Source organism: Pseudoalteromonas sp. Xi13 (assembly GCF_003952205.1).
Lineage (GTDB): Bacteria > Pseudomonadota > Gammaproteobacteria > Enterobacterales > Alteromonadaceae > Pseudoalteromonas > Pseudoalteromonas atlantica.
This window is the reverse complement of record NZ_CP034439.1, coordinates 1,248,603-1,306,273: the sequence shown is the minus strand read 5'-3', so window position 1 is coordinate 1,306,273 and position 57,671 is coordinate 1,248,603. Positions and strand designations below refer to the sequence as shown.

Annotated in this window: 50 protein-coding genes and 7 tRNA genes (2 of these 57 cut by a window edge); 25 read left to right on the top strand and 32 right to left on the bottom strand. The window is 40.7% G+C overall.

Annotated features, from left to right (window positions below; translation table 11 throughout):
• Nucleotides 1-397: the 5' portion of a class II glutamine amidotransferase gene (locus EJ103_RS05910; protein WP_004587229.1), read on the bottom strand. It extends 368 nt beyond the left edge of the window; 397 of the gene's 765 nt are visible here — the first part of the coding sequence; its start codon is at nt 395-397; its stop codon lies beyond the left edge, outside the window.
• 297 nt (nt 398-694) lie between these two features.
• Between EJ103_RS05910 and fadE the strand changes: the two genes are divergently transcribed.
• Nucleotides 695-3,151, top strand: a complete 2,457-nt coding sequence (fadE, locus tag EJ103_RS05905) for an acyl-CoA dehydrogenase FadE (protein ID WP_029772579.1) — start codon at nt 695-697, stop codon at nt 3,149-3,151.
• Between the two features lie 269 nt (nt 3,152-3,420).
• A complete protein-coding gene (locus EJ103_RS05900) occupies nt 3,421-5,340 on the top strand; it encodes a S9 family peptidase (protein ID WP_126006520.1) in 1,920 nt (639 codons plus the stop codon).
• Nucleotides 5,341-5,408: 68 nt separating this feature from the next.
• Here EJ103_RS05900 and EJ103_RS05895 read toward each other — a convergent pair whose 3' ends face one another.
• The 10 genes from EJ103_RS05895 to dnaQ all read right to left on the bottom strand — a co-directional run bounded on the left by EJ103_RS05895 (nt 5,409) and on the right by dnaQ (nt 9,611).
• Complete coding sequence (locus EJ103_RS05895; protein ID WP_241232300.1) at nt 5,409-5,975, bottom strand: transcriptional regulator; 567 nt, start codon at nt 5,973-5,975, stop codon at nt 5,409-5,411.
• 680 nt (nt 5,976-6,655) lie between these two features.
• Nucleotides 6,656-6,732, bottom strand: a tRNA-Asp gene (locus EJ103_RS05885).
• 53 nt (nt 6,733-6,785) lie between these two features.
• A tRNA-Asp gene (locus tag EJ103_RS05880) sits at nt 6,786-6,862 on the bottom strand.
• Nucleotides 6,863-6,899: 37 nt separating this feature from the next.
• Nucleotides 6,900-6,976 (bottom strand) — tRNA-Asp (locus tag EJ103_RS05875).
• A 37-nt stretch (nt 6,977-7,013) separates the two neighbouring features.
• Nucleotides 7,014-7,090 (bottom strand) — tRNA-Asp (locus EJ103_RS05870).
• Nucleotides 7,091-7,121: 31 nt separating this feature from the next.
• Nucleotides 7,122-7,198: transfer RNA gene (locus tag EJ103_RS05865), tRNA-Asp, on the bottom strand.
• Between the two features lie 41 nt (nt 7,199-7,239).
• Nucleotides 7,240-7,316: transfer RNA gene (locus EJ103_RS05860), tRNA-Asp, on the bottom strand.
• Between the two features lie 27 nt (nt 7,317-7,343).
• Nucleotides 7,344-7,420, bottom strand: a tRNA-Asp gene (locus tag EJ103_RS05855).
• Between the two features lie 98 nt (nt 7,421-7,518).
• The gene (locus EJ103_RS05850) at nt 7,519-8,889 is read right to left on the bottom strand and encodes a TIGR03503 family protein (RefSeq protein ID WP_126006518.1); all 1,371 of its coding nucleotides are present in this window, start codon (nt 8,887-8,889) and stop codon (nt 7,519-7,521) included.
• A gap of 8 nt (nt 8,890-8,897) precedes the next feature.
• Nucleotides 8,898-9,611: a DNA polymerase III subunit epsilon gene (dnaQ, locus tag EJ103_RS05845; RefSeq protein WP_004585981.1), complete on the bottom strand. Its 714-nt coding sequence runs from the start codon at nt 9,609-9,611 to the stop codon at nt 8,898-8,900.
• A gap of 68 nt (nt 9,612-9,679) precedes the next feature.
• Here dnaQ and rnhA point away from each other — a divergent pair, with 68 nt between their 5' ends.
• Nucleotides 9,680-10,144 (top strand): ribonuclease HI, encoded by a 465-nt coding sequence (rnhA, locus tag EJ103_RS05840; protein WP_004585980.1) that lies wholly within the window; start codon nt 9,680-9,682, stop codon nt 10,142-10,144.
• A gap of 73 nt (nt 10,145-10,217) precedes the next feature.
• On the opposite strand, the gene EJ103_RS05835 is transcribed toward rnhA, so the two are convergent.
• Entirely contained in the window at nt 10,218-10,994 is a 777-nt protein-coding gene (locus EJ103_RS05835) for a class I SAM-dependent methyltransferase (protein WP_126006516.1), read from the bottom strand.
• A gap of 53 nt (nt 10,995-11,047) precedes the next feature.
• On the opposite strand from EJ103_RS05835, the gene gloB reads away from it, so the two are divergent.
• Both gloB and EJ103_RS05825 read left to right on the top strand, forming a co-directional pair.
• Nucleotides 11,048-11,821 (top strand): hydroxyacylglutathione hydrolase, encoded by a 774-nt coding sequence (gene gloB / locus EJ103_RS05830; protein ID WP_126006515.1) that lies wholly within the window; start codon nt 11,048-11,050, stop codon nt 11,819-11,821.
• A 146-nt stretch (nt 11,822-11,967) separates the two neighbouring features.
• Nucleotides 11,968-13,545: a LysM peptidoglycan-binding domain-containing protein gene (locus EJ103_RS05825; protein ID WP_089349114.1), complete on the top strand. Its 1,578-nt coding sequence runs from the start codon at nt 11,968-11,970 to the stop codon at nt 13,543-13,545.
• 274 nt (nt 13,546-13,819) lie between these two features.
• Here the strand turns inward: EJ103_RS05825 and EJ103_RS05820 are convergent, their stop codons facing one another.
• Genes EJ103_RS05820 through EJ103_RS05810 form a run of 3 tightly spaced genes read right to left on the bottom strand, consistent with a single transcriptional unit; the run spans nt 13,820 to nt 15,346 of the window.
• Nucleotides 13,820-14,269: a flavodoxin gene (locus EJ103_RS05820; RefSeq protein ID WP_024033689.1), complete on the bottom strand. Its 450-nt coding sequence runs from the start codon at nt 14,267-14,269 to the stop codon at nt 13,820-13,822.
• Nucleotides 14,269-15,033, bottom strand: a complete 765-nt coding sequence (gene truC, locus EJ103_RS05815) for a tRNA pseudouridine(65) synthase TruC (RefSeq protein WP_126006513.1) — start codon at nt 15,031-15,033, stop codon at nt 14,269-14,271. Before truC ends, EJ103_RS05820 begins: the two co-directional genes overlap by 1 nt.
• Complete coding sequence (locus EJ103_RS05810) at nt 15,026-15,346, bottom strand: YqcC family protein (protein ID WP_126006512.1); 321 nt, start codon at nt 15,344-15,346, stop codon at nt 15,026-15,028. Before EJ103_RS05810 ends, truC begins: the two co-directional genes overlap by 8 nt.
• A 105-nt stretch (nt 15,347-15,451) precedes the next feature.
• Between EJ103_RS05810 and EJ103_RS05805 the strand changes: the two genes are divergently transcribed.
• Nucleotides 15,452-16,480, top strand: coding sequence for a DUF3549 family protein (locus EJ103_RS05805; protein ID WP_004585973.1), 1,029 nt, complete (start codon nt 15,452-15,454; stop codon nt 16,478-16,480).
• Nucleotides 16,480-16,779 (top strand): DUF3301 domain-containing protein, encoded by a 300-nt coding sequence (locus EJ103_RS05800; RefSeq protein WP_004585972.1) that lies wholly within the window; start codon nt 16,480-16,482, stop codon nt 16,777-16,779. Before EJ103_RS05805 ends, EJ103_RS05800 begins: the two co-directional genes overlap by 1 nt.
• Before the next feature lie 740 nt (nt 16,780-17,519).
• Here the strand turns inward: EJ103_RS05800 and EJ103_RS05795 are convergent.
• The gene (locus tag EJ103_RS05795; protein ID WP_126006510.1) at nt 17,520-18,164 is read right to left on the bottom strand and encodes a GNAT family N-acetyltransferase; all 645 of its coding nucleotides are present in this window, start codon (nt 18,162-18,164) and stop codon (nt 17,520-17,522) included.
• 211 nt (nt 18,165-18,375) lie between these two features.
• Here EJ103_RS05795 and EJ103_RS05790 point away from each other — a divergent pair, with 211 nt between their 5' ends.
• The 3 genes from EJ103_RS05790 to EJ103_RS05780 all read left to right on the top strand — a co-directional run bounded on the left by EJ103_RS05790 (nt 18,376) and on the right by EJ103_RS05780 (nt 19,936).
• Complete coding sequence (locus tag EJ103_RS05790) at nt 18,376-18,615, top strand: DUF2789 domain-containing protein (RefSeq protein ID WP_126006508.1); 240 nt, start codon at nt 18,376-18,378, stop codon at nt 18,613-18,615.
• 270 nt (nt 18,616-18,885) lie between these two features.
• Nucleotides 18,886-19,149 carry a hypothetical protein gene (locus EJ103_RS05785; RefSeq protein ID WP_126006507.1) on the top strand — a complete coding sequence of 88 codons (264 nt, stop codon included), beginning with the start codon at nt 18,886-18,888 and terminating at the stop codon, nt 19,147-19,149.
• Between the two features lie 13 nt (nt 19,150-19,162).
• Nucleotides 19,163-19,936 carry a Zn-ribbon-containing protein gene (locus tag EJ103_RS05780; RefSeq protein ID WP_126006505.1) on the top strand — a complete coding sequence of 258 codons (774 nt, stop codon included), beginning with the start codon at nt 19,163-19,165 and terminating at the stop codon, nt 19,934-19,936.
• 224 nt (nt 19,937-20,160) lie between these two features.
• On the opposite strand, the gene syd is transcribed toward EJ103_RS05780, so the two are convergent.
• Entirely contained in the window at nt 20,161-20,700 is a 540-nt protein-coding gene (gene syd / locus EJ103_RS05775) for a SecY-interacting protein (protein WP_126006503.1), read from the bottom strand.
• Between the two features lie 59 nt (nt 20,701-20,759).
• Between syd and queF the strand changes: the two genes are divergently transcribed.
• Nucleotides 20,760-21,605, top strand: coding sequence for an NADPH-dependent 7-cyano-7-deazaguanine reductase QueF (queF, locus tag EJ103_RS05770; RefSeq protein WP_055255227.1), 846 nt, complete (start codon nt 20,760-20,762; stop codon nt 21,603-21,605).
• Nucleotides 21,606-21,670: 65 nt separating this feature from the next.
• Here queF and EJ103_RS05765 read toward each other — a convergent pair whose 3' ends face one another.
• Genes EJ103_RS05765 through EJ103_RS05755 form a run of 3 tightly spaced genes read right to left on the bottom strand, consistent with a single transcriptional unit; the run spans nt 21,671 to nt 27,974 of the window.
• A complete protein-coding gene (locus tag EJ103_RS05765; protein ID WP_126006501.1) occupies nt 21,671-22,552 on the bottom strand; it encodes a peptidylprolyl isomerase in 882 nt (293 codons plus the stop codon).
• A gap of 20 nt (nt 22,553-22,572) precedes the next feature.
• A complete protein-coding gene (locus EJ103_RS05760; protein WP_126006499.1) occupies nt 22,573-26,247 on the bottom strand; it encodes a translocation/assembly module TamB domain-containing protein in 3,675 nt (1,224 codons plus the stop codon).
• Entirely contained in the window at nt 26,247-27,974 is a 1,728-nt protein-coding gene (locus tag EJ103_RS05755; protein WP_126006497.1) for an autotransporter assembly complex family protein, read from the bottom strand. Before EJ103_RS05755 ends, EJ103_RS05760 begins: the two co-directional genes overlap by 1 nt.
• A gap of 215 nt (nt 27,975-28,189) precedes the next feature.
• Here EJ103_RS05755 and EJ103_RS05750 point away from each other — a divergent pair, with 215 nt between their 5' ends.
• The gene (locus EJ103_RS05750; RefSeq protein ID WP_024033700.1) at nt 28,190-28,525 is read left to right on the top strand and encodes a ribonuclease E inhibitor RraB; all 336 of its coding nucleotides are present in this window, start codon (nt 28,190-28,192) and stop codon (nt 28,523-28,525) included.
• 16 nt (nt 28,526-28,541) lie between these two features.
• On the opposite strand, the gene EJ103_RS05745 is transcribed toward EJ103_RS05750, so the two are convergent.
• From EJ103_RS05745 to EJ103_RS05710, 8 genes are all read right to left on the bottom strand, one after another.
• On the bottom strand, nt 28,542-30,293 hold the full coding sequence (locus EJ103_RS05745; protein ID WP_126006496.1) for a DEAD/DEAH box helicase: 1,752 nt from the start codon (nt 30,291-30,293) through the stop codon (nt 28,542-28,544).
• Between the two features lie 185 nt (nt 30,294-30,478).
• Nucleotides 30,479-30,781 (bottom strand): H-NS histone family protein, encoded by a 303-nt coding sequence (locus tag EJ103_RS05740; RefSeq protein ID WP_004585960.1) that lies wholly within the window; start codon nt 30,779-30,781, stop codon nt 30,479-30,481.
• Between the two features lie 233 nt (nt 30,782-31,014).
• Complete coding sequence (locus EJ103_RS05735; RefSeq protein WP_126006494.1) at nt 31,015-31,245, bottom strand: hypothetical protein; 231 nt, start codon at nt 31,243-31,245, stop codon at nt 31,015-31,017.
• 14 nt (nt 31,246-31,259) lie between these two features.
• Nucleotides 31,260-33,083, bottom strand: coding sequence for a putative 2OG-Fe(II) oxygenase (locus EJ103_RS05730; protein ID WP_164521612.1), 1,824 nt, complete (start codon nt 33,081-33,083; stop codon nt 31,260-31,262).
• Between the two features lie 60 nt (nt 33,084-33,143).
• On the bottom strand, nt 33,144-35,981 hold the full coding sequence (locus tag EJ103_RS05725; RefSeq protein ID WP_029774022.1) for a TonB-dependent receptor: 2,838 nt from the start codon (nt 35,979-35,981) through the stop codon (nt 33,144-33,146).
• A 456-nt stretch (nt 35,982-36,437) separates the two neighbouring features.
• Nucleotides 36,438-37,307, bottom strand: coding sequence for a class I SAM-dependent methyltransferase (locus EJ103_RS05720; protein ID WP_126006490.1), 870 nt, complete (start codon nt 37,305-37,307; stop codon nt 36,438-36,440).
• A 67-nt stretch (nt 37,308-37,374) separates the two neighbouring features.
• Nucleotides 37,375-39,996 carry a TonB-dependent receptor gene (locus EJ103_RS05715; protein WP_029774024.1) on the bottom strand — a complete coding sequence of 874 codons (2,622 nt, stop codon included), beginning with the start codon at nt 39,994-39,996 and terminating at the stop codon, nt 37,375-37,377.
• A 245-nt stretch (nt 39,997-40,241) separates the two neighbouring features.
• Nucleotides 40,242-42,584 (bottom strand): DNA polymerase II, encoded by a 2,343-nt coding sequence (locus EJ103_RS05710; RefSeq protein WP_126006489.1) that lies wholly within the window; start codon nt 42,582-42,584, stop codon nt 40,242-40,244.
• A 232-nt stretch (nt 42,585-42,816) separates the two neighbouring features.
• Between EJ103_RS05710 and dinG the strand changes: the two genes are divergently transcribed.
• The 6 genes from dinG to rsmS are packed head-to-tail and all read left to right on the top strand — an operon-like array spanning nt 42,817 to nt 47,640.
• Complete coding sequence (gene dinG, locus EJ103_RS05705) at nt 42,817-44,892, top strand: ATP-dependent DNA helicase DinG (RefSeq protein WP_126006487.1); 2,076 nt, start codon at nt 42,817-42,819, stop codon at nt 44,890-44,892.
• Nucleotides 44,892-45,668, top strand: coding sequence for a TSUP family transporter (locus EJ103_RS05700; protein ID WP_096739873.1), 777 nt, complete (start codon nt 44,892-44,894; stop codon nt 45,666-45,668). The genes dinG and EJ103_RS05700 overlap by 1 nt, the downstream gene beginning before the upstream one ends.
• Entirely contained in the window at nt 45,669-46,277 is a 609-nt protein-coding gene (locus tag EJ103_RS05695) for a primosomal replication protein (RefSeq protein ID WP_024033711.1), read from the top strand.
• Nucleotides 46,277-47,173 (top strand): histone deacetylase, encoded by an 897-nt coding sequence (locus tag EJ103_RS05690; protein ID WP_126006486.1) that lies wholly within the window; start codon nt 46,277-46,279, stop codon nt 47,171-47,173. The genes EJ103_RS05695 and EJ103_RS05690 overlap by 1 nt, the downstream gene beginning before the upstream one ends.
• 49 nt (nt 47,174-47,222) lie before the next feature.
• Nucleotides 47,223-47,504 (top strand): late competence development ComFB family protein, encoded by a 282-nt coding sequence (locus EJ103_RS05685; protein WP_004585951.1) that lies wholly within the window; start codon nt 47,223-47,225, stop codon nt 47,502-47,504.
• Entirely contained in the window at nt 47,488-47,640 is a 153-nt protein-coding gene (gene rsmS / locus EJ103_RS05680; protein ID WP_024033713.1) for a pleiotropic regulatory protein RsmS, read from the top strand. The genes EJ103_RS05685 and rsmS overlap by 17 nt, the downstream gene beginning before the upstream one ends.
• 2 nt (nt 47,641-47,642) lie before the next feature.
• On the opposite strand, the gene EJ103_RS05675 is transcribed toward rsmS, so the two are convergent.
• Nucleotides 47,643-48,167, bottom strand: a complete 525-nt coding sequence (locus tag EJ103_RS05675; RefSeq protein WP_126006484.1) for a sel1 repeat family protein — start codon at nt 48,165-48,167, stop codon at nt 47,643-47,645.
• A gap of 105 nt (nt 48,168-48,272) precedes the next feature.
• On the opposite strand from EJ103_RS05675, the gene EJ103_RS05670 reads away from it, so the two are divergent.
• The gene (locus EJ103_RS05670; protein WP_126006482.1) at nt 48,273-49,166 is read left to right on the top strand and encodes a DMT family transporter; all 894 of its coding nucleotides are present in this window, start codon (nt 48,273-48,275) and stop codon (nt 49,164-49,166) included.
• A gap of 20 nt (nt 49,167-49,186) precedes the next feature.
• On the opposite strand, the gene EJ103_RS05665 is transcribed toward EJ103_RS05670, so the two are convergent.
• Together EJ103_RS05665 and EJ103_RS05660 are read right to left on the bottom strand one after the other, a co-directional pair.
• Complete coding sequence (locus tag EJ103_RS05665; protein ID WP_126006481.1) at nt 49,187-50,185, bottom strand: cupin domain-containing protein; 999 nt, start codon at nt 50,183-50,185, stop codon at nt 49,187-49,189.
• A gap of 18 nt (nt 50,186-50,203) precedes the next feature.
• A complete protein-coding gene (locus EJ103_RS05660; RefSeq protein WP_054982250.1) occupies nt 50,204-50,944 on the bottom strand; it encodes an SDR family oxidoreductase in 741 nt (246 codons plus the stop codon).
• 129 nt (nt 50,945-51,073) lie between these two features.
• On the opposite strand from EJ103_RS05660, the gene hisD reads away from it, so the two are divergent.
• Genes hisD through EJ103_RS05635 form a run of 5 tightly spaced genes read left to right on the top strand, consistent with a single transcriptional unit; the run spans nt 51,074 to nt 55,857 of the window.
• The gene (hisD, locus tag EJ103_RS05655; protein WP_024033719.1) at nt 51,074-52,348 is read left to right on the top strand and encodes a histidinol dehydrogenase; all 1,275 of its coding nucleotides are present in this window, start codon (nt 51,074-51,076) and stop codon (nt 52,346-52,348) included.
• Nucleotides 52,349-53,356, top strand: coding sequence for a LacI family DNA-binding transcriptional regulator (locus tag EJ103_RS05650; RefSeq protein ID WP_029772146.1), 1,008 nt, complete (start codon nt 52,349-52,351; stop codon nt 53,354-53,356). It abuts the gene before it with no gap.
• A 14-nt stretch (nt 53,357-53,370) separates the two neighbouring features.
• Nucleotides 53,371-54,072 (top strand): alpha/beta hydrolase, encoded by a 702-nt coding sequence (locus EJ103_RS05645; protein WP_126006479.1) that lies wholly within the window; start codon nt 53,371-53,373, stop codon nt 54,070-54,072.
• Nucleotides 54,069-54,848, top strand: a complete 780-nt coding sequence (locus EJ103_RS05640) for an aldolase/citrate lyase family protein (RefSeq protein WP_029772148.1) — start codon at nt 54,069-54,071, stop codon at nt 54,846-54,848. Before EJ103_RS05645 ends, EJ103_RS05640 begins: the two co-directional genes overlap by 4 nt.
• Nucleotides 54,835-55,857 carry an ester cyclase gene (locus tag EJ103_RS05635; protein ID WP_126006478.1) on the top strand — a complete coding sequence of 341 codons (1,023 nt, stop codon included), beginning with the start codon at nt 54,835-54,837 and terminating at the stop codon, nt 55,855-55,857. Before EJ103_RS05640 ends, EJ103_RS05635 begins: the two co-directional genes overlap by 14 nt.
• A gap of 55 nt (nt 55,858-55,912) precedes the next feature.
• On the opposite strand, the gene EJ103_RS05630 is transcribed toward EJ103_RS05635, so the two are convergent.
• On the bottom strand, nt 55,913-56,926 hold the full coding sequence (locus EJ103_RS05630; protein ID WP_055255210.1) for an ester cyclase: 1,014 nt from the start codon (nt 56,924-56,926) through the stop codon (nt 55,913-55,915).
• 238 nt (nt 56,927-57,164) lie between these two features.
• Between EJ103_RS05630 and EJ103_RS05625 the strand changes: the two genes are divergently transcribed.
• On the top strand, nt 57,165-57,671 hold the 5' end (the start) of the coding sequence (locus EJ103_RS05625; protein ID WP_024033725.1) for a sodium/solute symporter. 1,104 nt of this gene lie beyond the right edge of the window; 507 of the gene's 1,611 nt are visible here — the first part of the coding sequence; the start codon lies at nt 57,165-57,167; its stop codon lies off the right edge, out of view.

Genomic DNA, 57,671 nt, shown 5'->3' with positions numbered 1-57,671 from the left:
CCAGCTCACTGTCGGTGTTGCCCACAGGGCGATAATATTGTGGTTTTAAATCGTGATAGTTAGATAACTGGCCATTATGTGCATAGGTAATTTCGCGCCCCCAAAGCTCACGAGTAAACGGGTGGGTATTTTCAAGGCACACTCGACCACGGTTGCCTTGGCGAATATGGCTAATTACCGACACACTTTTAATGGGGTAGGCTTTTACTAGCTTGGCGATTTCTGATTGATAGCTTGGCTCAGGATCTTTAAAGGTTCTACACCCTTTACCCTCATAAAACGTTATACCCCAGCCATCTTTATGCGGGCCAGTATTACCACCGCGCTCTAACAAACCTGAAAAACTAAAACAAATATCCGTAGGTACGTTGGCTGACATGCCAAGTAATTCACACATTAATAAACTAACCCTTAAAAAATACGTATAAATAGCGCTGTACTTTACTGTGCGCTACAACAGACATACTTACTTAAAAAAACTTTTTTGGCTAGCTGATTTACTGATTTTTAGCGCTTAAATAATCGCTGTGATTGAATTAAACACAGCAGTGGTGCATGCTTGTTCCTTATAAAGGGAATAATGATAAGCATAATGGCTAGTTTGTCGTTAATTTAACGCTGTAATGTACTTGAAACTTACGCTCACTAGCGCTACTCTAACTGAGGTGGTCTGACCTCTATTAAGGAATAAGCAATGACACTCATATTTACACTCGGTTTAATCGCACTGCTCAGCATCGCGGTTTACCACAGAGCGAGTTGGAACACAGCACTTGGTGTTTCTGCCGCAACATTATTAATTGGTACCTTCGCAGGTGCTTTTGGTTTAATTAGCTGGTTGATCTTTTTGATCATCGCGGTTCCTCTTTCTGTTACTGGCATTCGTCAGCAATATATTATCAAGCCGATTTTTACTACCTTTAAAAAAGTAACACCAAGCATGTCTGACACTGAAAAGTCAGCAATCGATGCCGGTACTACGTGGTGGGAAGCTGATTTATTTTGTGGTAACCCAGATTGGAAAAAGCTACACCAATACCCAGTTCCAAAACTGACTATTGAAGAGCAGGCCTTTATTGATGGCCCTGTAGAAGTAGTATGTAGCATGCTAGATGATTGGGAAGCAACACACGAGCTTACCGATTTACCGCAAGATGTATGGCAATATCTAAAAGATAATAAATTCTTTGCCATGATCATCAAAAAAGAATACGGCGGTTTAGAGTTTTCTGCGTTTGCACAATCATGTGTTCTGCAAAAGTTAACCAGTAAATCGACCTTACTATCATCAATTGTAGGTGTACCTAACTCGTTAGGCCCAGGTGAATTACTACAGCACTACGGTACTGAAGATCAAAAAAATCATTATTTACCGCGCTTAGCCCAAGGCCAAGAAATTCCATGTTTTGCATTAACCTCGCCAGAAGCAGGCTCTGACGCAAGCTCAATTCCTGATTACGGTGTTGTGTGTAAAGGGCAATGGAACGGTGAAGAAGTAGTAGGTATTAGCCTTACCTGGAACAAGCGTTACATTACTCTTGCACCAGTGGCTACAGTACTTGGTCTTGCCTTTAAACTACAAGATCCAGATGGTTTACTAAGCGACAACAAAGAGCCAGGCATTACCTGTGCACTTATTCCAACTAACACGCCAGGTGTTGAAATTGGTCGTCGCCACTTCCCGCTTAACGTACCATTTCAAAATGGCCCGACTCGCGGTAAAGACATTTTTGTACCCCTTGATTACATTATTGGTGGCCCAGAAATGGCTGGCCAAGGCTGGCGCATGCTGGTTGAATGTTTATCGGTTGGCCGTGCAATTACATTGCCATCAAACTCTGCCGGTGGCATTAAAACAATTGCCGTAGCAACAGGTGCATACAGCCGTATTCGTCGTCAGTTCCGTTTACCTATTGGTAAAATGGAAGGTGTTGAAGAGTCACTGGCTAAACTTGCAGGTTACGCTTACAGCTCAGATGCAGCGGTTAGTATGTCAACCGGTGCGGTAGATTTAGGTGAAAAGCCATCGGTTGTTTCAGCTATTATTAAATACCACCTTACCGAGCAAATGCGCGAGTCGACCATTCATGCAATGGACGTACTTGGCGGTAAAGGGATTATGCTTGGGCCAAATAACTATTTAGGTCGTGGCTATCAAGGTGCCCCTATTGCTATAACAGTAGAAGGTGCCAACATCTTGACCCGTAATATGATTATTTATGGTCAAGGTGCAATTCGCTGTCATCCATTTGTACTAACCGAGCTTGGTGCTTGTGAAATTGAAGACCGCGAAGAAGCGCTTAACGTATTTGATAAAGCGCTAATGGGCCACATTGGCTTTACAATGTCGAACCTTGTACGTACTAAGTGGCTTGCGCTTAGTGGTGCACGTTTTACTAGCGTACCGTACAAAGACGACACCGCAGAGTTTTACCGTATAGCATCACGCTTTAGTGCATCGCTTGCGCTTATGTCTGACATTAGCATGGCGGTATTTGGTGGCTCGCTTAAACGTAAAGAACGTATTTCAGCACGTTTAGGTGACTTACTAAGTTACTTATATTTAGTGTCTGCAACGCTTAAACGCTATAACGACGAAGGCCGTAAACAAGAAGATTTAGCCCTAGTAAAATGGAGCTGTCAGGATCATCTTTACCACTGCCAACGTGCCCTTGCTGATTTAATCAATAACATGCCCTCTGCCCCATTACGTGGTGTATTAAAAGTATTGTTATTCCCGTTTGGTCGCCCGGTTCGTAAACCTACCGACAAACTTGAGCATAAACTAGCACAACTACTTCAAGTACCTAGCGAAACGCGTAACCGTTTAGCAAGTTATGTTTACTTAAAAGATGAGCCACTAAACCTAGTTGGCCGTCAAGAGCAAACACTTAAAGACGTACTGGCTGTAGAGCCGTTATTTGAACGAGTATGTAAAGAAAAAGGCCTTAAACTGCCATTCTTCCAACTTGATAAAGTAGCGCAAATGGGCCTTGAAGCTGGCATATTAAGCCAAGCAGAAGCTGATAAATTAGCCGCTGTTGAAAAAGCCCGCTTAGACGTAATTAACGTTGATGACTTTGACCCAGCTGATTTATTAGCAGGCAAAGCCGCACGTAAAAGTGAAGACAGCAAAGCAGATGCAGCTTAATCAACCAAGCTAAGCATCTGAATAGCAAAAGCCAGCGCTCTAGCGCTGGCTTTTTTGTACTCAATTTTAATTAGCTTAAAGCAATAACTTTAAGCTCGATCAATATCAAAAAATATAAAACCTACCAATACATTATAAAACTTACTAATCACTCATCTAATACACGCTTTGTAACACTTTATTAAGCCTTGAATAAGCTCCAAAGCTTGCGTTTAAAAAATGTACGAGCAACACTCAAATACGCTAATAATAATTCAAGGACTGTATTAATGAAAAAAACACTTAAGTTTGGCGTACTAGCATGTGCAATTGCACTCGCTGGCTGTAGCCAATCGAGCAATACAACACATGTTATTGCTGAACAAACCTCAGCAGCACAAGCGATACAGACATACAGTGCAAACACTTTTTTTGATACTACATCCTTTATAGGTAGTAGTTTTTCACCTTCTGGTGAAAAAATTCTCGTTAGTAGCGATGAAAGCGGTATTTATAGTTTATATGAGGTCGATGTTAAAACAGGCAGTAAAGAACGCTTAACCAATTTTGAAGACAGTACCTACCCTGTACGCTACTTCCCTAATGATGAGCGCGTATTATTTACCAAAGACTCAGGCGGTAACGAGCGATATCATGTCTACGTGCGTGAAGTTGACGGTTCAATCAAAGATTTAACCCCTGGCGCTGAAACACGAGCTGGCTTTGCAGGCTTTACAAAAGACGGCAGCCAGTTTTTTATCTCAAGTAATCAGCGTGATGCCAAATTTATGGATTTATATCGTGTAGATAGTGAAACCTATAAAGTGTCTCCTGTTTATCAAAATGAGCTCGGATTAGATGTTGGCGCCATTAGCCCCGATGGACGCTTTATTGCTTTATCTAAAAATAATAGCAATAAAGACAGTGATACATACATTCTTGACACTTATAAAAAAACCCTCAAGCCACATCTTATATCCCAGCATGATGATCCCGCACAATATACGCCTGAAACCTTCTCTGCTGATGGTAAATATTTATATTACTCTACAGACGCAAAAGGCGAGTTTTCACAAATGTGGCGCTATGAGTTAGCCACAGGTAAGCACACGCCGGCCTTAGAAGATGAGTGGGATGTAACCTTTATCTATTTTTCTAACTCTGGTCGCTACCAAGTAAGTGGTGTCAATGCCGATGCCAGTACCAAAGTGTCTATTTTAGATACTCTGACAGGTAAACAAGTTGCTATGCCCGCCATACCCAATGGTAATTTACACGGTGTGAATTTCTCAAGTGACGAGAAAACCATGGCGTTTTATTTAAACTCAGACACCTCACCAAGCAATTTATTTGTTTGGCAAGTCGGTAGTAATAAAGCTAAGCAGCTTACTAACACATTAAGTAAAGACATAGATCAATACGACTTAGTAGAGAGCACCATTGTACGCTTTAAAAGTTTTGATGCTCTAGAAATACCAGGCGTGTTGTATAAACCCAAACAAGCCAACAGAAACAATAAAGTACCTGCGCTGGTGTGGGTACATGGTGGTCCTGGTGGGCAAAGCCGTACTGGTTACAGAGCAATGCAACAACATTTAGTTAATCATGGCTATGCTATTTTTGCAGTTAACAACCGGGGGAGTTCAGGATACGGCAAAACATTTTTTCATTTGGATGATAAAAAGCACGGCACTGACGACTTACAAGATATTGTGTACGGTAAAAAGCACCTGCAGAGTTTAGAGTGGGTTGATGCAGATAAAATCGGCATCATAGGGGGCAGCTACGGCGGCTTTATGACTGCTGCTGCCCTTGCTTTTGAGCCGGAAGAATTCAAAGTCGGTATTAATATTTTTGGGGTTACTAACTGGGTAAGAACGCTAAACTCAATTCCACCCTGGTGGGAGAGTTTTAAAAAGGCGTTGTACGATGAAATGGGCGACCCTGCAACAGATGGTGAGCGTCATCGGGCTATATCGCCACTATTTCATGCTAAAAATATCACTAAACCTTTAATGGTAATACAAGGCGCTAACGATCCACGTGTTTTACAAGTTGAAAGCGATGAGCTCGTTGCCGCAGTCAAAGCCAATGGCGTGCCAGTAGAGTATGTATTGTTTGATGATGAAGGGCATGGTTTTACTAAAAAAGAAAACCGTATAACAGCCTCTAACGCTTACTTAAAATTTTTAGATACCTATCTAAAATAGCGCTTAAGCCCATACGACTATGGGCTAAATTTAAGATAAAAGCTGTGTGCTTGTTCGCATACAGCTTTTTATGCGTGACGCGTTAATTTTGGTTCTAATACCGCCAGAGCTAAACCAAACACAGCTGCAAATAATCCAATAAACTCAAGCCAGGTATTACCTGCATGTGATATGTAGCGTGGGACAGCATCTGTTGTATAAACACGTTTACCACCCGTCACTTCTTCGACAAATGATTCACCGATATACTCATCCATTAATTTAAAAAGTTCAACACGCCTAGCAAGCATCTCTTTAAGTTTTGCTGTACGCTTTTCAGCACTGGGATCTATTATATAATCTTTCCAATGATTGAAAACATTGAGTGGTTCATCATTTTTAATAATTCCAATTGAGCGATACTCATAAAAATGTTCGTTAAACACATAATTTTTATGGCCTGCATAAAATAGTGCACACCCAAACGAAATTAAAAACATTGCTAAATAAATCAATTTACGCTGAGTTACTGAAGTGCTCACAGCTTTATTTTTATACCACTGCTCAACATCTGGTATCTGCATAAGCCTGGTTTTATCATGACTTGATACAAGCGGCTTCATAAACTCATCAATTGAAAGATCTAATGCTATCAATAAGGCTCTAAATATTTCATTCGAGGGAATTGATTTATCGTTTTCAAGTTTTGATATATACCCAAACCACCTCAAGATGCAGAATTCAGCGTCTCACAGGGGCTTAATATCAAGGCGTTACTTTGCAACAATGGCAGTCCCTTTTAAGAAGTAACAACGATGAGAGTAAATGCCTGTGAAACGCCCAAAGGGTTGGTTTAAAAGCGATTGATACTGCGTTATTGATTTTAACAATAGAACCACTATTATTTGCAATCAATGCCTTGCCTAAATCGCTTTTAATTCCAACTGAAACTCGCATCTTGAGGTAGTTTGGGTATGATTTTGCTCTATCCCCACTTTCTGAGCGAACTCTGGTTGGCTCAATTTTTTATTATTTCTAAGCTGCTTTACTTGTTGACCTAGTGTGCTCATTTTAGTGCTTCCTTTTTTAAAGTGAGACTAGATTCTTGGCTATTCATGCAGATATAAGAAGCTGAATATTAAAGAATAGGCAGGAATATTAGCAAGTTAGCATTAAGTAGTCGATTATTTAGCTGATAGCTGATAGCTGATAGCTGATAGCTGATAGCTGATAGCTGATAGCTGATAGCTGATAGCTGATAGCTGATAGCCAAAGGGTAATTTATAAAATTATTTAACCAAGGATTTTATAAGCTTGCTATTGAGGAAATAACAAGTGGCGGAGTGGACGGGACTCGAACCCGCGACCCCCGGCGTGACAGGCCGGTATTCTAACCAACTGAACTACCACTCCGCAGTGGTATGTGCATGGGGTAATGCACTTACTAATTTTGTTACGATATCAAATGGCGGAGTGGACGGGACTCGAACCCGCGACCCCCGGCGTGACAGGCCGGTATTCTAACCAACTGAACTACCACTCCGCAGAGATATCATATTACTTGTCATTACTAAATTTGTTGGCGGAGTGGACGGGACTCGAACCCGCGACCCCCGGCGTGACAGGCCGGTATTCTAACCAACTGAACTACCACTCCAGCATACAAATTTTGTAACATAACAGTGTTTAAATAGTGGCGGAGTGGACGGGACTCGAACCCGCGACCCCCGGCGTGACAGGCCGGTATTCTAACCAACTGAACTACCACTCCAGCGCGTATTTAAACTGTTATTTTTTCTTATTGGCGGAGTGGACGGGACTCGAACCCGCGACCCCCGGCGTGACAGGCCGGTATTCTAACCAACTGAACTACCACTCCATAATAAGAATATGTTTTACAACCATATGTTGTGTAAGTGTTGGCGGAGTGGACGGGACTCGAACCCGCGACCCCCGGCGTGACAGGCCGGTATTCTAACCAACTGAACTACCACTCCAGCGTCTACTTACAAATTGTCGAAAATTGGCGGAGTGGACGGGACTCGAACCCGCGACCCCCGGCGTGACAGGCCGGTATTCTAACCAACTGAACTACCACTCCGCATTTTCGTTTCTGCTTAGGTCTCCCTTTGCAGCGGCGTGAATAATACGAATCAGCCCCTACTTCGTCAAGGGCTTTTTTGTTTTTTTACAGGTTTTTTAGTCATCTGACATCGAAAGGTTTAAAATTTCACCTGATTTGTCACTTTTTGAGCCATTTTTGCCGACTTGATTTTTTTCTGCATCGGCGTTGCTCTCATCGTTTACTTTCTTTTTGTTTAAAAAAGGCAGTTTAAAGTTAAATTTGATTGGCTTTTTCTGTACAAAAATACGAATTGCTAACCACCCTAACAATAAAATGAGTAAATTACAGCCCACGATTAAAGTCACTAATGTAGAAGTGGCCATTTTTTCTTCAATGGGCTCAGCTTCCAAGGCCAGGTTTTGATCAATAAGCGTAGCAGGGTCTATTTCGGGCACTGCTTCTATTGGCCTTTCTATCTCAAATTTGTATGTTGGTATTGTGGCCATAAACTCACGACCGTTTATATTAGTGCCAAAAACAGACAGTTCAACGCTGTATCTTCCCCAATCATAGTTTTTAATTGCTAGTTGGCGTGTATCACCCGCTTGCGCGTCAATTGTAAACATTTGCTCTTCATTATTAGGGTAATAAATTTTTCCCTGCACAATAACGGTTTCGGGTTTAACTATGTTGCTATCTATATTAATAGTTAGCTGGTGATCGTCAGTATCAAGCTCTGCCAGTGCGACCTCAGATTTAAATGGCGGTTCATGCACAATGATAGGGTCTTGCACAATGCGTCGCTGTAATAAGGGGGTCGCTATATAGAGTTCTGGTGTCCACTGTCCTGCAGGAAAGTCTAATTTAAATTCGCCAGTAAACACTCCATCGTTAGGGCGTTCATCAAAGCCGCGGCCATCGTCTTTAAATTCGGCAACTTCTTGAGTGCCTGCACCAAAGTTTGCATAGCTTTCATCGTTGGTACTTACAAAGTCAACGTTTAGGCTAACTACATCTGTGAATAAGTTAGCATCGATAGGCTCATCATCATTTAAAATTTCGCCCGTTATTTTTATTGTCTCGCCTCTAAACAACATAGGAGGTAGTGGCTGTGCTTTTAAAGACACTTCCCCTAACACCACAATGCGGCTGTCGGGCAAAATGCGGCCAATAACTTGCCATGGGCCAGCCATCGGTTTTTTTATGGTGATTAAGTCGTAACTAAGCTCATCAAACCAATCGAGGTTGGGATCTTTAACGGCGTTAGTGGCAAAGTACTTGCTGCCATCGGGTCTGACTAAAATAACCGCGGGCGAACCTGGCTTTCTAAAAAATAGTAAGGTTATTTCGTCTAATTGGCTGTCTATACGAAAACGGTTATCTAGCAGCGGTATTTCATTTTGTTCGCCGTCGCGTTTAAGTAGCTCTACTTGCTTAACGGCAAACGCACTGGCGCTAAACAGTGAGGTGGCGCACAGTACAGTTATAAAATACATCGTTTTCATAGTTGGCCTTATTCAGCGCGCCATAAACAGTGGCCGCCTTCTTTGTCTACAAGATCGAGTCGTGCTTCGTGTGCGCTTTGCTCAGCGTCGTTTGCGCGCAATACAACTAAAGGTGCTCGGTCACTACTTAAGCGTCTTATGCCACCAGTCTGTTGCTCGCTGCCGTCATCTTTATTTTGGTTTAAGTTTAGCTTGGTTTGCCCGCCAGTCATGGCAAGGTAAACATCGGCTAAAATTTCAGAATCCAGTAATGCGCCGTGTAATGTTCGTTTTGCGTTGTCTATATCGTAACGGCGGCACAAAGCATCTAGGTTGTTCTTTTGACCAGGATGCAAGTCACGCGCCATTTTAAGGGTGTCGAGAACTTGGCAGTACTCGTGCGTATTTGGGTAGCCTTGGTTAAGCAGCGCAAACTCGTTATCCATATGGCCCACATCGAACGGGGCGTTATGTATTACAAGCTCAGCACCTTTAATGTAGTCAAAAAACTCTTGCGCTATATCGCGATAAAGTGGTTTATCACGTAAAAACTCGTTGGTAATACCGTGAACATCTATTGCTTCTTCTTCAATGCTGCGTTGTGGGTTAATGTAAACATGAAAATTATTACCGGTTAAACGTCGGTTTATTAATTCTACACACCCAATTTCTATAATCCGGTGCCCCTGTTTGGGGTCTATGCCGGTGGTTTCTGTATCTAAAACTATTTGTCTACGTGCCATATCGAATTTAGCCTGACTCTGGTATCTTTCTATAATCACTTTATTGTACATAATATCAAGGTAAAACAGTGCAAAAAACCGTAGAGATTTACACCGATGGCTCATGTTTAGGTAATCCGGGCCCTGGTGGTTATGGTATTTTTATGATTTATAACGGCCACGAAAAAAAATTAAGCCAAGGGTATAAGCTCACCACAAACAACCGTATGGAAATGCTCGCTGCCATTGTTGCCCTTGAATCACTTACCCGCCCTTGCACCGTTAACCTCACCACAGATAGCCAATATGTTAAGCAGGGTATTGAGTCGTGGATTGCAAATTGGAAAAAACGGGGCTGGCAAACATCGGCAAAAAAGCCGGTTAAAAATGTTGATTTATGGAAGCGACTTGATAGCGCTTGTAGCGAGCACACGGTTACATGGAAATGGGTAAAGGGACATAGCGGGCATAAATATAACGAAATAGTTGACGATTTGGCACGTGATGCTGCAGGCAGTAGCAACCTACTTGATGATGTAGGGTATCAGCCTTAACCCGTAAAAGCTTTCTCACTTTTAATGCCATGAGTGTAAGGCTCATGGTATTAAAAGTGCCTAGTTACATTATTTAACTATTATTATTTTTTTGCTCATACTGTTTAAAGTGCTGCTTTGAGGTTTGTCTGAGCCCTGCCCCTTTTACAGGTGAAAACTGCGGCCTTGCATGCCACTTAGGTTTTATAGGCGTAAGCGGAGCCACGCGTTTTCGCGCCACCAGCATATAAACACTCCCCATAGGTTTTAAATACTGTTTAGCAAAACTGCGCCAAAATGCAAACCGTGAAAGCCTGTTACCCCGCGCAAGAGATGAGTAAATAAAGCGCTCATCGCTAATAATTTCAAACCCCAATAAATTAAGCCAATCTTTTACCCGCGCAGGCGTAAAAAAACGCCCCGTCCACGGCAGCTTTTGGCCACTAAAGGGCAACATTTGCGCCAATCCACATAAACTAAACGGATTAAATCCGGTAATAACAATGTAACCACCGGGTATAAGTGTGCGATGCGCCTCGCGTAATATGTGATGTGGGTCTGAGTGATACTCTAAGCAGTGGCTTAAAATACACGCATCAACACTGTGCTCATAAAAAGGCAGTTCGTCTATATCGGCTATTACACCTGTGTAAGGCCCCTCTTCGGCAACACATACTTGGTGTTTTATAGTGCTTACGCTGGTATTAAGCTCGCCACTTAAATTACCTAATTTAAGCATATGGTAACCAAACATACGCGGCAGCCATTGATCCATTTTTTGTTCAATGTCAGCACGTAAATAATCCCCATGAGGGAACTGCTGCCATGACAGCGGTTTGGGTCCTTCTTGAAAACTAAGGGCTGGTTTCATTTTTATAGCTCGTTATACTAGGTGTTACCCGTCACTTTATAGAGCAAATTAATATGGTGCAAGTTAAAGCAATTAAAGCATTTTCTGACAATTATATTTGGTGTTTAACTACCCATAATAGCAACCAAGCATGGGTAGTAGACCCAGGCGACGCTCAGCCCGTGAAGGCGCATTTAGCTGAGCATAATTTACAACTGGGTGGCATTTTAATTACCCATCACCACAGCGATCACACAGGTGGCGTAGCAGAGCTTTTAAAGCAATTTCCAGAGATTACAGTTTACGGGCCTAGTAACAGCCCGTTTGGTGGTATTACCCATAAACTTGTTGATGGCGATAACATTGAAGTACTCAATACCACGTTTGACGTGATTACCACTCCAGGGCATACCCTTGATCATATTTGCTATACCCATGATATGTTAATTTTTCCTGGCGATACGCTATTTAGTGGCGGTTGCGGGCGTTTATTTGAAGGCACAAGTGAGCAAATGTGGCACTCGTTTAATAAGCTTCGTGAACTACCAACAGGCTGTAAAGTGTATTGCGCCCATGAATACACGCAAGCCAATTTGGCCTTTGCTAAAGCTGTAGAGCCTCGTAATCCTGAGCTACTCGAATACAGCAAAAAGGTAGATGAACTTCGCAGCAATAACGAAATTACCCTGCCAAGTACTATTGGCCAAGAGCTAAAAATTAATCCTTTTATGCGCAGTGACCTACCCACTATTACAGAGTTAGTGCCAAAAGAATGCCTTGTGGTTACAAAAAACAATGAACCTTGGGAAAACTTTGCTAGTCTGAGACAGTTCAAAGACAACTTTTAACACATAAGTAATAATTATTAATTTAAAATCATCAGCTTAAAATTGGCTGATGATTTTATCATAAAGTTAAAGTTGGTAGTAAAGTGGCAATACTGGCTCATAACGGGTAGTATTTGCCGAGTTTTTTACCTGATGTATTGGTATTTATGAATAAATCTCCTCTTTTAATTGCCTTGGCGCTTGCGCTAAGTGGTTGTCAAACATTAACAACCGTAGACTCAGACGCTCAAGCAGCTACCCAAGCAAATAAGCGCTTAGAAGGCGCAAGTCCTAACGATATTAACAATGCATTGATGGTAAACGCACAATATCAAACAATTACCGAAAGCGAAGAAGCGCCTGTTTTTGACGATGTATGGGAGCGTATACGCTACCAACTTTCTATAGATGTACCCCAAAACCGCCCTGTTGTTACTGAGCGAAACTATTACGCGCGTCATCAAGCTTATTTAGATCGTATTTCAAAACGTGCAGAGCCTTACTTACACTTTATTGTTGAAGAAGTAGAAAAGCGCGAAATGCCAATAGAAATAGCCTTACTGCCTATTGTAGAAAGTGCTTTTGACCCATTTGGTTATTCAAATAGAAGTGCCTCTGGTATTTGGCAGTTTATGCCAGCAACCGGTGAGCGTTTTGATTTAAAACAAAACTGGTGGTACGACGGGCGTCGCGACATTGTTCAATCGACCCGTGCTGCACTTGACTACTTATCATATTTGCATAAAACCCTTGAGGGTGATTGGCTAAACGCCATTGCGGCTTATAATTCGGGCGAAGGACGCTTAATGCGCGCGATTAAAAAGAATCGCAAAAAGCATTTACCTACCGATTTTTGGTCTTTAGATTTACCTAGCGAAACCACAGCGTATGTACCAAAGCTATTAGCCCTTGCTGATTTACTTAAACGTGCTGATGAGTTTAACGTAAAGTGGAAGCCAGTGATTAATGCGCAAGTAGTTGAAGTGGTTGATGTAGGCACGCAAATTGATTTAGCACTGGCAGCCGATATGGCTGATATGACACTCACTGAGCTTTACAGGTTAAACCCTGGATTTAATCGCTGGGCGACGGATCCTAACGGGCCGCACTTTTTATTATTACCCACCGATAAAGCCGAGCAGTTTAGTCAAAAATTAGCTCAAACCGATGTTAAAGACCGCTTACGCTGGCAACAATACACGGTAGCGCGCGGCGATAGCCTCTCAGTTATAGCTAAAAAGTTTACCACTAGCACGAGTGCAATTCGTTCACTGAACAAATTAAAGTCAAACACCATACGTGTTGGTCAACAATTGTTAGTGCCGCTTACCGACGGCGCAATTAACAGCGAACACTTACCTAAGCAAATGCGCTTAGCGGCAAATAAAGCAACGCGTACTAAGCTGTCGCATACGGTAAAAAGTGGCGATACTTTATGGGATATAAGCCGCGAATACGATGTGACCATGGATGAGCTAGCCTCGTGGAATAAACTGAAGAAAAACGCAGTACTGCGCTTAAATCAAAAGCTCACTGTGTATAAATCAGCGAGTAAACCACAGGCAACTGCAAGTACTAATCGCACTATTACTTACAAAGTACGACGCGGTGACTCGCTTGCACGTATTGCCTCTAAGTTTAATTTAACGGTTAACGAAATTATTAAGTGGAATAACTTAGCTGGTCAAAAGTATTTACAGCCAGGTCAAAAGTTAAAGCTCAAAGTTGATGTAAGAAGCAGTTAACCCACAGTTTAATAATTAAAAAAGGAGCGCATGCGCTCCTTTTTTTGTACATATAAGCAGTTAATACCAATTCGCTTAATTAAATGCTCTATTTTGAGGCTGGAAAAACGTGTTGATAGTTAGGCAATAAATTCGCTATTCAGTTATTCTCGGCAATTGCTCCTGCATTACCCTACCTTCTGCATCCATGCAGTCGTAAAAGAGCATTTTTTAACGCAGGTAGCGACACGTTTAACCCCGCAAAATGACTAAGCATTATTGCGCATTGGTGTTACTAAGCTGGTAATTTTTCAAGCCATGCTTTTAACCACGGCTCTGCAACTGGCCATGGTTCAAAATCTTCACAGGCATCTATTTCTAAGCGGTTACCCACAGGCTTTGCTTGTAAATCACGAAGTAGCTCATCAAAGCTGCGCCCTGCACCGCAAAACGTATCGCCGTAGCATCTATCGCCCATGGCTATAACACCAAATGGCTTATCGGTTAGCATCGGAAATGTGCTGTTCATAGCAAAGTAGAGCCCAGCTAAATTGCTAGGTACATCGCCTTGCCCTGTGGTAGAGGTAACAACTAATATATGTGAGGCGTTTTTTATATCATCAAGTGAGGCCTCACTAATAACGCTCGCAGTGTGCCCCGCTTTTTCAATTGTATTTGCAACGTCGTAGCTTAAACGTTCTGCGCCGCCGTTAACGCTGCCTACAAAAATACTAATATGTGCCATTAATAATCCTTTTCTTGCTGTGGCCAACCTAGTTGCTTACATATACTAAGCATGTCTTCACCTAGTGGCGCTTTAATTACGATGGGTTTATGCGTGTAAGGGTGCACAAAACTAAGCTGCGTTGCAAATAGCATTAACCGCCGCAGTGCAAAGTGCTCCCTAAAAAATTGATTATGCTGGTTATCACCATGATTTACATCACCAATAATAGGTATTGATAAATGATTAAGGTGGCGCCTAATTTGATGCTTTCGACCCGTTTTTGGAAAACACTCTACGAGCGAGTAACGCACTGTTGGGTATTTACCGATAGGGATAGGCAATGCAGTTTGGTGCAAACAATTAAACTGCGTTTGCGCCTCTTGCGGTGCTTTGTTTTGATCTGCAAATTTATCAGCAATTTTATCAAGCTCTTCTTTTAAAGGTTTGTCTAAAAATACCGACTCAGGCGCAAAACCACGTACAAGCGCTAAATAACGTTTTGTAATAGTGCCTTCAATAAAAAGCTTGTTCATGTCTCGGGCAGATTCTGAACTTAAAGCAAATAGCAGCACGCCAGATGTTGGCCTATCGAGGCGATGAACCGGAAATACATGCTGACCTAATTGGTCGCGCAGCATTTGCATTGCAAACTGAGTTTCGTGCTTATCTAAAAATGAGCGATGCACTAATAAGCCTGAAGGTTTATCTATCGCCACAAAGTATTCGTCTTGGTAGAGAATATTAAGCTCGCCGTACTCTACAGGTTCACCCTTTTCAGTCATGGGGTTTACCTAAAAAAGCATCAAGTTCACTAAGTAGCGTTATAATTTCGCCGCTGCCGGTTTTATCCACTAACGCCATTTCTGCCATAGGCGCAATGGCAAAATTTTGCGGCAATGGTTGGCTGAGCGTTATTAATTGCTGCATTTTTTCAATAAATACAAACTGTAACCATTGCTCAAATGCCATAGTATCGTGACAAAAAGGCACTTGAGATTGTAATTTATGCGCCTCTATTGGCGTGCTTTGCCACAGCTTATGTTTTTTTAAAAGTATGCTTAATTGGTTTAAATAAGCCTGCGTTTGCTGATACATAACCACTCTTCTTTTTACGTTATAGGGCAATTATACCCTGTTCCCTCAATGCCTGCTATGGCGTATAATTGAGGCAATTTTGCAGTAAAAACAATTGAGATAACGATGAGCGAACACATAGCGACACTTGGCCAACTTTTAGATGGCGCCGGTACACAATGGCGTGCTTTTGATATTGGTAGGCATATTACTAAGCTTGATAAAAAACAATTTTTAGCTATTGAGCAAGCGCAAGTTCCTTATCCTTATCCGCTTGCGGGGCATGCATGGCTCGCTATTCAATTTTGGGATAGCAAAGCAAGTAAAGAACCATATGTATGGTTTTTAAAGTTTCCACTTGATGAGCAAAGTAAATTAGTGAGCGCGAGCCGCGATCATTTCGCTAATATGGTAATTGAGGCCCTAGGCAGCGAAATAACCGGCGAGCAAGCCGATGGTAAGCTAGATAATAACCCTTATGTGTTTACCCCTAATGCAAATAAATTAGCGGCTTTTAACGCCCAACTTAAAGTATTGTTAAAGCAACCAGCCTCTAAATATTACGAGCACACGCAGCTGTACTTTAGTGGCACTTTAGGTTTTGATGATTGGCAAAGCGTAGCACTACAAGGGATTGCCGATTTTGCACTGCGCCTAAATAACGACAACAACTTAGCAAACTTGCAAAAAGCTTGGCCGCATTTACCACTAGAGGTATTGCAGCCTTTGAGCGCCATGCTTGAACATGTAGAAATACCGCCATCACTCAGTGAGCTTTTAGTCGCCTATGGCCACACTGCCATTGAAAATAACGATACAATTGCACTAACTGCCGCACTGCGCTCACTTTCAAAAGGCCAAGCGCAAGGACTGTGTACGCAACTAGTAGATGCTGCTTTAAGCTCATCTGTTGGCACTGATTCAGATGTACTTTTAACGATTGCAGGGCGATGCTTTTCTCAACTAGAAGAGCCAGAGCGCTTACATATTTTTATGGATAATTGTGCGCACCACCAGCAAATTGCCGAGCTATTTCCCAGTATCTTTGCTGATTTAGTTGCAATACCCACTATACGCCCACATTTATTAGGCTTATTACGTAAAGAAAATCGCAGCGAAACGCTCGCTCGCGCAATTGGAAGGTTGTTCTCTTAATGGCTACTTTGTGGACGTTTATCGCTATTGGCGCTGTAATATACTTATTTTGGCTAAACCGGAAAGTAGCAGAAGCTGCTAACAGTCATGCCGCGCGTCAAGCTGAGCAATTACAGGTTCAGTTAATGAGCGTAGCGTGCACAAAACGCCGCTTTGGCATTTTAAAAAATGGCAAACCTGGGATCAAAAGCGAATTCATGTTTGAGTTTTCAAGTGATGGCGAAAATGCCTATCAAGGTATTTTAATTATGGAAAATGAAATGCTAAAAAGCGTTGTTGTGCCGCCACACAAAATTTAACAAAAAATGTTAAAAAAGGTGGGGTTAAAGCGAAATTAATAAATAGGTTATTACATAAAACTAAGGCGTAACAAAAGTTACGCCCCACTCTTACAGCATCCTGCCCGTTATCCTTGACCCAAAATCCGTGTTATCATCCCCTGAACGAGTAAACAACCCTATTTACCCTCAACATTGCATCCTGCAAAATCCATAACCACCCTGGCTAACCCACGTAAACTAACGCTTGGCTACTTACTGTAGCATCATCCTTGGCCATCCTTTTAAGTAGCTCCTGCCACTTTAAATGCATCCTGCATTTTCCACTTGCCACCTTGGCCATCCTGCGTAAACTAACGCTCCTGCTACTTCCTGTAGCCTCATCCGTAAATATCCTTAAGTAGTTCCAACTACTAAGCGCCTCATGCACTTCCTAGTTCGTCCTTGCATCCTTTTTAACTTGTCCTTTATGCTTCCTGCTAGCATCTGCTATGTTGCCTATTCCGTATCCTTGGCAGTAGCTTAGTCATTAAGCTATGTCGTCTTGACAAGTTAAATACTACGCGAGTTTGGGTTTCATCCTACTAGGTAAACAAAATTAATTTTTAGTAATATATATGAAAAAATATAAAACCATATACAAAACAAAAACTTAGCCTTTTAAAGCTGCATTTGTGAACGAGCGTAACTGATAATGCGCACGCCAATGTAAGATATATCTCACGGGCATATGTCCGTAATGGCGCTTATCGCTTACAGACTTACTTTGCATATGGTTTAAAAAGAAGCTCTCCGGATACTTTATTAAAGGCAAGTGCTTTAAAAGTGCTAAATCCTTCTGATTTAAAAAACGTATTATGCTCTTGGCGTGTAACAAAAACGGCAAGCCCTTTAGCCCCTGTGTTTTTAGTTGCTAAATCATCTAAGCCTCGTAACAGGTATCGCCCAAGACCGTGGCCTTGCACGTGCGGGTCTACCGCAATAAACGCTAAATAGTAGTAATCGCCAATATCATTAAGCGCAGTGCGTATTGTTTGCTCTTTTTCTATTAGTTGGTTGGTTTGCAAATACCCTGCACTCAGCATTAACTTTAAGCGCCAATGCCAATAACGCTCTGGTTGTAATTGGCTGCTTGACTCAAATACACACGCCACCGCTTTTAATTTATCATCGCGGTACAAGCCTATTAATGGCAGCTTTTCTTGCCAAAAGGCACTGAGTTCTTCGCGTATCACTGAGCGTAATTTTTTCTCGTAGGCAGCTATATTATGTTGATCATAACCTAATAAATTTTGAAGTAGCGGATCATCATGATAGGCCTGATAGATTAAACTCCCTGCAGTGCTTATATCTTCAGGGGCAAGGTATTGTACGCTTAATGTGTGCTCATTAGAGGTGACTGTCATTGTGTATCCTTTTTGCTTTACTACCCTCAACGTTGCCAAACTATTTACCGTATATAAAGTAATTAGCAATAGTATGGCGAAAATGTTTATCTATACTGCAAGTTAACTATATACCTAAAGCAAAAATACCGTCAATTCAGCGAGAGTTTAACTAGCAAAGCCTATAGTCTGGCTCTAAGCTTGGTTTAATTTAATAAGATGGAGTAATAATATGGATACGACAAAACACGATATGAAAACGTTGTTTGCACAATTGGGTTTACCTAGCTCAGAACATCAGATTGACGATTTTATTGCTTCTCACTCACTAGAAGACACAACGCTTTTACAACAAGCTCCTTTTTGGGATGAATCACAGCAGCATTTTTTAGCAGAATCGCTAGCAGAAGATGGCGCGTGGAGTGAAGTAATTGATGAACTTGATGTGAGGCTTCGCCAAGAAGGTAAGTAATACTAATTTGCTTAATTATGCGACCTATTTTGAGGCTCGATAAACGTGTTTATAGCTAAGCAAAAATTCACTATTTGGCCGTTCTAAATGAAAAATTTTTAACACAGATAGCGACACGTTTAGCCCCGCAAAATGATTAAGTATTATTGCGAATTGGTATAATCCCCCCTCTACTTATACCAAGGCTTTATGCGCCTTGGTATTGTTGCTACTATAGCACCCGCGCAGCAAACACTTGCTGCGCTTATACATTAAAGAGTTACAAATCTAATGAATGCAGTTGTATTTGATGCAATTAAAGTCCTTCTTGATGAAGGCAAAACCCCTACTGTTGCCCTAACTAAAAGCCGTTTAGCACAACCTGTGCCTATGCCGGTTATTATTGCCGCAGTAAGCCAATATAAAAATAACCCTGATTCAATTCATAATTTAATGAAAAACCCTGTGCAGAGCATCGTTGAGCCTAAAACATCTCAACTCGATCGCATTGAGAAAAAACTCGATAGGTTGCTAGCCCTGTTAGAGCAAAAATAATTTGAGACTATAAATGTTCGTTGTTGATTTAACGTTTGACTGCTACCAAGACACCACCCTAGAGCACGCCGAGCAAGCCATTAACCGATTAGTTAATGCGCTGCGTTTTAACGGCCAAATTATGGGTGAAGAATTCCCAACTGTACTAAAAGATGGCTATTTTATTACCCGTGTAATGTGCCCAACCGAAGACGCCATGCACCCATTAAATAATAGCCCTTTTGTAAAACACAGTATTGAGAAGCTGCACAGTGCAGGTTTACTTGCTCCTAAAATAAAAATTATTGGCCAAGACATTCACTCAAACGGTGCCGATACCTGTAAATCGCCTTCAAGCTATATTTTATACACAACCTATGTGCATACCTGTAGCCCACTGTATTGTGGTGATGACTTTTTACCTGTGCCATTGTTTACTATTCCGGCCATTGCTAATGGGGATTATAAAACACTCATAAAATGGCAAGAAGATTGGCAAGCCTGCGATCAAATACAAATTAACGGCGCTACTCGCTGTGAGTTTCCAGCGCTTGAAGAAATATCAAGCACACAAAGTGACTTATATCGCCGCGGTAAAGACATTGCTAAACGTATTCGCTTTTTAACTCAAAAACCGGTTTATTATTATTTATACCGTGTAGGCGGTGTAGATAAAGCTTCAGAACTTGAGCGTAAATGCCCTAGCTGCAATAGTGAGTGGAAATTACCAGAGCCGTGGTTTGGGTTATTTGATTTTAGGTGTGAGCCGTGTGGGTTGGTATCTAATGTTTCGTGGGATTTTCAGTAACTAAAAGCCTGCACTTTGCAAAATAAAGTTACACACCTTATACAAAATCAGCTTAATGCATTGCACTAAGCTGATTTTTAATGCTCAATTAAATTAAGTAAAAGCGGCAAGTAAGGCTACAATATCGTTACTCTTGCTGTAATAACTGAGCAACCTTTAACGCGTCTTGCAAAGGGATTATCCTGCACAATAATTAACGATTACTGCACATTGGTTTAATTAATCTAAACCTCAAGCGCTTTTAAAAAAGATTCTATATTGGGTGCAAGTACATGATGCGGCTTTTTACCTACGTACTCCAAACATACCTCACCGGTATTTACCTGCACGGTAACCAGTAAGTCATCTTGCTCAGTTAAACCAATGAATAGGGTTTCTGGCTGCTTTAATTTTCGTTTCATTAATACATGACCGGTAATATTTTGTTGCAGCAAGTCAAAATCATCTTTATTCCAAGCTTGTAATAACTCCACACGGTGACCATCTATGCTGGCTAAAATGCTACCGCCATACATGTGCCCATAAAACTCATCAATCCCTGCTGGGAAGCTCAGCTCAAGCGCGTTAGCTAAATCTGATAACGAACCTGCGGGGGTTTGCAAAGCACTTTTCCATTGAATATTGCCTTGTACGTCTACCTCGCCAAACTCGCAAGGGCTAGGCCATTGTTCGTCGTGTGCCATAAGCGGATATTTAGCGGTGTTTTTAACGATTTTTTCACAAAATTGCGTGTAAAGTTGGGCCATTTGCATTGCAACAGACATACTGCGAAACTCATTTAAATTAGATATAATGTCCCTATTGTAACTATTTAAGAGCAAACATGACAGATTACAGCAATTCTCCAGACCTTAAAGGTAGTGTGTTAGGACAATCTACTGAATACGTAGATGTATATTCGCCTAGCTTGCTTTTTCCTATTGCCCGCAAGTTAAATCGTGATGCTTTAAATATTGACGAAGCCGAGTTGCCCTTTAAAGGCCAAGATATTTGGACAGGTTATGAGCTTTCGTGGTTAAACGCTAAAGGTAAACCGCAGGTTGCCGTGGCGCTGTTTACTTTTGCGTGCCAAAGCAGCCATATTATTGAGTCTAAGTCGTTTAAACTTTACTTAAATAGCTTTAATCAAACCCGCTTTGAAAGTATTGAGGTGGTAAAACAGCATTTAATTGAAGACTTATCAAATGCGGTAAATAGCGATGTAGCGGTAACGTTATACGCACCTGATGACTATAACTGCTTACCTTGCACGCCATTACCAGGGCAATGTATTGACGATTTAGATATTGAAATAGATAACTACGATATTGACGCCTACTCACTTAAATCAAAAAGTGACACCCTGGTTACTGAGACCCTGCATAGCCATTTGCTTAAATCTAACTGCTTAATTACCTCGCAGCCAGATTGGGCCAGTATAATTATTCGTTACACTGGTGAGCAAATATGCCATGAGGCACTCCTACGTTATTTAATTTCATTTAGAACCCACAATGAGTTTCATGAGCAATGTGTAGAGCGTATTTATAGTGATTTAACCACGCAGCTAAACATTAAAGAGCTTGAAGTTTATGCGCGTTATACACGCCGCGGTGGGCTGGATATAAATCCGTATCGTTCAACGCACTATAACGATACGCCTTTTGCGGTAAAAATTAATCGCCAGTAATACCAATCGACTTAAATATCACCATAAAAAAGGAGCTTAAGCTCCTTTTTTATACCCGTTATAAGCTAGTCAATGCGCTTAGTCGGAATAGGCATTGCGCACACATCAATATAATTATGGGCGTATACAAACCAAGGTTCGGTACGATTTTTTCGCGCCTCAATCAATTCTCTAAATGATTGCGAGTCTGTTTTCATAACATTAAAGGTGCTTTTATCACGCTTAATATCGGCTAATACCTCAATGTTTGTAATTGGGTTAAATGGCGTATTAGCAACAGGCTTACGCTGTAAACGATTAAAGTGCTCCATACCTTCAAGCACTCTTCCAAATAGGGTAATATTTTTATCAAGGTAGCGCGGACCTTGGCCAATGGTGACAAAAAATTCAGTGCTTGCACTGTTTATCTCATTGCCACGCGCCATGGCAAACACACCGTGGCAATGTACCTGCCAAGTTTTTGTATTAGAGGCGTTTTGTGCGACAGCAAAACCGTTTAAAAACCCCGTTACAGGCGCGTAACCATCGCCTTGTAGCTCTGTAATTTTAAGCGGCTGTGCGGTGCTATGGTAAAACTCTGCAGGCACAGTTTTATTAGCCGTTTTAATTGCTTTATTGCCTGAGCTGTCGCCTCCTTGTGCTACAAACCCTTCAACAAAACGATAAACACGGGTATTTTTATAAAAGCCTTCTCGTGCAAGTTGTTTTATGTGCGCAGTATGTTTAGCTGCAAGCTGTGGGTTAAGCTCAACATAAGCCGCCCCTGTAGGCAGCGTAATTTTTAAAACATTTTGCCTGTCTACATTTCGCCATTCGTGCGCTTTAGCGTGCTTTATTACCTCGCTTGCGCTACGGGTTGGGGTTTGTTGAGTGCCCGCGTGTTGCTCTGTGTATTGGGCGCACCCAGTTAATCCTGTTATTAGTGCTGCTAAATATAGTCCTTTCATATAATCCTTATACTGCCTATTTAGTCCCAATCAAACTTATAGAGTAAATCAACATTTTGATTTAAACCACTGGTGATCTCTACATAAAACTGCGAAAGCAGCTGATAGCGAATAGCGACCTCGCTGAGCGAGTCAAATACCCCTACGCTGTATTTAACTTGTAAGCTAGGCGCTACATAGCCCGATATTTCAAGTTTAGTGTTATCGCCAGAGCCCGTTGAACTTAAGCTTACATCAGATAAACCAATGGTTTCGCCAACTTTAGATACAACGCCTTCACTGCGGCTCACCCCTTGTGAGAGCAATAACTGAGTAAGCATAGCATCGCTTGAACTGTCGCCCTCGCCTAGCGGCTGCCCATTGAGTAAATAGGCCAGCGCTTGTGCTTGATCCATTGCCGGCTCAGAAAACACTTTTAAGGTAGGTTGCTCAACGTTACCAGTAAGCGTAACACCAGCCACAACATCGTTTGCTGTGGTGTCTGGATTACGTATGGCTTTAATATTTAAAAATGGTTGCTCAATTGAGCCACTAAAGCCTATTTGCCCAGTACTAATAATTAAATCTTGGCCAAAAGCTAAATACGTACCATCGATTAAATTTAGCTCGCCGGTGGCAATTATAGGGGCACCTTGGCTCATTTTGATGGCTAAATCGCCCGCTATTTTCGACTCAAGACCAAACGATTCTATTTTTACATCGTTTTTAACAATCACTTTTAAATTTACATCGTAATCAAACGGCACGTTTTCTGCCGTTTCAGTTTGTTGATCAACAATAATCTCATCGTCACTTACTTGAACGGCGCCCTCTGGCAGCTCTTCAATCATTACCCTGCCATAAGGCACAATCACTTCGCCAGACAGCTTTAATGCATTATTTGCAAGTCCAATAGTTAAATCAGGCGATACTTTAAACGTCACGCCTTGCTGCGCGCGTACAAAAAACTGCTCGCCGTTAACGCCTACATTTACCTCAGGCTGGGCGCCTTGCCAATCTATGTCGCCGGTTAGGTTGATTTTACCGCCTTGGGTGTCGTTTAAATTACCTTTAATTGTGGCGGTGGTTTTATCAAATAAAATATTTACATTAGATTTTTGCAATACCACCGGCAACTGCTCACCTTCTAAATTGATATCACTGACATTTAGCTCACCATTTAATAGAGGGTCTTGCAAAGTGCCGGCTACTGCCACGTTTCCTGTTATATCGCCTTTTAATTGCTCAAGGGTTTCGAGAAATGGATGTAAGTCTGATAGCAATATTTTATCTATATTAAGGTGACCGTTTAATGTTTGCTGATTTTGAATATCATCAATATTAATGTCGGTGGCTATTTTACCTAGCACACTTGAGCGTAACTCGGCCTCTAGCTTACCCGTTTGAGAATCAGTGTAGGCACTGACTTTTAGCGTTTCGATGGGTAATCTAAACCGGTCTTCCTCTGAGGTAAGAACAGCAACAAGGTCGTGCGCATTTAAATTAGCGCGAAGTGTTTTTAATGCGCCCTCGTTCCAATTTGCAGCAAAGTCGCCGCTTATATCGCCACGCGTACGCATGTTATCTGGTAAAAAGTGTTTAAGCTCTTCAAGCGCTAAATTGCTCAACGTAGCATTAAATTGGCCCAAGTTTTTAGTTTGCGCAAGGGTATTAATACATAGCTCACTTTTGTTTGAGCGCCAGCAATGCGCACTCACATCAAAATCGCTGGTTTGGGTATTAAACATCACCGCAATTTTTTTACTATTACTAAAGCTGAGCTTTTTGTCACTTAGCGTTATATTACTGAGCGAGCCATTCCATACGTCATTATTGAGCTTACCGGTTACTTCAAGCTCAGCAGCGCCTTGCTCTGCATCTATGGCGGCAACCAGCTGATGGTCGGTTTTATCGCCAGTGGCAGTTAGCTCAACACTATTAATTACCTGATCAGCGACTATTGCTGAGCCTACGTTTAAGCTCACATCGGTTTGCCAATCTGCGGCTGTATCGAGCTGACCTTTAAGGGCGAGTTTGTTAACGTTTATGTCGTTATACATAAAGTTATCGAGTAATAACGATAAATCAACGGCAGGGGTTAAACGGGGTCCTCTAACTTTTAAATCGGCCTTACCGTTTGCAACGAATGGCAGATTAGTTTGCTCATTTCCTGTCAGTGTTACTTTTCCGTCAACCTGCCAGGTGTCGTCAACTTGCCCGCTCAAGGTTAATTTATTGGCACCGCTACTTAAATACAGGCTGTCTATGTTGGCTTTTAGCGTATTGTTAAGTGTAAAGTTTGAGGCAAATTCAAGCGGTGTTTGGTTCAGTGTACCTGCAAGTTGTGTATTATCCATTTGCAAGTGCCAGTTTTGCCCTTCGCTGTTAAAGCGCCCTTCTAGCTGGCCAGAAATATTACTTGTAAGCGCATCTGTTAAGTATTGTGCTTTTAAGCTATTTAACGAACCGGTAAAATCGGCTTGTATGCCCTTTTGCCAATTAATATTACCTTTTAATATTGCACTACTGTCGTTTGCTTTTAGGCTTAAGGTACTTAACTGCGCTTGGCTAAGCGAGCCGTTTAATTGCGTGTTTAATACTACAGCTGGATAGGCACCTAATTGGCTATGCGCTTTTAAACTTAGTGTGTAATCATCCGCATTACCCGAAGCTGATAAATCAACATTATTTACTTTTAGCTCGTTACTTTGAGCGTCAATCAACCATTGCTCAACTTTACCGGTAAGTTCAAACGGATAATTTTTTTGTTTTAAATTAGCCGTTGCCGTTAAATTTAATGGGTACTGACCAGTCGTGTGTAAATTTATATTTAAATCAGATAGATCACCACTTAACGCTAAATTCGCTTGGTGCAAGTCGCTGTTTAGCGCTACTTTAGCGTTTAATGGTAAGTTACCTGCAAGCTCACTAGTTAACTCTGTATTTAATTGCCATTGTTGATACTGCGCGCTAAGCGTTTGTAAGTTAACTTTTTCATCTTCTACATTTAATACAAGCGCTATATTTTCGATTGTGTGAGTTTGCTCACCTTGCTCAATATCTACCTTTTTAACGTCAAACTGCTCTACCCGTAAATTAAGGGGCGATGTAAATTCTATATCTGGTAACGCAGGTAGCGCTTGGCCTTGATTAGCCGTTGCTTGATTAGATGAGGCGGGTTGCTCTTTAAGCTTTACCAATACATCACTAATAGTTAGGCTTTTTAGTGCTAAGGTTGCATCTTCAGCTTTCGCTGCAAGGGTAAAGTTATTTACGGTTACATCAGCACTTGGATGATTTAATACAAATTCGTTTATTGCTACATTTTTAACGGCAATATTAAAGGGAAACGTAATTTCAGCTAATGGCTCTGAGGTGCTCTGTTGTGTGGCTTCGGGTGCATTGCCAAGGGCTAGTTTGATTGACCGCGCACTTACATTTTCAATACATAGGCCATCGCACTGCCACCAAAATAAATCTATTTTAAGCTGCTGCGCTTTAAAATCTGTACTTTGGTTTTTAAAACTCACATTAAACGGGTTGTTATATAAAAAGCGCCCTTTTTTAATCTCGATATGTAAGCCGTGCACCATTTTATTGGCACTATAAGCAATAAATTGATTACCGGGCGCAGTAAATAACAAGCAAAATATAATAACGGCAAGCGTGATTAAAACGCCGATGACGGCGGCGGATATTTTTTTAAATACTGACATTAAATTTCTGGCCCTATGGTAATGCTTAAACGTGTGCTTTTACTTTCTTTAGTAAGCCCCCATGCATGGTCTACTTTTACAGGGCCAATGGGTGTTAAATAACGAAAACCAAAGCCTGCGCCCACTTCAAAGTCGTCCGAAAAGTCATTTGTGGCAGTACCGCCATCAACAAATAAAGCTGCACGCCAATTTTGTGCAAATTGGTAATTGTATTCAATAGTACTGGTTAGTAAGTATTTACCACCAATTAAATCACCGTCTTCATCTTCAGGTGAGATAGACTGATAAGCAAAACCACGTACACTTTGGTCACCACCCGCATAAAAGCGCAGCGAGTAAGGTACGTTTTCTATATTATCGACCAGCATGGCGCCCACGTTTGCTTTTAAAAAAACTAAATGTTTATCTAAATAGGTTCGCAGCCACGCATGCTGCAGCTGCACCCGCACTAAGTTGGTGGTTGAAAGTACATCATCTAAACCAAACTCAGCCGAAATTAGCCACTGCTCACCCCAATAAGGCGTTGTGCCTCCTTTTGACTTTTTACGGGCATAGCTAATACCAGGCATAAGCATTTCGGTGCTTTCTTCTGGTTCATCACCAATGCGGTATGTTTCTTGGTCTCGACGTAAAAATGCTGTACGCACCCAGTTGTTCTCAGTTAACCATTGGCGCTGTAATTGCCCCGTGAGTATTTCACTGTAAATGTCATCAGCAAGTTCATCTTCTAATTTATAACCGACAGAGAAACGCCATAAATCGTCATTAGGGTCGTCAACCGGTATGGTGTATGCCATAGAAATATCTTGCTGTTTTTCGGCAACGTTTAAATTGCTTTCGAGGTAATGCCCGTCTTCGGTGATCCACGGCTTGCTCCACTTAAAACGCACCTTAGGGCCAAGCTCTGTATTAAACCCACCGCCTATTTCGTAGCTATTAGCCGGTTTGGGAAGCACATCAATATTAATGGGTACTTGGCCGTTTTTTCTCGCTGCAATATCGGCGTAAATACGGACGCTGGCAAAGTATGGCGTGCTCGACAGTTCAAGGTTGTAATCAGCTATTTGTGTCGCTTTATAAGGCTGCCCTTGAGTAAAAGGCGCAAGTGAACGTATGTATTTTTCAGCAGGGGTTTCGCTTGCAATAATGATATCGCCGTACTGATAGCGCACACCGGTCTCTATATTAAAGGTAATAACTGCACTATTTTTTTGCACAGACACAGCTAACTTTCGTACAGGCCATTTAGCGTCAAAGTAACCTAGCTCAAGTAATACCGACTCTATTTTTTTATGGGCAGAGTCGTACTTGCCATGATTGAGCACATCGCCTTGCGTTAAATTTAAGTTTTTAATTACATTTTGCAGTAGTGCATCGGCTTTACCTTCACCGCTTAAGCTAATATTAATAGCCTCAATACGGGTTGCAGGCCCCCGCTCTACTTTAACAATGAGTTCTTTGTCGTCTTTATCAAATTCTATATCAACTGTGGGGTTATAATAGCCAAGTGCTTTTATACTGCTTTGCACTTGTTTTTTAGCGTAGCGTTGTAAAGTACGCGTTGGTTTTTCGCCTACTAATTGCTTTAAATAGAGTTCAACGTTGCTTTCTAGCTCGCCGCTAATGCCCTTTATTTCATAATCTTCGATTACTCTTTGCTCAGCGCTTGCTTGAGTACTTATAAAAAAAGCTAAAAAAAATACAAAACGTAATAACTGTTTGAACAAGTAGATATCCTTACTTTTTTATTCTTTAAAAATAAACGACCAATTAAGCGCATACTACCATAGCCATAATGAGCAACACATTAACTTAATAGTGATTTAGGGGCTAAATTACACGCTGCATATGTACGTATAAAGTTAAAATTAATACGCTTTAAGACAATATTTTGGTTACAATAGTGCCTACGAATACAAAATTAATTTTAAATGAGTTTTTAATGCAATTCCCTGATGATGATAACGGCCAACTTTTAGCCGAAATAGCCGCTGCTGGCGTTGATTTAAGCAAAATGCACCAAATCGATTTTTTCATTTTATTTGAACAACAAGCTGATGCTGAAAAATTTGCCAAAGAAATAATCTCTGATGCATTAGTACAAAGCGCAAACGTTGAAAAGTGTAAAGACACTGGCGTGTGGGAAGTGATTACTCATGTACAAATGGTGCCAGAGCACACATTGCTTGGCCAAGCAGAGCAATACCTTGAAAGTATTGCTAATAGTTATAATGGCTATGGCGATGGCTGGGGTTTAATGGACGAAGACGCCGCTTAACAAAAATCAGTTAAGCTTAACCGCTTAACTGATTAGCTTTTCTAAAGTTGCCAATGTAATCAAATAATTTATCAGATACCTTCCAGCCATACTTTTTACTTTTACGCGCGATAACAAAATCGGGGGGCACTAAATCATACTGTGCCTTAATAACCTGCTCAGCACTTTTAAATTCGACAGGCGCTTGCCCCTGCCCTAGGCGTTTACCAAACTGTTTATTAAAAATATACTGCCCGCCTTTACTGGCAAGGTTATATACCTCATCGCAACTAGCACCTTCCTCATCAAAGTAGGTCACTTTAATTAGTTGGTTTTTAAGCGCTGTGACAGTCAAACCACTGCATCGTAGCACTAACGCATCTTTTAAATTAAGTGCATTACGAAGCTTGTCGTCAGGGTCAGCCATAACGGCGCCGCAGTCATGGCATTTACGAGCTGCAATATCGTTTTGTGCACCGCACTGATCACACTCTTTAAACCTAAAGCGATAATCGCATTGCTCTTTATGGCCTTCATCATCTTCTAGTAGGCCTTGGCAACGTCTTCCAAAGTGCTCAGTGACTTTACCGGCTGAATCTGTTTTGCCCCAAAATATATTAGCAAAGCCACAGCCAGGGCAAAGTACTTGTACTGGTTCGTTATCGCTATCGCCTTTTTTATCGCCCACTTCCGGATGAAACAAATCAAATCCGTTGCCAGCGTAATCAATGACCAAGCAATCTTTTTTTCCTTCACTTAAGCGAAGGCCACGGCCAACAATTTGTTGATATAAACTAACCGATTCTGTAGGGCGCAAAATGGCAATAAAATCCACATGCGGCGCGTCAAATCCGGTGGTTAAAACAGAAATATTAACGAGATATTTTATGTTTTTTTGTTTAAATTGATTTATTAATTTATCGCGCTCTACATTTGGGGTATCGCCAGTTATAAGGGCACTTTGCTCTGCGGGTAAATAAGTTAAAATTTCTTGCGCGTGCATAACCGTTGCCGCAAATATCATCACGCCTTGGCGGGTTTCACTGTATTGTATTACCTGCTTCAGTATAGCTTGCGTTGCGCGCTCACTATTTTTTAAAAGCGCATTCATGCCATCAGTCGTATATTGACCAAACGCATTAGTAGCCAAGGACGAAAAATCATAATGACTAATTGCCGCGTCCACTTCATTTGGCGGCGTTAAGTAATTATGTTTGATCATATACCTGAGCGGTAATTCAAATATACAGTTTTTAAATGGACTTTCTTTATTACCTTTTACAAAACCATGGTAATGATGATGGTATATCCACCCCATTCCTAATCTATAAGGTGTGGCTGTTAAACCCAATACTTTTAACTGAGGATTATATTCTTTGAGCGTATTTATAACCTTTCCATATTGGCTTTTTTTATCACCATTTACTCTGTGGCACTCATCAATAATAAGCAAAGAATAATGCTCATTTAATTTATTTAAATTACGCGATAAAGATTGAACACTGGCAAAGGTAACTTGGTGGTTGAGTGATTTTTCTTTTAACCCTGCTGAAAATATACTCGCTTCTAAACCAAAACTTTTATATTTTTGTGCGTTTTGCTCTACCAACTCTTTAACATGTGCAAGCACCAAAATTTTTTGCTTAGCAATTCGCGCAAGCTCTGCAATAACAAGGCTTTTACCCGCACCGGTAGGCAGTACAATCACGGCAGGATCATTTGTTTTTCGAAAATGTAAAACGGTGCGCTCTACGGCCTCTTGCTGATACGGCCTTAATTTATAGCTCATGAAAATAGTAAATAGAATAACCAGAAATGCAGTTTAACAAATACTAAGCGACTGCGGGGAGTTTAAGGTAAGTTTTGGCCAATTAAATCTAGCGTACAAAGCGTAAGCCTTAGCCTAAGTTTAGTTATTAAGTTATTAAGTTATACGCCATTAAAAAGAGAAGCCGTGGCTTCTCTGTTACTTTATTAAGCTAGGTGCTTTTGTAAATCAACACCTTCAAACGCTTTAGGGCGACGACCACGACCGGTCCATTCAATCACTTCGCCATCTACTTCAATACGATACTTAGCTTTTACTTTAGTACGTTTATCTGCAGTACCGTCTTGTAAATCTTCTAACGTAAGTCCTTTTTCTTTTAAAAGATCCAACACTTCCTGTTTAGCTTGTAGCTGCTCAGTATATTTTGCAATCGCATCAGTGATTAATTGTTGTGCTTTTTCTAGCTCAGTTAATGATGCTGTTTTAATAAAAGATCGAACTTCTTTCATTTATATCTCTCTTGCTTGTTGGAGTTAACTTTTTAGTTTCAAAGCAAGTATAAACCCAACAATATATTTTTACCATGAGCAATTTTACTCCATAGCAAAAGGTATAAAAGCAAATACTTTAGCATGAGAAATCAGCATAGAATAAGTATAGTAATGGACTTTAATATCAAATAAAAAATATTTAACCTCTATTAATTTTTTAATAGAGGTTAATAAACTTATAAAGTTAAAGTCTATTTATCAATTTTTACACTACCACGGGTCATCTCTCTCATTGCCTCTTGGCTTAATTTTTCTTGGTAAGCAATTTGTTCAGGTGTTCTACACACTCTTGTTGCAATGTTGCTACCTGTGGCTTTTTCGAGTTTACATATTTTGCCATCGCTTTCACTGGCCTTAAGCGCTGCTGCACTAGTGCAACCTGAAGCTAAAATTACTAATAATACGGTACAAAGATGTTTCATTGTTTATCCTTAATTTAAGTGTGTTGAGGGAGTATGTCATAAGCAATTGTTACTCGTTCCATTTCACTATTTAGGGTATTAGTCCCATGCCAAAAATAGGATGGAAATTGAATAAGTTTGCCTTCCTCTGGTTTTAATGTTGTCTCAGGTAAAAGCTTAGTGTTCATATTAAATCCTGGCTCACCTAGCTTTAACCACCCTTCTTGGTTGGTTGATTCAGATATCAGCGTGGGTATAGATACATAAAATGGTGAACTCATCCAACCTTGGCTGTGATAATGATTTTTATGAAAACCTTTACCTTTCAGAATTACCGACCATGAATCAGTTACTTTAAAATCACCAACATTTCTTTTTAAAAAAGGGTGTTGATTATCTTTTGGAAGCCTTGATAAAAAGCATGACGTTAACTCGTATAGCTCCTGCTTTAGTATTTTTAGTATCGGCAGTTGATAATCAAATAATTTTTCTGCGGTTTGAGAACCATTCACTAAAGATTGCTCTAAAGGATGGTTTTGATAATAATGATACTGTTTTAACGTACCTTTAAGCTCAGTTAAAAAATCATCTATAGAAGCAAAGCCAGAAGGTGTTGCTATTTTCTCCTGCATAACAAATAAATCATAATTGCAGTAATATGAGTACAGCTCGCTTTTTAGTAATCTCAATGCTGTATTTTTAATACACAAGTACTCTTGGTTATATTCGTCTTGATTTAATAACTTATTTATAATGTTCAATGCGTGATCTGGTTTATCTATCGCAATATAGCTTTTGGCTAATTCTATGTACGCGTGATTATTCTTAAACCTATTACTGGCAGCTAAATGGGTCTCTAAAGATTCATCAAATAAGCTGTTTTCACGTTCGTAATCACCCACTATAGAAAACGCTTTTTGTGGGCAATTGCTTTGAGAGAGTATTTGCTTTGCTATTTTGTAAGCCTCAGTTTGCTTACCCGATGTATAAAGCTTTTGTGCAAGCTCAGCTTCCAGTGCAGTATTTTTTCCAGTTATTTTTAAAGCATGGTTATATGAGGATAAAAAACCAGAGTCTGCAGTTTCCCATAGCATTTGGTTTAGCCAATGATGACTGTCTAAATCTAGCGGGTTGATAGTTGTTAGTTCTGTATATATTGCTTTGGCTTTTTTAAACTTACCGGCTAAGTGATAGCAGCTGGCCATATTTTTTTTAGCTTCAACTAAACCAGGGCTTAATTTTAAGCTTTGCTCAAAAGTTATAATTGCTTTATCCCAAAAGCATAAAGCTTTTAAAGCCAACCCTTTACTATTGAGAATACTAGCATCAGCACCAAAATTGCGAATATAATCATCTGTGAGCCTATCGACCTCAGTAAACTTCTCAAGCTTTAAGTCTGTTTTTATTTTTGCACTGAGAATAACTGCATTTTGAGGGGATAGTGTAAATGCTTTATCAATGTATTCTTTTGCTTTAGTAAATTCATTCTTTTTAAAGTATAAAACAGAGATGTTATAAAGTGTTTCTATATCGTCACTATATATAGTCAATACATTTAAATATTGTTTTATTGACTTATCAGGTTCACCCAACAAGTTATATAATTTTGCTTTATTTACATTTAAATGAAAATGACGTGGACTTAGTTTAATGCCTTTTTCAATCTCGGCTAAACATAATATATAATCTTTTTTCTTTTGGTATGCTATAGATTTTAAGTGATGAAGGTGCGCTACAATACTCGATTCATTACTTTTAATCGAATTAGCAATTTTTAATGCCTTAAGGAAATTATTATTATTAATTTCCTTAAGGATTAAGTTGCTTACATCTTGAAATGACATGCCTTGGCTTTGCATATGTTCTCTTAAATAATAAAAAGGCCGATAATATACCGGCCTTAGCATTAAAGCTTATGCTTAGAATGAAATAGTTGTACCTACAAAGAAGTTACGACCGATGTACTTATACAACGTAGTATCTGTATTGGCATCATCATAATCGCTGTAATATGGAGGCTCTTCATCTGTTAGGTTATCTATACCACCACGTAACGAAACATGCTCGTTAAGTTGGTAAGTACCACTTAGTGTATGTGATACAAACGAGTCAGCTTCTGGTGAATAGTAATCCGCAGGGTCTCCATCAAATAATGCAACTGATTCTGTAACAAGCGAATCTACGTACATCACTTTGTATGAAACAGTCCAATCATCACCGGCTGCGCGTAAGCTTACATTATGTTTCCACTCAGGAATTGAGCCAGAACCACTTGATGCAACACCTACGTAATCTTGAATAGGCTCACCAGCAAACTCTTGTACTTCCCATTTAGAGATGTAAGAAGCTTCCCAATCAGCTCTCCACGCTAAGCCAGCAGCGTCAAAGCTATATTGAGCGTTGAAATCTACGCCCGATAGGTTCCAAGTAGAAAGGTTTTGATCAAGTGATGGAGTACCATCAAAGTTACCCGTTGCATCACGTACAACACCTTCACAAAGTGCAAAAGAACCACCTTGTCCACCTTCTTCACCCGCGCTATAACATTTATCTAGCTTAGTCGTAATACCAACAGAGCTTATTACGTTATCTACTTCAATATCGTAGTAATCAACAGTAAAGCTTAGCCCTTCAATTGGCTCAACAACAAGACCAACTGTAAATGTATCAGCAGTTTCAGGACCTAGGTCTGGGTTACCGCCAACAACCGCACGAAGTTGACCACTGTTTTGTGCAAACGTACCATCTGAAGGAATTAGGCCGGCTGCTGCATCAGAAGCACAGGCTGTTTGGTATCTAGAATCAAAGCCAGCACCACCAAAACCAGTACAAGGGTCTGTATAATTGGTGAAGCTATCTGACTGACCACCGTAAAGCTCACTTACACTTGGTGCGCGAAATGCTGTTGATAATACAGAGCGAAGCATAACTTCATCTGTCATACGCCAAGTTAGACCTAACTTATAAGTAGTATCTGATCCAAACGTATCGTAGTCAAAGTAGCGAAGCGCAGCTTCTAAATCTAAAGACTGAACCAGTGGTAAATCATTCAATAGTGGAACAACAAGCTCTACATATGCTTCGTCAACTTTATAGCCACCAGAAGTTGGCTGTACGGCATTACCTGAACCGATACCTGATGAAGAGAATGCATCTGGTTGATTAAATGCTGATTCTTCACGGTGCTCTAGACCAAATGCAAAGCCAACAACACCAGAAGGCATTTCAAATAAATCACCCGAAATTGAAGCGCCTAAGTGGTGCATTTCTGTACCTGAAGTACCCTGATCGGTGTAACGCAAGTAATCGGCATCTGACTGTGAAAGCGCGCCTTCACCGAAGTAGTTAATACATGGAGCAGATGCATCGTTGCCTGTAACCGTGTAATCACTAGGCGAACCTGTAACCGAGACACCTTCACAGTTTTCATTTACTGACGCTATCATTTTGTCTACGTTAATGTAGTTTTTAGAACGGTCAATAGCGCTATTTCGACCATATGTATAGAACACATTCCAAGCGTATTGATCAGCGATAAAGCCCTCTAAACCAGTTGTAAATTGTGCTGTATTTACTTCTTGCTCAAATACACGGCCACCCATTTCTGACATACGACGCAGTGGTAACATGTCTACATTGTCGCCAGGAGTTGCAAAATCATACAAGCCTGAGAATGGGTAAACTTCTGGATTTTGACTTAATACCCAACTACGACCATCAACACTGTATGTGTAGTTGATAGGTGCTGGTGCCATTTGCTGCGTTGAGGTACGGTTTGTGTAGTACGCTTCTGCAAAAAAGTTTAAGTTATCTGCTAATTCATAATTACCTAACACGCTCACATTATAACGAGTTGCAGGCGTAGATAAGTATGAAGCAGAAGAGTAGTTATAGGTATCGTTGCCTTCGCCACTACCCACATATGTGTGATAGCCAGTATCAGTTGATGAACCGTTACCGCCAGGCTCAAACTGAACTCTTCTACCATCATCTAAGATTGCATTCATACCTAAAGAGTTACCAGAACCGGCACAAAAACGCTCACCGCCACTTTCTGCGTATGGACATGCTGAATAATCTCGGTCGCTAGCACGTACAGTACCACGGTCGTAAAAACCAACGTTTACAACAACATTACCTTTGTCACTGCTCACACCAAAGGTGCTGCTTAAGCTAGCTTCTTCACCGTCACCTTCACCTGTCTCTGCATAGCTGGCATCTAGCTCAAAGCCTTCAAAGTCATCGCGCATGATAATATTAACCACACCAGCAAGAGCATCAGAGCCGTAAACAGCTGATGCACCGTCTTTTAAAACCTCTATGCGTTTTACAGCGCTAAAAGGAATGGCATTAAGATCCACGGTAGAAGATGCACCAGTACCTGAGGCAATCATACGGCGTCCATTAACAAGTACCAATGTACGTGATGAACCCATACCTCTTAAGTTAACAGTTGCATTACCATTACCGCCATTATTTACAGCAGCAGTTAATCCGCCCGACTGAGCGGTAAGGTTTTGTAACGCATCGGAAATATTTGAAATACCCTGAACTTTCATATCTTCAGTAGTAATAATGCTCACTGGTGAAGCGCTTTCAAGATCTGCACGTTTAATTCGTGAACCGGTAACCTCTATACGCTCTACCTTTTCAACTCCCTCTTCAGCAGCAATTGAATTTGCTGAAAATACAGCTGTAGATGCCGTACCAAAAGCAATCGCTAAGCGCACCGCTTTTGAAACTTGGTTATTTAACATTGGATTCTCCCTGAAATAATTTTATTTATATATTTATTGTTTTAGCCATTAAATAAATAGCTTAAGAAGTGAAAGCACCGCTTCTTTTGTGAATGTTAGTATCAATATATAAACATAGTCAACATATTAAAAACCAATAATTCACATCAATTTAAATATAATTAATATTAGTTTATTTCGATAAAGGGGACAAAAAAATAAAGTGTGAATATACCAATAACCGGAACAATGCATTTTTGAAAATAAAACGCAAAATACTTCTACTTATTTACATATTTAAAGGTGTTAACAAGGTAATTTAAAATTTATAAATGACAAGGTGACCAAGAACAATGTTTAACAAGTCGCCAAAAAGTAGAGGAATCGGGAGCTGCAGCTCGTTTGGCCTTTGGAATACCATCAAAGCTGCTAGAGTATTAATGTGCAGAACAGAACAAATTTTAGTGATGGGGCTAGCTATTTGCGTCCTTTGTAAAGCGTTCCGATATATTCATTATTAGAGTCAACTAAAGCCTCTTTAAATGTTTTATCGCCTAACAATAACAACTGGCTAATATCCTTAGAGTTTAACGCCGCTTGCTTTAAGTCACTTAACCTTAAGATCAGCCCTTCGAGCTCTTGAGTAAATAATTGATAAGCGCGTTCTAAATCAATTTTTCTATTATTCAAAATAAACTGAAAAAAGTCGGGATACCGTGTTCCATTAACTGCGTGAGGGTGTACTTGCCTTTCAAGCTGGATAAGGTTATTTATTGTTTTTATCAAGCTATTAACCTGAGCATTATCATCTTTTTTCAGCTCATCAATTAGCTGCTTTAAAGGAGTTAACAAGTCACTACGTACACGTACAGCAGACTCCAATATAAGCACATTTGGTTTAACTATATCTGAATCTATTTCGTGGCAAACAATTTGATATAACCCACCCGGTTTTAATACCCTAAATAATTCAGAAATGCTCTTCGAAAGCTCACTGTATTCAATTGCAAATTGAGCCACTATCGCATCAAATTCATTATTTTCAAAAGGTAAGGACTCTGCACTTACATCTGATAAAATACTAGAGTCGGGCACGCCTGTAACGCTCTTTGCCACTGTTGCTTTATCAATACCAATAAAGCTCAGCTGATCTTTACTACTATCGTGTATAAGCTGTATCAGTGCACCATTGCCTGTTCCTATGTCTAGTATTTTACACTGTGGACTAAGCTCAGTAGCAAAACTTGTCCAGCTCTGCTTGAGCTTGCCTGTATAGTTTTTCTTAATATCCTGCCCAAATGAAGTTAAATACCCTTGAGACCAATACTCACTCCAATAATTTTCCATAAAAAATCCCCATAAAAAAAGGGCTGAATAAATTCAGCCCTATATATCAACCTGTTTCTAATTAATATTAGAAGCTAATTGAGTAGTTTACACGGTAATCACGACCAAAGTTATTGTAAAGGTCTTGGTTATCCCATGTACCAGCTGAAGAAAGAACTGGGTCTTCGTCAGTTAAGTTACTTACAGTAAATGTTACAGCGCCGTAAGGACCTGCATTGTAGCTGTAAGTTAAGTTATGGATTAACCAGCTATCTAAATCACCTGATTGCTCGTAGAAACCATCGCCATCTTCATCAACTTCAGTTTCAGACGTGCTTGCTGTGTAAGTAGAGTTCCAAGATACTGTATGATCATCAAGTGACCAAGAAATTGTTGCTACTGACTTAAGATCAGGTTGGCCAGACCAACCAGCAGTGTCTTGTACAACACCACCTACTTCAGAATCGTATGAAAGTGTTACACTATTAACATTGTTAAAGCGGAAGTCACCAAAATCAGTCTCTACGTTTGCATTAATAGTGAAATCAAAACCTTCAATTTCAAAACCAGCACCGTTAAAGTAAGAAGTACCTGCTTCGATTAGCGTACCTGAAGCAGAGCGCTTAAGGTAGAAAGTTTCATCAGACGTATCTGTATCAACACCTACTGCAGTGATTAGGCCAGCAGCCTCATCAGATAATAAGCCTTGTAGAGATTTAGACTGAATAACATTATCAATAGAAAGTTGGAAGTAATCTAACTTAAAGCTTAAGTTATCGTTTACATCCCATGCCACACCTAAGTTGATGTAATCTGAAGTCTCTGCCTCAAGCTCAGAGTTCTGAGTATAGTATGTGTTGTACTGACGTGATGTAGTAGAACCGTTATTATAATCGATTGCAGATTCAGCAGAGAATGTACGTGCTGCATTAAGTAAATCAAGGCCTGGTGCACGGAACGACTCAGAGTAAGAACCACGAATCACTACGTTATCAGCAACCTGCCAGCGAGCAGATACTGCTGGAGCAACGTTGTCACCAAAGTCAGAGTAATCATCGTAACGAGCTTTTAAGTTCACTTCTACTGTATCAGAAACTGGTAGTACTGATTCGAAGAAAACAGCTGTCACATCACGGTCACCCATTGAAGAGTTACCAGCAGAGCCACCGATTAAGCCAGCTTCAGATTGACCATCGTAAATATCTTCGTAAGTTTGTTCAAAATATTCAACACCTACATAGTGAGCAACAGCACCACCTGGTAGTTCAAATAAGTCAAAACCTAAACCAGCAAAGTATTGGTCAAAAGTAGAGCCTGAGTTTTGTAACGTAGTCGACTTCATGTTGGCAATGCCTTCATCAGAGCCTAAATCGATATCGTTAGCTTCGTTGTATGCTAAACCACTGTAAGAAAGGTAGTACTCACCTACAGATTTGTTATCTGCTTTATTGTGGTGGTAGTAAACTTCCCAAGAAGCGTTGTTCCAATCTAAGTCACCACGTAAACCAGCTGTTAAATCTTGGTTGTAATCATCTACGTTACCATCACGTGTACCAATACCTACCCAACGGAATAAACCATATGCACCGTCTTCACCGTATGGGTTATGCGGGTTATCAGCTGCCATGTTTTCCCATGCTGCAGCCGGTGGAGCGTAACGACCAAATGAAGAGTTTTGTACAAACATTGTTTGAGCAAAGAACTCTATGTCGTCTGTTAGCTCGTAGTTAGCACTAACATATAATGTGTTACGGTCAATTGATGCTGTGTTGTAAGATACATTAGCGAATGCATACATACAGTACTCAGAACCTGGGCCCCAATCTTCGTTTGCATCAACGCGGCGGAAAGTATCTTCACCGTATTCAGAGATTAAATCATCACATAAAAGTGAAGCTGACGCTGTAGCAAAATCAGGTGAAAGTACAGTAGCGCCAAAGTATGACCAACCTACAGTATCTGCAGTGTAAGCTTCAATGTCGCCATCACCGTCTAAATCACCAAGCTGAGCTTTAGTGTAGTCACGGTCAGCATCTGAAATACCTTTACGAGATTGGTGATCGAAAGAGAATGTAATGTTACCTTTATCGTTTGAAACACCACCAACTACAGAAAATTCAGTTGAAGTAGTGCCTTCATCTTGGTCACGGTGACCCGCGCCAATGTTGAAAGTTAAACCTTCAAAGTTCTCTTTCATAATTACGTTAACAACACCTGCCATTGCATCAGAACCATAAATAGAAGATGCACCTTCAGTCATGATATCGATACGTTCAACAGCAGCCATTGGAATAGCATTAAGGTTAGCAGAAGCACCACCTAATGTTGGTGAACCTGGGAAACGGCGGCCATTTAAAAGTACTAAAGTACGACGTGAGCCAGCACCACGTAAATTGATAGTTGCTTGAGATTGTGCTGAGCTACCAGAACGCTCTGAGAACGAACCGAATGAGTTTAATGAACTAGAACGTAGGGCATCTGCAACTGTGTAGTCACCTTCTAGCTTGATATCAGCAGAAGTAATAGATACTACCGGAGAAGCACCCTCTAAATCTGTACGTTTGATACGTGAACCAGTTACTTGGATGCGTTCTACTTTCTCTGCAGACTCTTCTTCTGCAGCAAATGAACTTGACGAAAATGCAGCTGTTGATACTGCACCAAATGCAATCGCTAAGCGAACTGCCTTTGAAACTTTATTATTTAACATTTGATTCTCCCTGGGTCACCACTTGTTAGAAGCGACTATTATTTAATTATTTTTTGTTGTCACAGTTTGTTAACAGTGACTAAACCAAATACTAAACAAAAAATATCTAAAAGCCAACTACTGTTAACCAAATATTAATTAAAAAAAGGTTTTTTATTGTTTTTTAGCTTAGATGAGGAATAACTGTACAAAAATAAAGCTAAAGCGTAGATTATGTAATCAAAAATTGCATTAATAGGTACAAGTTAGAATAGTTCGAACTGTTTTAGCTCGAAACTGTTTACGTTAACGTTAACAAATTGCGTAACCATTTCTAATAAAGGTACAATTTGTTTGTCTATATACAATGGGTAGTCGTAGCTATGCAGCCCTTGATACAGCTCAACACCGTGGGTTGTGTAAACAAATGTAACAAATTCACCTCTTTTTAGCGTAAATTCACTATTTTGTCTCTGAAACTTTTTTACTGCTTGCACATGTGGAGGGATATTTTTTTGATAGTCGGTTAAGTTTTGACCTAAACGTTTTTTAAAAACCAGCAAATGATCAAATTCGCCGCGTAAAAGTTTACTAATGTAATCGTTTACAAGGTCATTTATTTGCTCTGGTTGCTCAAAAAGGAGGGTAAATAAATCAAATTGAAACTGTTGGGCCAGTTTAGTCCAGTCACTTCTTACGGTTTCTAAGCCTTTAAAAACCAATTTTGATTCATCCGGCTTTATTAACTGACCCACATAGCGTTTTTTAGACCCCACACTTTTACCTCTTATGGTGGGTAAAAAGAAGGGGCTGTAAAGCGATTCAAACTCTATTTCTAAATGGCTAGTTAAATTATGTTTAGCGTGTATGTTTTGCTGCCACAATGTGTTTATGTGTTTAGCTAACTGTTTACCTATTTTATTACACGCCTCAACACTTAAATCATCCGTTAATTTTACAAAGGTCGAATCGGTATCTCCGTAAATAACACTATAACCTTGCTCTTCAATCCACTTTTTAGTTTGCAGCATTATCTCATGACCACGCAAAGTAATAGAGCTTGAGAGTCGAGGGTCGTAAAAACGACAGCCTTGTGAGCCTAATACACCATATAAACTGTTCATTATTATTTTAATGGCTTGGGATAGCATTAAATCGTGATTATCTTTTGCCCGCTGACGCTGTAGCGCTAGGCTTTTTATAAGCGCTGGTAAATGGTGCTGCTCTCTTGAAAACAATGCGTTATTAAACCCTTCAATACTGTTTTCAGGGTTTTCAATCCCTTCTATTAGTCCAAGCGGGTCTATATAAAAGGTTTGCATAATACTGGGGTACAGGCTTTTAAAATCAAGCACGATGACATTTTTATACAGCCCCGGTACCGACTCCATAACATAACCACCTGGGCTTTCAAACGTCAGCCCATGGTCGCCCATATTAGGTGCTACATAACCGCTGCGATGTAATAAAGGCAAATACATGTTTACAAAAGCCGCCACTGAGCCGCCGCGCTTTTCCAGCTCAAGGCCTGTTAATTGTGTGCGAATAACAGCAAAATCGAGAAGTTTTAGCTTATCGAATATTTTATTAACGAGTATGCAGTCTTGGCGATTGTAGTTAGCGAGCGCGAGTTTATCTTCATTAAATTGACGAATAATTTCTTGTAAGCTGTTGCTAGCTTCAATTAATTTAGACTCGCCTAAAATTTCTTTAGCTACATTAGCAAGTGAAAAAGTTTCAAAACTATAAGTGGCATTTTTTAGAGTATCAATGCCATCAATTACACAGCGCCCGGGAATAGAAACCCTTGTAAAATGGCCTTTTCGAACATATAAAGGAAGGTTTCCTCTTCCTAGTAATAGTTTTACCCCAAGTGCCACAGAGCGCTCATAAATAACTGCAAAATCAAACTCAATAACATTCCACCCAATAATAATATCTGGGTCGCACTGCTTAATAAGTGTTACAAGTTGCTGTAATAGTGCAACCTCGTCTGCGCACCATATAATAGTATAACCAATCACTGGTTCGTGATGCTCAGGCTCTCCAATCATGATTACGCAATCTAAACCACAGCCTACCAAGCCAATAGAAAACAACACCCCACTTTCATTGCACTCTATATCAAGTGACAACTTAGAAAGCATAGGCGTATATTCGGCATTGGTTTTTAATTTAGCATCTAAAATTTCAGTGTAATGTGCATGATCCACTCGTTTACCCGTGATCCACGCTCCGCCTTTAATAAAGCGCTCCATTAAATAGCGCTCAATGGGCCTTATATCATCTTCATAAAGTGTAATACCGCGACTTTTTAACGCTTTGCTCGCGCTATAAAAGTGTTTGAGTGAGTAAAAGTAACAGCCACACATATTTTGCTGCTGAAAATTTTTAAGTGAAAGAGGTTTAATTAAAAAGTTTAGTGATTCGGCAGATAAAATGGCTTGAGCTGCTTTTGTATCTGAGTTTTTTATAAAAAATAGTGCGGTTTCATTCTCAGAAATTGTCTTTATTGGTCCATTATCTGTAGCAAACCAAATTTCATATTGTAAACCCTGAGCGCTATCGTGCGCTTGTGCAGAAAGTACAAAACCAGATGTTAAATACACTATCAATAAACCTTACTTATATTTTGTTTTGCTACTTTAGGGCCATGAACGTTAAGGATTGAAAATTGTTCAACCTCAAAATATAAACAGGCCATAATAGGGAGTAATTTATAAACTTAAAAAATCGCCGCATTAATTTACTAAATTAATTTCATCCTTGCTTGTAGTTACACGGTTATAACTCTAAAATCCATACACTGTAATTATATACATATTTTAGGTTTATCTCCCCATGCTTTCTGACCAACTAAAAAAAACAATTAGGCAAGTACACCAGCATGTGGCTAGTAACCTTACTGATTACCGCCCACGCAGTAGCCAAAACTACCTTGTTGCCGAAATAGCAAAAACACTGGCTGGCGAATACCATAAAAAGCAGCGAATATGTGTTATTGAGGCTGGCACAGGGACTGGTAAATCACTTGCTTATTGTTTGGGCGCGTTACCGCTTGCCCTTGCTCAAAAAAAGAAGCTGGTTATTTCTACTGCAACCGTGGCCCTGCAAGAGCAATTAATAGCAAAAGAGCTGCCTTTTTTTAAAAAACACTCCGGGCTCGACTTTAAGTTTGACCTAGTAAAAGGTAGGCAACGCTATATTTGTGCCCATAAATTACATAACGCTGTTAATGGCGATAGCCAAACGCAAATGGAGTTTATGCCCACACTTACCTCGCCGCTAAGTGATATGGAAACTAAATGCTTAAAAGGCCTTTACGATGCCTATGTAAATAAAAAATGGCAAGGCGACAGGGATAGCTGGGCCGACACCATACCCGGTAGAGTGTGGAACTTAATCGCATGCGATAAACACGCTTGCCAGCGCCAAATGAAAGCCCATCAAACCTGCCCGTTTCAGCTTGCTCGTAATCAGCTTATGCAAATGGATGTGCTAGTTATTAACCATTCACTGCTACTGGCAGATTTGGATTTAGGGGGCGGTAAAATTTTACCCGAGCCCGATAACACCATTTATGTAATAGATGAAGCGCACCACCTTGCGCATATTACCCGCGACTTTTCATCGGCAGCGGCCACTATTAAAGGCACCATTGATTGGCTCGATAAGCTCACCAAATTTAGTGGCAAAATGTCTAAGGTATTAGTGGGTCAAAAGGCCATTGGTCAAAATTTCAAATTGTGCGATAGCATTAACGATGCTAATAAAGACTTAAAAGTGGTGCGTGATATTCTCGATAACGCCGACTTTGAATACTCAAAAGACGATACATATCGTTTTGAGCATGGCGAAATACCAAAATCATTGCACAACAAAGCTAAAGATATAAGTGACGCCACTCTAGATGCTCTGCGTTGTTTAAATAAAATGCACGATACCCTCACTCAAGATGTAAGCGATGGCGATATAAAACCCTACGTTGCCGACCCTGTTTTGGCCGAAAGCGGACACTATATAAACCGCTTAGAGCAATTAAATAAGCTGTGGTATAGCTATGCAAATAAAGGCGAAGGCACACCTCACGCAAGGTGGATCAAACGTTTAGAATATAAAAACCATCACGATCACCTATTAAGTGATTGCCCTATCGAAGTTGGCTACTACTTAAAAGACAAGCTATGGAATGAATGCGCAGGGGCGGTATTGTGCTCGGCAACTTTAAGTGCTCTCGGTTCGTTTGACCACTTTGCCTATGAAAGCGGATTAGCAAAAGAAGAAGGCGTTAAGTTTATTAAAGTGCCCTCACCTTTTGATTACCCTAAACAAGCAACCTTGCGTATTCCGGTAAGTAAAATTGAGCCAACCGACAAAGCATTTAGTGACCATATAGCGCAAACCTTGCCTGAGTACTTAAATACAAAAAAAGCTAATTTGGTATTGTTTGCCTCGTACTGGCAAATGGACCATGTGGCTAAGTTTCTTAGAACAAAAGGTTTTAACTTATTAGTGCAAGGCGAAATGTCGCGCGAGGCATTATTAAAAAAACACACCCAAAATATTGATAGCGGTAAAGGTAGTATTTTATTTGGTACGCAAAGCCTCTCAGAAGGGCTTGATTTACCTGGTAAATATTTAGAAAACTTAATAATTACAAAAATACCGTTTGCAGTACCTACATCACCAATAGAAGAAGCCCAAGCCGAATTTGTACAAAGTAAAGGCGGTAATCCATTTTTGTCTATTACGGTGCCCGATGCAGCAAAGAAATTGGTACAAAGCTGTGGTAGACTGCTGCGAAAAGAGAGCGATGAAGGCCGTATAACTATTCTCGATAGACGCTTAATTACCAAGCGCTACGGCAAAGCCATGCTCGACACCTTACCACCTTTTAAAAGACAAATAGATTATTAATGTTTGAACTTGCTTTAGATCCCACAACATTGGCAGTTTTATGTGCCGCGGCCCTTGCTGCTGGCTTTATTGATGCAATTGCCGGCGGCGGTGGCTTATTAACAGTCCCTGCACTACTCACCGCAGGCTTGCCACCGCATGTAACGCTTGGCACCAACAAGCTTGCGGCAAGCTTTGGCTCATTAACGGCCAGCTACACGTATTATAAAAAAAATCTATTTAGTCCTAAATTTTGGGCAAACTCCATTTTTGCTACAGCCATAGGCGCTGTGATTGGTACGTTAATAGTCGATCACTTAAGTATTGAATTTTTAAATAAGCTTTTGCCTATCATTATTATTATGGTGGCCTGTTATAGCTTGTTTGGTAGTTTAAGCACCACACAGGGCGATGATTTACCAAAAGTAACACCAGTACTTAAACTAAAGCAGTGGTTGCAGGGTTTAGCGTTAGGTTTTTTTGATGGGGTAGCAGGCCCAGGCGCCGGTACTTTTTGGACCGCATCTAATAGTTTATTTTATAAAATGAGCTTACTGCTTAACTGTGGTTTAGCCCGTTCAATGAACTTTGTATCTAATTTTATATCGCTTATTACCTTTGTGGCACTTGGTCATGTAAACTTTTTATTAGGCCTTATCATGGGCTTTTTTATTATGTTAGGTGCTTGGATTGGTGCTCACTCAGCCATTCGCTTTGGCGGTAAGTTTATTCGCCCTGTTTTTAACACTATGGTTATACTGCTAGCATTAAAACTGATTTACGAGGCTTATTTGTAAATGCAAACCCACGCGTTAGATAAATTACGCCAACAAGTTGCTACGCTTAAACAACAAGCTGAGCAATTTGACAGCGCAAAGTTGTTTTCTAAAAACCGCTATATGCAGGCGCAGCCTAGTTTATTTGACCGCGGCGTATTTAGTACTAAAAGCATGAACTTAACTGACTACGTAACAGAAATTGAAGACGAAATTACCAGCTTACCACCAAGTGATCACCGCCATGCTTATGCTTATGCACTCGAGCGCATAGGTAATCAAGTACAAGCTGTATTTAGTGTTATTAAATCGACCCCCATCTGGGCAAAAGAAAACAAAAGCCAGTACAAACCTAGACCCAAAAATACGGTTTATAAGCAAGCCGTAAAAAAAATAATGCAATCGTCGCACGAGCTATACGACGAGCTTAAACAAAACCACGAGTTTGAACGACGCTTAGTGTTAATGATTGAAGAGCGAAAATTACAAATGGAAAAAGCCAGCCCAGCGCAAGCACAAAAACTTAATATGGAAATTTTAACCACGCATGCGCGTTTAGGCCGCTGCCGTAAAGCTATTTCGGCCACCGAAGATAAAATTCAACAAGTCGAAAAACAACAATTACGCTAATGCAGCTTTTTTACCACCCGCTTTACAGTGCTTTAACGCTTCCTGAGCGCCACCGTTTTCCTATTCAAAAATACCAAATGCTAAAAGCAGAAATAAAACGCTTAGGCTTTGGGGCTACACAGTTTAATACACCAACCAAAGCTACGCCCGAGCAGCTTGCACTGTGCCATAGCCAAGATTACATAAATGATTTTTTAAACGCCACGCTCAGTAATAAAGCAATTAAAAAAATGGGTTTCCCGTATTCACGCGAATTAGTAGAGCGTACGCTACTTTCAGTTGGGGCAAGTATTCAAGGCAGCGAATACGCACTAAAACATGGTTTTTGCGCTAATTTAAGTGGTGGCTATCATCATGCATATAGCGATTACGGAAGTGGCTTTTGTATTTTTAACGATTTGGCTGTGGCTGGCGCGCATTTAATCAATACAGACCAAGCCGATACCGTATTAATATTTGATTGTGATGTACACCAAGGCGATGGCACGGCACAAATTACGCAACATAATAACGCTATAGTTACTTGCTCTATTCATTGCGAGCAAAATTTTCCGCGCTTAAAGCAACACTCCGATTACGACTTCGCCCTACCTGCCAACACATCAGATACCGAGTACTTAACAACGCTAAAACAAGCCCTCGAATTTTGCGTGCGTATTCATAACCCCGACATTATTTTATATAACGCAGGGGCTGATATTTACGAAAAAGACGAGCTAGGGTTATTTAACGTATCGCTTGAAGGGGTTTATGCGCGCGATCATTTTATTGTTAACTACTGCAAAGCCCATAACATCCCACTTATGTGCGCTTTAGGTGGCGGTTATCAGCGTAATTTAAATGCGTTAATTAATGTTCATAAACAACTATTTAAAGCTGCTATCGATTTATTTTAGTGCTTAGTATACACTCAAATAAACGGACTCTATAAAAGGCGCTAGCACGATGCGACTGCACGACGACATACATAACTTTTACGAAAAAATTGTGGTTGAAGAAATCATTAAACGTAAACTAGATAAAGTTTACAGTGAAGATGTAATGGCCGATTTTTGTTGCACGGTACTTAATCAATTGCCGCCACGTTATATTAGATACGATGTAGATATGGCCTTTTATTTACCACAAAGTGAACGTATTCACATGGAAGAGCGCGTACAAACCGCTATTGATGTTGCTATTAGCCAAATTTCAAAAAAGAAAGATTTAGATGACCAGCCCACTTGATAACGCCCCTACACATGTAAAACTGGCAGTGGATTTAATTATGCTTTTGGAGCAGCACGAGGTTGCTCCAGAGGATGTATTAAAAGCGCTCGAAATTGTAAAAAGTGACTTTGAACAAAAACAAGCCACCGCTTAGCATTACTCTTTTGTTTGCACTTCGTATTTAGTCACAGTGCCCTCGTGTTTGTTACAATCAATTTTAATCTCGCCAAACGTGCGTCTTGGGGGTGTTGAGCGGCGGCACGTCATTTTTTGTGCTTTACTACCATATTGGCTTATGTACAACGCAACGGTTTCATCTATTTTAAGCTGTTGCGCCGAAGTGGCTGCGTTATAAAAGGTATTGTATTGCGCCTGCCAACTTTCAACTCCAGCCTCTTTTGCAACGCCTAGCCACCCCATACCCATGTTAGTGGATTGTGTTAAGTACTGCCCTTTTAAAAACATAAACGACAATGTGTATTGCGCGCTTTTATAGCCAAGTGCTGCAGGGTCTTTTAGGTACATAAAGGCTTGTTTATAATCTCCTTTTTTATACGCTTTTATGCCATTGTACTCATGTTTTTTCATGGTTATGTCATCGTATAAATTAATAGGCGTAGACCCACAACCACTTAATAAACCCACTCCCATAATTGCTGTGATCAGTAAATATCGGCTCATGACTATTCCTTTTTTATTATTTTTATATGCGAGTACCGAATCTGGCTTACAGTTAATGCAAAGCCTGTTACTCTGTAAATTAATTTGTATAATTAAAATACTATCATGAGCTTAGCAAGTTTACTTCGGTTATTTTTTCTGGCTGCAATTTGGGGCGCGTCATTTTTATTTATGCGAATGGCAGCAAACAGCTTAGGCCCAGCGGTGTTAATAGAGTTTAGAGTTGGCTTTGCCGCACTCACCCTCTTTATTGTGGCGCTGTACTTAAAACGCCGCTTGGCGTTTACTAAGCACACAAAGCACTTTTTTATAATTGGCGCACTTAACTCCGCCCTACCCTTTTTACTGTTTGCTTATGCCGCGCAAACGATTAGCGCCTCTACTTTATCTATTTTAAATTCTACAACGCCCATATGGGGCGCGGTGGTGGGCATTATTTGGAGCAAAACCAAACCGACTAAAAGCATGGTGTTAGGTTTGCTGTTGGGTTTAATAGGCGTGGCAATTTTAGTTGGGCAAAATCATTTTGTATTAAATAGTCAGTCACTTATTGCGATTGCAGCAGCGCTAAGCGCCTCCCTGTGTTATGCCATTGCATCCCATTATACAAAAAATGCCCCTAAGCTTGCCCCGTTCGATAACGCACACGGCTCTATGTGGGCAGCCAGTTTTATAGTACTGCCCCTTATACTTTTTATGCCAATGCGCGAAGTACCTAGTACCAACGTTATGCTTGGCGTATTAGCACTTGGCGTGGTGTGTACCGCACTTGCTTATATTTTATTTTTTAAACTTATTGACGATATAGGCCCAACCTCAGCTTTAACGGTCACTTTTTTAATTCCGCTATTTGGCATTTTTTGGGGGCATTTAATTTTAGATGAGCAAATAGGACCAAAGACGTTACTCGGCGCATTATTTGTTATTGTGGGTACTATGCTGGTTACTGGTTTTTTACCACGAAAAAAGCACTTAGCTAAAACAAGCAAAGTGCCTTAAATTTTATATAGCATTATAGTTTAAATAAATTGTGGGTCTTTTGGCGCGTCGTGGCGGCGCGTTATATAAAGCACACAGTCGGTTTGGCTATTATTGCTATAGGCTCTTACGTGCTCAATAGGCACTGAAAAAGTATCACCTTGGTTAAGCGTTAATACTTCATCACCTAAGTCTATTGTTACGCTTCCTTGATGAACAAATATAACCTCTTCTTCAAAGCGAATATGAGGCGCAACCTGTGCATCAGGTTGTAACTTTAACGCAGAAATATTAAAGCCATGAGGCCAATTTAGCTGTGTTTGAATACATGTTTTGGCGTTTAAATTACCGACTAATGGCGCTTCATATACGCCATCAAACTGGCTAAGGTACGAGCGTTTATTCCAGTTAAAGTTGCTGGCTTTAACCACTGTTTGTGACAGCTCTTCATCGGTTATTACTCTGTGCTGCGCTATTTGCTCTTGGCTGGTGACTGCCATTGGCTTTACACCATCGGGAATGGTTTCATTTAACGTGGTATCTACTAAGCTGCCATTTTCTAGCAAAATTAGTCCGTATTCTTTTGCCATGTCAAATACTTGCGGAGCCCAAAGTACTCTACCAGGGTTATCACTTCCAAGTACCGCATATAAATAGCCTACGCCGTCGCCAACATTTTCAAACCCTCTAAATATATCCATCGGGATCGAAATAATATCGCCTTCATTTAAAATTACCTTGGCATCTTTACCGTCAACACCAGTGTAAAAAGCCCACGTACCACTGTGTACTACAAAAATTTCTTCAGTTAAATGGCTATGCTGCGAATTTAAACACCCTGCAGGTTGGCGCGCACCACCAATATTAAACCCATGAGGAATAGAAATATGCACATGTTGATTTGGGTTTTCGGCAACGCCTGGGCCAATAATTGTAAAGTTTTCTTTTTGATCGCTCCCCGGCGAGCGTGTATCAATAAAGGCATTTTTACACGCAATTAAATCGTCGTATCGTACTAACCTATCTGCAAATACACTCATTACTCTCTCCTAAATTGGTTACTGTGCGGTCCAACCGCCATCAATTTTAATACTTGTACCGGTGATCATTGCCGAAAGACCGCTTAGTAAAAACACACAAGCATTGGCAATATCATCGGTTTGGGCAATTTTTTTCAGTGGGATCATGTCGTAAACAAACTGCTTAAACGTCGCATCTTCTAGCATGGGTTTGGTCATTGGGGTTTCTACAAAGGTGGGGGCTACGGTGTTCACACGCACATTTTTATCGGCAAGTTCAACCGCCATTGCTTTGCTCAACCCCTCTACCGCATGTTTGCTCATGCAATACAAAGTACGTTTAGGTGAACCTACAAACCCCATTTGCGACGACATATTAACCACCGCCCCAGCGCCAGAATTTATTAGCGCTGGCAGTGCCGCTTGGCTAATTTTGTAAACGCTGCGTATATTCATCGCAATTACGTCATCAATATTTTCATCTGTTTGCTCAAGCATTGGCGCAACCCGATTTATACCGGCGTTATTTAACAGCCCATCGAGTGTTTTTAGCGCCTTTAAGCGCTCAAAAAAAGCATCGCTATTTATATCTAGCGGCCAAATTTCTATTTGCTCAGGCGCGTATTGCTGCAGTGTTTGTAAATCACTGAGGGTACGTGCTACTGCAATAACCTGGGCCCCTGCATCTACGCATTTTTCTACGCATGCTTTACCAATACCTTTGCCTGCACCTGTCACTAAAATGGTTTTACCCACTAAAAGCGTTTTATCAAATCCCATTTGTTCACCTAAATTCTATATTGCATTCGAAGTCATTATTAATTAGAGTGCAGTTAGATGCAAGACATTATTTAACCAATACGTCTCATCAAATGTGTATATAACAACGACTCACTAAGGACACTAGCAATGATAAAGCATTTAAAAAAGGGTCAACCAATTGACTCAAAACAAAAACAAAATCAATCAGTAAGAGATATTGTAGAGAATATTTTAGCGCATGTTGAAACCGAAGGTGACGCAGCCATTCGTGAGTACTCTGAAAAGTTCGACAACTGGACTCCGGAGTCTTTCAAACTTTCAGAAGACGAAATTAAAGCCTGCTATACACAACTTGATGAGCAATTAATTAACGATATTAAGTGGGCGCAAAGCCAAGTACGTAATTTTGCACAAATACAACGTGACTCAATGAAAGACGTAGAGGTAGAAACTCTTCCGGGCGTAACCCTTGGTCATAAACATATCGCTATGGATAGCGTAGGCTGTTATGTGCCAGGTGGTAAATACCCGCTATTAGCCTCTGCGCACATGAGCGTATTAACCGCTAAAGTAGCGGGTGTTAAACGCGTAATAGCCATGGCTCCACCGTTTAATGGCAAGCCATCACCTGAAATTGTAGTCGCGATGGATATGGCCGGAGCCGATGAAATTTATTGTTTAGGCGGCGTGCAAGCGGTAGCTGCAATGGCAATTGGTACACAAACTATTGCGCCGGTAGATATGATAGTTGGCCCAGGTAACGCGTTTGTAGCCGAAGCAAAACGTCAGCTATTTGGCCGTGTTGGTATTGATTTATTTGCAGGGCCTACCGAAACCCTCGTTATTGCCGATGACAGTGTAGATGGCGAGCTATGTGCGGCAGATTTACTCGGCCAAGCAGAGCACGGCCCAACTTCACCGGCTATTTTACTCACCAACTCAGAACAACTAGCTAAAGATACAATCGCTGAGGTGCAAAGGCAGCTTACTATTTTACCTACCGCCGATATTGCAGGCGTAGCATGGGAGGATCACGGTGAGGTAATTGTATGTGACACCTACGAAGAAATGCTGCAAGTTGCCAACGACTTAGCGTTTGAACACGTGCAAGTGATGACCAGCAATACCGATTACTTTAAAGAGAACATGCAAAACTTTGGCGCTTTATTTTTAGGTCCGCAAACTAATGTTTCGTATGGTGATAAATGCATTGGTACAAATCATACACTACCCACAGGTAAAGCTGCGCGTTATACTGGCGGACTATGGGTAGGTAAATTCATAAAAACATGTACTTTTCAGCAAGTAACAGAGCAAGCCTCGGTGGTTGTTGGTGAGTATTGTTCACGATTATGTGCTGCAGAAGGGTTCGCAGGCCACAAAGAACAAGCAGACATTCGTGTAAGACGATATAGGAAGTAAATCTTGAAGCAAAAAAGAGTCACCTCATACGATGTTGCCCGTGTAGCGGGCGTATCGCAATCGGCGGTATCACGTGTTTTTAGACCCGGTTTTAGTGTGTCTAAAAAAACCCGTGAAAAAGTAATCGCAACGGCCAATGAAATGGGCTATCGCCCAAATGCTATTGCCCGTATGTTGATCACCAAACAATCGGGGATGGTTGCGGTTATATTGTCATCGCAAGCAAACCTGAATTACCCAGAGGTGCTTTCTGAGCTAAACAGAGAGCTGGCACTGCACAATAAACGTGTGCTGCTCTTTACACTTGATAACGCAGAAGAGCTAGATGAATTACTCGAAAACATATGGACCTTTCAGGTTGATGGTGTAATTGCCCTAGCTGCTCACTTTGATAGTAAAAGCTTAAACTTATTTGCTAAACACAGTACGCCTATTGTGCTTTATAACCGCCATGTGCCTGAGTCGAATGCAAACACCGTTTGCTGTAATCACGACAAAGGCATTAAACAGTTAATTGATTTATTACACGAAGCTAACCATAAATCGTATTTAATTATCTCCGGCCCTACCGACTCAGATGTTGCAAACGAGCGCAGAGAAATAGCCGAAAATTATTTACAAACCCTAGGCGTTAAAGACACGCCGGTTATTTATGGTGATTATGGGTATAAATCGGCACGCGACGCACTTAAAAAATGGTTAAAAAAACACCCCAAGCCCGATGCCATAATATGCAGTAATGATGCTATGGCAATTGGCGTAATTGATGAACTAAAAGAAAACTTTTGCATTAAAGTGCCCGACGACATGTCGGTTGTAGGATTTGATGGTATTAATGCCTCTTCGTGGTACAACTATCAAATAACCACAGTACAACAGCCAATGAAACAGCTTACTAAAGCCGCTGTTGATATTTTAATGGAGCGCATTGAAAACCCTCAAGCGGCTGCAGAAGTTCGGGTATTTACTGGTTCATTAATTGAAGGGAACTCTATTAAAAAACGTTAAATTAAGGAATTTTTGTGGCCAAAAATCCTGTTTATATTTTACCTGGTACACTATGTAATCACCGCATGTTTGCAGCGCAAATTAACGCACTGCAAAATGCAGGTTATACACCGAGCGTAATACCCTTCACCGAGCAATCTAGCATTTTGCAAATGGTAGAACTTTGCAAAAAAATTGCACAAGAGCCGGGCCCATTTATAGGTTTTTCCATGGGCGGAATTGTTGCGCTTGCTTTGTTAAAATCAAACCCTGAGCTAGTTACCTCCTTGTGTTTAATGTCGAGCAATTATTTAGCCGATAAACCTGAGCGCCCTGCAATTAGACTCAAACAAATTGAACACGCCAAAAGCACCAGTTTAGAAGCCCTGCTTAAACGTGACTTTTTGCCGCACTACTTTTACCAACCAAGTAAAGCCCATGAAGAGACCGTACTTAGCATGGCAGACGATCTGGGTATTAACGCCTTTAGCGCCCAGCTGAGTGCACTTGCCACCCGCGAAGATACGTTAAGCGTAATAAAGCAAAGTACAAAAAAACTACTCATTATTGGGGGCGAGCATGACCCGTTATGCCCGGCAAGTGTTCAGCAAAGTATGCATGAAGCAGCGCCTAATAGTGACCTCGTACTGCTTGGTCATTGCGCTCACTTTGCCCCGCTTGAGCGAAGTAATACGGTAAACACAATTTTATTAGACTGGTTGGAGTCTTTATCATGAATTTAAAGCAAAAGTTAAATGCAAAACAGCTACTGCTAGGTACCTTTATTAAAAGCACGCATTATCATAATACAGAAGTATTGGCTCACACTAACCTTGATGTTCTGTGCCTTGATGCAGAGCATGCGCCCTTTGATAGAGGCGATTTAGATAGCTGCATAATGGCAGCACGTACTAAAAATATGCCCACGCTTATACGTGTTAGTAATACAGACCACGCCACTTTATTAAGTAGCTTAGATATAGGCGCAGATGGCCTTGTGCTGCCGCATATAAAAACCCCCGAACAAGCAAAAGCAATTATTAAAAACTGCTTTTATGGCAATAACGGCCGAGGCTATGCCGGTTCAAGCCGCTTTGCTGGTTACACAACCCATGCCTTAACCGATAACCTAGCAAGCAATAAGTCATCAACCTGTATTATTGCGCAAATAGAAGATGCCGATGCACTGGATAATATCGAGCAACTGTGCCAAATAGATGAAATAGACTGCATTTTTATAGGCCGTATGGATTTAACCATTTCCCTTGGCGAAACCAACCCAAGCGCCCCTATTGTACTTGAGGCAGTCACTAAAATAGCCAAGGCAGCGGCTAAATATAATAAATGCTGTGGCATGTTTGTAGGTAATTTGAGCGAGCTGAGCCATTGGCAATCATTAGGCGTGAGCTTTTATTTATTAGGCTCAGATCACAGCTTTTTATTAAGTGGCGCTAAGCAATTGCGAGAGCAATTTGAAACAGCAACAGGAGCCCAAAACAATGAACATTCATAATAAAAATAAAGCGTTAATACACGACTTTAGACAGGCTCTGTATAACTTTGATATAAACGCCTTGCATACACAAATTAATACCGTGTTTAGCGATGACGCGCTCATTCAGCTGTGTTACCCGTTTGAAACTCTTACCAACCCTAATGCACTTATTGAGCAAGTTTATTTACCACTTAGCGAGGCATTTGTAGGCTTAGAGCGCCGCGATACAATCGTTATGGCAGGTAGCTCAATTAACGACTCAGACTGGGTAGGTTGTTGCGGTTATTATACCGGTTCGTTTGAAAAGCCATGGCTTGATATCCCCCCTACTGGGCACCAAGTTAGCATGCGTTTTCATGAATTTTACCGTATTAAAAATAACAAAGTGGTAGAAGTACAAGCTATTTGGGATATTCCCGAAGTAATGATGCAAGCTAAAGTATGGCCGCTTTCGGTAAGCTTAGGGAAAGAGTGGCATGTACCAGGCCCTGCAACGCAAGATGGATTAATCACAAACGCATACAATGAAGAGCACGCAGCACAAAGCTTAAAACTTGTGGGCGACATGTGTGAGCACCTTGGTTTTTATGCCAAAGGCGGTATAGAGGCCATGAAGCTTGAGCAATTTTGGCACCCGCACTGTAGCTGGTATGGGCCAAGTACCATAGGCACTGCACGAGGTATAAAAGGGTTTAGAAACTGGCATCAAATTCCGTTTTTAAATGCCCTCCCAAACCGAGTAGGTGATGCAAGTAAAGGCTATTTATTTGCCGATGAAAACTATGTTGGCTTTACCGCATGGCCGGGTATGAGCATGACTATTAGTAATGATGGTTGGTTAGGTATTGCGCCCGCAAATCAGCAAATAACCATGCGTAGTCTCGACTTTTGGCGCGCCGAGAATAACTTAATTCGCGAAAACTGGGTATTAATAGATATTCTTGATGTCTACCATCAAATTGGGGTAGATGTATTCGCACGCATGAAAGAGCTTACCAAAGCGCGCTATTTAAACTTTGCGCCCTAGGGCGTATAAACAAAAAAAGCTCTGTTAAACAGAGCTTTTTTATTACTTAAATAGATTATGCGCCAGGGTTCGCAATACTTTGCGTGCGCTTTAAAATATCTAGGCCTTGTTGTTTTAACCAATAAGGAATATCAATAATGACCCAGTTTTCTACCAGTTTATCGCCCTCGCGGTGATACACATCCACCACGCGCATATCTGCTGGGGTATTAGCACCCGGTAGGCCTAAAAAGCCCCCAATGGCCGTGTTAGTTAAGTTAGGCCAGCCAAAAAAGCAGGCAAACTCATCTTCAGCAAACCGGCAAATATGGCCGTTAAATACTTTACCCGTTAACCCTTCTCTAAACGGATACATGTGCTGCTGCTGATAACGCTTAATAGTGTAAGTAGCGCCAATGCCTGCTGGGCCATACCACACCATGTTTTCATCCCAGGTTTTACCAAGCACTTCGGGCGGGCACGTATCAACGCCACTTTTATTAAGCGCGGTTAGGTTATCAATCATTTGATTTACCAGCGCCATTGTTTTTTCGCTTTGCTCGTCGCTACTTTTACCCAAACGAATACCATCGTGCGTACGCGGCCCAGGATACGTAAAATATTGCCCAGTAGAGAGCGGCAGCGGGTTTAAACCTACTTGCATCATAAGGCCAATAATATCGACAAAAAAACCGGTCTGAATTATTTTTCCGTCTTTAACACAGTTAAATTCGGCATAGCGCAAAGTGGCAAGCTTATGGGTTGGCGCAATACCTAGCCAATCTTTATCAAATAAGCCCATAAAATGGCCCATGCTCATCACCCACTGGCCGCCGTCGGCTTCGCTTTGCCCTGCAATAAAAATATCTTCACGGCGCTGCAGCGCACTAAACGAGCTAAATAATGGCTGCCAAACTTGGGCAATTACATCATTAGCGCACTCAAGCTCATTAAAGGGGTGCACCCCTTTAAAGCTGTATTCACTGGCCATAAACTCATTAAATACGGCTTGTAAATCATTGCCTTGTGCTTTTTCTAATGCAGTATGAAATTGACGAACTAGTTGTTTATCTTTAAGTATATCTGCCATGATTATTCCTCATTGTTTGCGCAGTCAAATTAATGTCTTCAAACCGCCGTTAAACACACTTTAACAAAATGTATTGCATTTAAAGAGTAATTAAAAGCCTGTGAATAGTAAGTTATAAATTGCTTTAAAATAATACTAATGAGAATTGACTTCGAAGTCAAAGTGATTCATGATGATTCAAAATAAAAAATACAAATAGGCTCTCAAGCCCGTAAAACCTAATCTAACAGGATTAATTATGAATGATTTTGGATTGTTGAATTGGAGCATTCTCATCGGGTACATAATTGCCAACCTAATACTTGGGTTTGTAATTAGTAAAAAGATCAGTAGTGCTAACGACTTTTACATAGGTCGAAAAACAACACCTTGGTGGGCTATTGGTATATCGGTTGTTGCTACTTATGTAAGTGCGCTCACCTTTTTAGGTGCGCCAGCGTGGTCTTACAAAGAGGGGCTCTCGGTTATTGCCATACACCTTAACTACCCACTGGTTATTGTGGCGGTGGTGTGTTTGTTTTTTCCGTTTTTTTACAACGCGGGTGTGGCCTCTATTTACGAATACCAAGAGCGCCGCTTTGGTAAAAAGGCCCGCTTACTTATCTCTACTATTTGGTTAATATCGCAAACTATGGGTTCAGCCGCAGTGCTGTATGCAACCTCCTTAGTGTTGGCCTTTATTATTGATATAAATGTTATAACTGCGATATTCTTAGTTACCATAATCGCCCTTATTTATACCATG

Bases quoted from the DNA above. Each gene is read 5' to 3' on its own strand.
- EJ103_RS05695 (WP_024033711.1), top strand. From the start codon at position 45,669: ATGCAAACCCACGCGTTAGATAAATTACGCCAACAAGTTGCTACGCTT.
- EJ103_RS05690 (WP_126006486.1), top strand. From the start codon at position 46,277: ATGCAGCTTTTTTACCACCCGCTTTACAGTGCTTTAACGCTTCCTGAG.
- gloB (WP_126006515.1), top strand. From the start codon at position 11,048: ATGGTGCAAGTTAAAGCAATTAAAGCATTTTCTGACAATTATATTTGG.
- EJ103_RS05635 (WP_126006478.1), top strand. From the start codon at position 54,835: ATGAACATTCATAATAAAAATAAAGCGTTAATACACGACTTTAGACAG.
- EJ103_RS05730 (WP_164521612.1), bottom strand. From the start codon at position 33,083: ATGCAAAGCCAAGGCATGTCATTTCAAGATGTAAGCAACTTAATCCTT.
- EJ103_RS05735 (WP_126006494.1), bottom strand. From the start codon at position 31,245: ATGAAACATCTTTGTACCGTATTATTAGTAATTTTAGCTTCAGGTTGC.
- EJ103_RS05640 (WP_029772148.1), top strand. From the start codon at position 54,069: ATGAATTTAAAGCAAAAGTTAAATGCAAAACAGCTACTGCTAGGTACC.
- syd (WP_126006503.1), bottom strand. From the start codon at position 20,700: ATGTCTGTTGCAATGCAAATGGCCCAACTTTACACGCAATTTTGTGAA.
- EJ103_RS05900 (WP_126006520.1), top strand. From the start codon at position 3,421: ATGAAAAAAACACTTAAGTTTGGCGTACTAGCATGTGCAATTGCACTC.
- EJ103_RS05835 (WP_126006516.1), bottom strand. From the start codon at position 10,994: ATGAAACCAGCCCTTAGTTTTCAAGAAGGACCCAAACCGCTGTCATGG.
- EJ103_RS05780 (WP_126006505.1), top strand. From the start codon at position 19,163: ATGTTCGTTGTTGATTTAACGTTTGACTGCTACCAAGACACCACCCTA.
- dinG (WP_126006487.1), top strand. From the start codon at position 42,817: ATGCTTTCTGACCAACTAAAAAAAACAATTAGGCAAGTACACCAGCAT.
- EJ103_RS05745 (WP_126006496.1), bottom strand. From the start codon at position 30,293: ATGAGCTATAAATTAAGGCCGTATCAGCAAGAGGCCGTAGAGCGCACC.
- EJ103_RS05670 (WP_126006482.1), top strand. From the start codon at position 48,273: ATGAGCTTAGCAAGTTTACTTCGGTTATTTTTTCTGGCTGCAATTTGG.
- EJ103_RS05720 (WP_126006490.1), bottom strand. From the start codon at position 37,307: ATGGAAAATTATTGGAGTGAGTATTGGTCTCAAGGGTATTTAACTTCA.
- EJ103_RS05725 (WP_029774022.1), bottom strand. From the start codon at position 35,981: ATGTTAAATAACCAAGTTTCAAAAGCGGTGCGCTTAGCGATTGCTTTT.
- EJ103_RS05765 (WP_126006501.1), bottom strand. From the start codon at position 22,552: ATGAAAGGACTATATTTAGCAGCACTAATAACAGGATTAACTGGGTGC.
- EJ103_RS05810 (WP_126006512.1), bottom strand. From the start codon at position 15,346: ATGTATCAGCAAACGCAGGCTTATTTAAACCAATTAAGCATACTTTTA.
- EJ103_RS05825 (WP_089349114.1), top strand. From the start codon at position 11,968: ATGAATAAATCTCCTCTTTTAATTGCCTTGGCGCTTGCGCTAAGTGGT.
- queF (WP_055255227.1), top strand. From the start codon at position 20,760: ATGACAGATTACAGCAATTCTCCAGACCTTAAAGGTAGTGTGTTAGGA.
- EJ103_RS05805 (WP_004585973.1), top strand. From the start codon at position 15,452: ATGAGCGAACACATAGCGACACTTGGCCAACTTTTAGATGGCGCCGGT.
- EJ103_RS05700 (WP_096739873.1), top strand. From the start codon at position 44,892: ATGTTTGAACTTGCTTTAGATCCCACAACATTGGCAGTTTTATGTGCC.
- rsmS (WP_024033713.1), top strand. From the start codon at position 47,488: ATGACCAGCCCACTTGATAACGCCCCTACACATGTAAAACTGGCAGTG.
- hisD (WP_024033719.1), top strand. From the start codon at position 51,074: ATGATAAAGCATTTAAAAAAGGGTCAACCAATTGACTCAAAACAAAAA.
- EJ103_RS05660 (WP_054982250.1), bottom strand. From the start codon at position 50,944: ATGGGATTTGATAAAACGCTTTTAGTGGGTAAAACCATTTTAGTGACA.
- EJ103_RS05740 (WP_004585960.1), bottom strand. From the start codon at position 30,781: ATGAAAGAAGTTCGATCTTTTATTAAAACAGCATCATTAACTGAGCTA.
- EJ103_RS05685 (WP_004585951.1), top strand. From the start codon at position 47,223: ATGCGACTGCACGACGACATACATAACTTTTACGAAAAAATTGTGGTT.
- EJ103_RS05715 (WP_029774024.1), bottom strand. From the start codon at position 39,996: ATGTTAAATAATAAAGTTTCAAAGGCAGTTCGCTTAGCGATTGCATTT.
- truC (WP_126006513.1), bottom strand. From the start codon at position 15,033: ATGACTGAAAAGGGTGAACCTGTAGAGTACGGCGAGCTTAATATTCTC.
- EJ103_RS05800 (WP_004585972.1), top strand. From the start codon at position 16,480: ATGGCTACTTTGTGGACGTTTATCGCTATTGGCGCTGTAATATACTTA.
- EJ103_RS05850 (WP_126006518.1), bottom strand. From the start codon at position 8,889: ATGAAAACGATGTATTTTATAACTGTACTGTGCGCCACCTCACTGTTT.
- EJ103_RS05820 (WP_024033689.1), bottom strand. From the start codon at position 14,269: ATGGCACATATTAGTATTTTTGTAGGCAGCGTTAACGGCGGCGCAGAA.
- EJ103_RS05790 (WP_126006508.1), top strand. From the start codon at position 18,376: ATGGATACGACAAAACACGATATGAAAACGTTGTTTGCACAATTGGGT.
- EJ103_RS05795 (WP_126006510.1), bottom strand. From the start codon at position 18,164: ATGACAGTCACCTCTAATGAGCACACATTAAGCGTACAATACCTTGCC.
- dnaQ (WP_004585981.1), bottom strand. From the start codon at position 9,611: ATGGCACGTAGACAAATAGTTTTAGATACAGAAACCACCGGCATAGAC.
- EJ103_RS05630 (WP_055255210.1), bottom strand. From the start codon at position 56,926: ATGGCAGATATACTTAAAGATAAACAACTAGTTCGTCAATTTCATACT.
- EJ103_RS05750 (WP_024033700.1), top strand. From the start codon at position 28,190: ATGCAATTCCCTGATGATGATAACGGCCAACTTTTAGCCGAAATAGCC.
- EJ103_RS05785 (WP_126006507.1), top strand. From the start codon at position 18,886: ATGAATGCAGTTGTATTTGATGCAATTAAAGTCCTTCTTGATGAAGGC.
- fadE (WP_029772579.1), top strand. From the start codon at position 695: ATGACACTCATATTTACACTCGGTTTAATCGCACTGCTCAGCATCGCG.
- EJ103_RS05665 (WP_126006481.1), bottom strand. From the start codon at position 50,185: ATGAGTGTATTTGCAGATAGGTTAGTACGATACGACGATTTAATTGCG.
- EJ103_RS05760 (WP_126006499.1), bottom strand. From the start codon at position 26,247: ATGTCAGTATTTAAAAAAATATCCGCCGCCGTCATCGGCGTTTTAATC.
- EJ103_RS05675 (WP_126006484.1), bottom strand. From the start codon at position 48,167: ATGAGCCGATATTTACTGATCACAGCAATTATGGGAGTGGGTTTATTA.